We start from the raw sequence: 56,203 nt of genomic DNA on the forward strand, positions 1-56,203 counted from the left end.
GTGGCGAATAATGCCTTTGCTGTCGATCAGGAAGGTTTCCGGTGCGCCGTAGACACCCAGGTTCAGGCCCAAACTGCCTTCTTCGTCGCGGATGTTCAGCTGATAAGGATTGTGAAAGTCCTTCAACCACTTCAGGGCGTCAGCATTCACATCCTTGTAATTGACGCCGTAGATCACCACGCCTTGCTGAGCCAGTTTGTTAAGCACCGGATGCTCCACGCGGCAAGCCACGCACCAGGTGCCCCACACGTTCACCAGCGCGGGCTTGCCCAGCAGGTCGGCCCGGGTCAGCACCTTGTCGCTTTCCACTTGTGGCAGGGAGAACTCGGGGAAAGGCTTGCCGATCAAGGCCGACGGCAACTCGGCCGGGTCCAGGTACAGACCACGGTAGAGAAACACCGCCACACCCAGGAAGATCGCCAGCGGCAACAACAGAACCCAACGCTTCATACCGCAACCTCCGCAAGGCCCAAGGCGTCACGCACCTTGCTCTTGACCTTGACCCTGTAGCGCTTGTCCAAGGCCGCCAGCAACCCGCCCAATGCGGTGATCAAACCGCCGAACCAGATCCAGCGCACGAAAGGCTTGACGTGCACCCGCACCGCCCAGGCGCCGTCGCCCAGTGGTTCGCCCAGCGCCACATACAGGTCACGGGTAAACCCGGCGTCGATACCCGCTTCGGTCATCATCGACTGCTGCACGGTGTACAGACGTTTTTCCGGATGCAGGATGGTCAGTTGCTCGCCGTCTTCAAGCACACGAATCGTGGCGCGATCCGACGTGAAGTTCGGGCCTTGATAATGTTTGGCGCCGTCGAACACGAACCGGTAGCCACCCAGCTCCATGGATTCGCCGGGCGACAGACGCAGGTCGCGTTCGGCGCTGTTCTGACTGGAGAGCACAACCCCAAGCGCACAGACCGCAATCCCGATGTGCGCGACCTGCATGCCCCAATAACTGCGGGTCAGGCTACGAGCGCCCTTGATGAGGCCTTTGTGGCGTGTTTTGTCCAGCAGGTCGCGAACGCCTGCCAGCAGCACCCATGCCGCAAGCATGCAGGTGGCCAGCACCGCCCAATGAAAGTCGTCCATGGCAAGTCCGGCGATGACCGCCAGCACTGCACTGCCTATCAGGACCGGCGCCAGCATGCTCAGCAACCATTTGACCGGTGTGTCTTTCCAGCGCACCAGCACGCCAACGGCCATCACCACCATCAACAGGCCCATCAGCGGCACAAACATCGCGTTGAAATAAGGCGGGCCCACGGACATCTTCGCGCCGCTAAGGGCGTCGAGCACCAGCGGGTACAGGGTACCCAGCAGAATCATGGAAGCGGCGACAACCAGCACCAGGTTATTGCCCAGCAACAGGGTTTCCCGTGACCACAGGCCAAAGCCCACGTGGCTTTTGACCACCGGGGCGCGCAAGGCGAACAGGGTCAGCGAGCCGCCCACGACGAACAACAGGAACATCAGGATGAACACGCCACGCTCTGGGTCGGAGGCGAAAGCGTGAACCGAGGTCAGCACGCCGGAACGCACCAGGAACGTTCCCAGCAGGCTCAGCGAAAACGCGGCGATGGCCAGCAAGACGGTCCAGCTCTTGAACACACCGCGTTTTTCCGTGACCGCCAGGGAGTGAATCAGCGCCGTGCCCACCAGCCAAGGCATGAACGAGGCGTTCTCCACCGGGTCCCAGAACCACCAGCCACCCCAGCCAAGCTCGTAATAGGCCCACCAGGAGCCCAAGGTGATACCAATCCCGAGGAACGCCCAGGCCACGATGGTCCACGGACGCGACCAGCGCGCCCAGGCGGCATCCAGACGCCCACCGAGCAGCGCGGCAATGGCGAAGGCGAACGCCACCGAGAAACCCACATACCCCATGTACAGCATTGGAGGGTGAACGATCAGGCCGATGTCCTGCAGAAGCGGGTTGAGGTCGCGGCCGTTGGCCGGAATCTGCGGCAGGATGCGCGAAAACGGGTTGGACGTCAGGATCAGGAACAGCATGAAGCCGACGCTGATCATGCCCATCACCGCCAGCACACGGGCCAGCATGACCTGCGGCAACTGCCGGGAGAAAATCGATACCGCGAACGTCCATCCGCCGAGGATCAAGGCCCAAAGCAGCAGCGAGCCTTCGTGTGCGCCCCATACAGCGCTGAACTTGTAGTACCACGGCAACGCGCTGTTGGAGTTTTCCGCGACGTAGGCCACGGAAAAGTCGTCGGTCATGAACGCATAGGTCAGGCAACCGAACGCGAACGCCAGAAAGGTGAACTGCCCCCACGCCGCCGGTTGTGCCAGCCCCATCCACATGCGGTCGCCACGCCATGCGCCCATCAGCGGCACGACGGCCTGCACGATGGCGAAGCACAGCGCCAGAATCATGGCCAGATGGCCGAGTTCAGGAATCATGGGTCAACCCTGTTTGGAAGGTGAGGAAGGCGTAACAGGCGCTGCCTGACCGCTCTCCTGGAGCGCCTTGGTGACTTCAGGCGGCATGTACTTCTCGTCATGTTTGGCCAGCACTTCGTCGGCAACCACTACGCCATCGGCGTTGAGCTTGCCCAGGGCGACGATGCCCTGCCCTTCCCGAAACAGATCCGGAAGGATACCGCGATAGGTGATGGTCACCGACTTGTTGAAATCGGTGACCACAAACCGGACATCCAGCGAATCGGCGGAACGTTGCAACGACCCCGCCTGCACCATGCCGCCAGCACGAATGCGCGTGTCATGAGGGGCTTCGCCATTGGCGATCTGGGTCGGGGTATAGAACAGGTTGATGTTTTCCTTCAAGGCACTCAGCGCCAGGGTAACGGCAATACCGACCCCGGCCAGTATCGCGACGATGATCAACAGACGCTTTCTACGCAGCGGATTCACTTCTGGCTCTCCCGGCGCAAACGACGCGCCTCTTGTTGCAGGTAACGTCGACGCGCCAGCACGGGCAGCGCCACGTTCATGGCGAGTACCCACAGGCAAATGCCATAGGCCGACCACACGTACAGACCATGATGCCCCATGGCCAGGAATTCACCGAATGAAGCAAAACTCATTGTGCGCGTCCTTTGCCGGCTGATTGCCCCAGGGATTTGAGGACCTCTGCCTGGGCCCAACTGGTACGCCCCTCGCGTTTGAGCACTTCAAGACGCATGCGCATCAGCACCACCGCACCAAAGAAGCAGTAGAAACCCAGCACCGTGAACAACAGTGGCAGCCACATTTCGGCAGGCATCGCCGGTTTTTCGGTAAGACTGAACGTGACGCCCTGATGCAGGGTGTTCCACCACTCCACCGAGTACTTGATGATCGGAATATTGATGACCCCGACAATCGCCAGCACCGCGCAGGCCTTGGCGGCACTGTCACGATTACTGATCGCGTTGCCCAGGGCAATAAGACCGAAGTACAGAAACAGCAGGATCAGCATGGACGTAAGGCGTGCATCCCAGACCCACCACGAACCCCAGGTGGGTTTGCCCCAGATCGCACCGGTGACCAACGCCAAAGCGGTCATCCACGCCCCGATGGGCGCCGCGCTTTGCAGGGCCACGTCGGCAATCTTCATTTTCCAGACCAGCCCGACCACGCCACAGACCGCCAGCATGACGTAGCAGGACTGGGCGAGCATGGCCGAAGGCACATGGATATAAATGATGCGAAAGCTGTTGCCTTGCTGGTAATCCGGAGGCGCGAAAGCCAGGCCCCAGACCACGCCGATACTGATGAAAAGCACCGCCGCGATGCTCAACCAGGGCAGCAGACGCCCGCTGATGCCATAGAACCATTTCGGTGAGCCGAGTTTATGGAACCAGGCCCAACTCACCGCGCTTTTAGCGCTGTTTTTCGTCACGCTGCCTTTCATCAAGCCGCCTTTGTTCACGGTGTAGCTCGGGTTTTTACTGACAGACCGGATGCCGGGCCGTCAGAACCTCAATTATTCGCCGACACTGATCTTCAGGCCAGCCGCTATTGCAAAAGGTGTCAGGGTTACCGCCAGGGCGGTCAGGCTGCCAAGCCAGAGCAGGTAACCCGTCGCCGGCATGCCTTGGAGGGCAGCCTGCAAGGCGCCGCTGCCCAGGATCAACACCGGGATATACAAGGGCAGAATCAACAGCGCCAGCAACAGGCCGCCGCGTTTCAGCCCCACCGTCAACGCCGCGCCCACTGCACCCAGCAGGCTCAGCACCGGCGTGCCCAGCAACAATGAAAACAACAGCACCGGCAGGCACTGGCTGGGCAGCCCGAGCATCAACGCCAGCAGTGGCGCCAACAATACCAGTGCCAGCCCTGAAAAAGCCCAGTGTGCCAGCACTTTGGCTAAAACCAGAAGGGCCAGGGGGTGCGACGAAAGGACCCACTGTTCAAGGGAACCGTCCTCGAAATCGCTGCGAAACAGCCCGTCCAGCGAGAGCAGGACGGACAATAGCGCCGCTACCCACACCAACCCCGGCGACAAGGTTTGCAACAATTGAGTCTCCGGTCCGACCGCCAGGGGAAACAGGGCGATGACTATCGCGAAGAACACCAGAGGGTTGGCCAACTCCGCAGGACGGCGGAACAACAGCCGCGCCTCGCGCGCGACGAGCAGGGTAAACACATGACTCATACGGACCACTGCCCCAGATCAATATCTCGATAACCTATCGGCGTGCGCGTCAGGGTGTGGTGGGTCGTCAGGACGATCATCCCGCCGCGCTCGCAATGTTCGGCCAGATGTTGTTCAAGCTGCGCAACGCCTTGTTTATCCAGGGCGGTAAAGGGTTCGTCGAGGATCCAGATCGGTGGACTGTCCAGATACAGCCGGGCCAATGCAACACGCCGCTGCTGACCGGCCGAAAGCGTGTGACAGGGTACATCTTCGAAACCGCGCAGACCGACCGCTTCCAGCGCCTGCCAGATGTCGGCGGGTGCGGCAGGACGGTGCAAGGCGCAAAGCCAGGCGAGATTTTCTACCGGGGTCAGCAAGTCCTTGATCCCGGCAGCATGACCGATCCACAGCAGATTGCGCGCCAGCTCGGTACGCTGACCGGCCAACGGCTGACCATTGATCAGGATATCGCCACAGGTGGGCTGCATCAGGCCGGACAGCAAACGCAAAAGGCTGGTCTTACCGCTGCCGTTGGGACCGCTGATCTGCAGCATGTCGCCAGCGGCCAGGGACAGCTCCATGTGCTCGAACAGCATTCGCCAGTCACGTTCACAGGCCAGGTCGACGGCCTGCAATACAGGGGTAAAACGAGTCATTGATGATTCCCAGCGCTGCGTTGTCGCCTCAAAACGCGCCAGACAGGCGCAGGCCGAAGAAATGGGTGTTCAAGTCGGCGTTGAAACGGCCGTTATATTGATACACATTCGTAGCATTGGCGGCCCGGTCGCGACCGGGCGGCATTATACATGGCATGTCCCGGTACAAGAGGGCAATTTCAACAAGGTCACGATTACATGACAGGTGATATCACCAGCCTCCAGCCGACGACTGCTGCTACTGCTTTGGTTCGCGCGGGCCTTTCTTCGGCACAAGTCCTGACCCTGCTGCAACCGATGGAAAACCTTCTGCCCGCGGGCGAAACCGTCGAAGCGCAAGTGGTGACACTCAAACAGCTGAGCCAAAGCTTCCAGTTGTTGCTTTCCGTGGCCACCCGTAACGGCGGCCAGACCAGCGTTCAGGTTGAAAGCGCCCTGCCCTTCACCCCAGGCACCAGCCTGTCGGTGGCGCAAGCATCCTCCAATTCCCTGACGCTGACCTTGCAGCAGATCAATACCGCGCTCAATAACGCTCAAACCAGCATCGACACCCGGCAATTGCCGGTGGGTACCCTGCTGCAAGGCAGGGTCTTGACCTCCCAGGTGGTCAGCGACGCGCAGGGACAACTGAGTGGCCAGACGGCCAGCTCGCCCAATGCTCAACCCGGCGCACAGTTGCCCGTCCAACCGGCGCTGTACCGCTCCATGGTGCTGCTGCTCAATACAGCCCTGGCGGGCACGACCCTGACGATTGAAAGCACTCAGCCGCTGAGCACCGGCACGCTGTTGAGCGCTCAGGTTCAGGGGCGCCAGGCGTTGAGTTTCGTCCCTCTGCCCAACCGCCTGGATCAGCTTGCGTTGAGCCAGCAGCTCACGACCCAGCAAAACCGTCAGGGTTCGCTGGATGTACTGATCAATGCTCTGCGCAACCTGCCCCCCTCAAGCCCGGCCAACTCCGCGCCGTTGCAAGCGAGCATTAATCAGTTGTTGGCGGACCTGCCAGACATCGAGCAAATGACCAGCCCCAAGACCGTCGCCCAGGCCATCAATGCCAGCGGCCTGTTTATGGAGGCCAAGTTGCTGACCGGCTTGAACCCCATGGCGGGTCCGGACCTGAAAGCCAATCTGATGCGCGTAATCCAGCAGATACTGCCCGGCTTGCCCGGCGGCCCGGGTTATGACGCCGCAGCGGCCTCCAATACGCTCACGCGCTCCATGCCCGGCGTACTGCGCAGCGTGTTGGGCACCATGGGGCTGATGGCCGCTCCAGCGCTGCCGATTCACTTCCCGTTGCCTTCGCGCTCCGTGAAAGGTGGCGGCAAGGAAGACGATCTGGAGATATTGCTCAAGCTGGCGGCAGCGGCGGTCTCGCGGCTGCAAAGCCATCAGTTGGGCGGGCTGGAGCAGACGCGCACCACCGCAGAGGGTTCACAACTGACCACGTGGCAGTTGGAAATCCCCATGCGCAATGCTCACGACATCGTGCCGCTGCAAGTCAAAGTGCAGCGCGAAGAGAAACCTGAAGAAGACAAGGCCACGGACAGAGACGAAGGCGAAACCGCCGAAAAGAGAGAGCAAGTCTGGAAGATCGACCTGGCTTTCGATCTGGAACCCTTGGGGCCCCTGCAAGTGCAGGCGCAATTGATTCGCGGCAATCTGTCGAGCCAACTGTGGGCCGAGCGGGCCGACAGCGCTGCATTGATCGGCCGAGAATTGAATCACCTGCGCGAGCGGCTGGTGGCGAGTGGATTAACGGTCGGGGAACTGGCCTGTCACCAAGGCACACCCCCTCAAGGTGCGCGCACCACCCTCGAACGACGCTGGATAGACGAGAACGCCTGATGAGCTCACCTGAAAACGCCCCGCGCCAGGCCATCGCACTCAGCTATGACGGCCAGCACACCCCCACACTGAGCGCAAAGGGGGACGACCAACTGGCCGAAGCCATACTCGCTATTGCGCGGCAGTACGAAGTGCCGATCTATGAGAACGCGGAGCTGGTCAAGCTGCTGGCGCGCATGGAACTGGGCGACAGTATTCCCGAACCGCTGTACCGCACGATTGCCGAGATCATTGCCTTTGCGTGGCATTTGAAGGGTAAGTTCCCGGAAGGCCGGGACCCGAATGCGCCGCCGGTGGAGCGGGATATCACGCCGAAGTGGTAAAGACCTGCGGGTGGCAAGTTGCTGTCCGCTGGAACGCCGCCCGTTCGCTTCAACAGATCAACGGATCAACGGATCAACGACAACGATCAGCCCTGATGACTGCCATGCAGCTTGGTCATCAACTGCGCTTCAGCCTGGGTCAGACCGCACGCCTGGGTGAGTTCATCGATGCTGGCGCCCATCCCCACCAGGCGCGCAGCCTGGGCGAAGGACAAACTGGAGGGGTCGCGCTGTTCAAGCGCGGTGAGCTTGTCGGGCAACGGCCCGACAATCGCCCGTAACTCGTGCAGGGCTTCCCCCATCTTCACCGTGCCGTTCTGGAAATTATCCACGCGCCTGGCCAGATCCCGAAAGCGCTGGTCGCGTAACGTATCGGCCTCTTCGCGCTTGAGATCCAGCTGACGCTGGCGCTTGGTGTGCGCCAGAAGCATCCCCAGGGTCACGACCCAGAGAATGCCCAGAACAATGACGGCTACCTCAACAATCAATCAGATACTCTCCAGCTCGGACCACTCTTCTTCGGACATCATTTTGTCCAGTTCGACCAGGATCAACAGCTCGCCGTTCTTGTTGCAAACGCCTTGAATGAACTTGGCGGATTCGTCGTTACCCACGTTTGGCGCTGTTTCAACTTCCGACTGACGCAAGTAGACCACTTCAGCGACGCTGTCCACCAGAATACCGACCACCTGCTTGTCAGCTTCGATGATCACGACCCGGGTGTTGTCACTGACTTCTACCGGCGGCAGGCCAAAACGCTGGCGGGTATCAATGACCGTGACCACGTTACCCCGCAGGTTGATAATGCCCAGCACGTAGCTCGGCGCACCCGGTACGGGAGCAATTTCGGTGTAACGCAGCACTTCCTGCACCTGCATCACGTTGATGCCGTACGTCTCGTTATCCAGGCGGAAGGTTACCCATTGCAGAATAGGATCTTCGGAACCTTGTGCGGACGACTTCTTCATAACCCTAACCCCTCACGTGTGTGCTGTGCAGGCGACGTTCTTACGTCACCCCTATGATTATTTGATTTTTTGCATCTGCTTGACCGCACCACTGGCAATCAGCTCAGCCAACTCCGAAACGTCCAGCAACGCGCACATGTGTTCGATCACCGTACCCGCCAACCAAGGGCGCTGGCCACGCTGGCTGCGCCATTTGATCTCGCTTGGATCAAGGCGCAGCGAGCGGCTGACCTGATGCACCGCCAACCCCCACTCATAACCTTGAACCGAAATCACGTACTGCAAGCCTTCACGGAAATCGTCGCGATAGCGATCAGGCATGATCCAGCGCGCCGTATCCAATACCTTCAAGTTGCCACCCTGGCTGGGCAGGATGCCGAGGAACCAGTCCGGCTGACCGAACAGCGGTGTCAGATCATGGCCGGCCAAAGGGTAAATCGACCCCAGACACACCAACGGCACCGCCAGCGTCAACCCGGCCACATCGAACAACAGGCACTCGAATGGCTCCTCTGCCCAGGCAGGTCGCCCATCAGTGGTAGGCGGTGGCGTGGGCGTGCGTTGTGCCGAGGGCAAGTACACCTCGGCCACGGACTCAACCCGTGCAACCGTCGGGACCACTGTTTCTTGCGTAACCTCCACCACCGCGGTGTCGACCCGCACCTCTATCGGCGCAGCGACAGGAACGGCGACCGCCACTGGCGCAGGCGCCGCGACAGCCACCGCAATCGGTGTGGCCAGGGCCAGCATACGGGCGTCGTAAGCCTGCTCCTCTAGCACCGCCGCTTCGAATTCATCGATGCTGGACAGCTCGGGCAATTCTTCAGTGGCGTCCTGAAGCAGCGCGTCCAGATAAGACTGCAGCGCCAGTTGCGGTCGTGTTGCGATCTCTACAGGCCGGTGGTTCATACGGGTGCCACACAATGAATGACGCGATTACCGCTTGAATAAGTTATCGGCCGCGATGACGTCCGACTTGAATGCTTCTGCGCATTGCACGAAAAGAATGAGTAACGGCCCACGTCAGGCCACCTGCGTCATGAGCTGTTCGGACAGCAGATGCTTGAGCAGCGCCCGATAGGCCAGAACTGCACGGCTCTTGTTGTCGAACTGCGAAGGCGTGACGCCCGCTCGGCTGGCATCGCGCAGACGCGTGTCGACAGGCACGTACGCTCTCCAGACATGCTCGGGAAAGCTGTCGCGCAGCAGTTTGAGGGTGCCCATCGAGGCTTGGGTACGGCGGTCGAACAAGGTCGGCACGATGGTGTACGGCAGCGGCGTCTTGCGTGAACGGTTGATCATCGTCAGGGTGTTGACCATGCGTTCCAGGCCTTTGACGGCGAGAAACTCGGTCTGTACCGGAACCACCAACTGCTGGCTTGCCGCCAGCGCATTGACCATCAGCACGCCCAGCAGCGGTGGGCTGTCAATCAATGCGTAATCAAAATCCTGCCACAACTGCGCGAGGCTTTTGGCTATCACCAGCCCCAGTCCATTCTGCCCGGGCGACTGACGCTCCAGCGTGGCCAGCGCAGTGCTCGACGGCAGCAGCGAGATGCGCTCGTCACTGGTGGGCAACAGCAGTTGACCGGGAAGGCCCTCGGTGATGGCGCCTTTATTCACGAACAGATCGAAAACACTGTGCTCCAGGGCATCGGGGTCATGCCCGAAATAACTGGTCATCGAGCCATGAGGGTCCAGATCGACAACGACCACGCGTTTGCCCGCCTCAGCCAGCAAGCCGGCTAACGCGATGGTGGTGGTGGTCTTACCGACGCCACCTTTTTGATTGGCTACTGCCCAGACTCTCATTGTTTTTTTCCTCCCGCCATGGCGATGGCCATAACGAGAATGACTAAGGGGCGGGTGACGAAGAATTGACGGTATTGCTGCGCACCGCTGGTTTGACTGGCGTGGCTGCAGTTTGTGTGCCAGCACGACGCATTGCGGCATCCGGTTGTGCGCTGGCCGCCGTACCGGTCGCGGTCAGGCTGCGCCGCACCTCCAGGTTACGGGAGATCACCAGCACGACCCGACGGTTGCGCCCTCGCCCTTCGGCCGTCGCGTTGGACGCCACAGGCTGGAATTCGCCGTACCCCACTGACGCCATGCGTGCCGGATTGATACCGTCCATGGCCAGCATCCGCACGATACTCGCTGATCGTGCGGACGACAGCTCCCAGTTGGTCGGGTACTGGGCGGTGCTGATGGGTTGGTCATCGGTGAAGCCTTCGACATGGATCGGGTTGTCGAACGGCTTGATAATCTTCGCGACTTTCTCAATGATCGCAAAAGCCTTGTCACTGGGCATGGCGTCTCCGCTGCCGAACAAGAGGCTGGAATTGAGCTCGACTTCGATCCACAGTTCGTTGCCGCGCACCGTCATTTGATCGGACTTGATCAAATCGCCGAACGCGTCGCGCACATCATTGGCAATGGCCTGGAGCGGATCGGAGGAGGTCTGGGCAATGCCGGCATCCGTCTCCTCGCTGTCCTTGACCAGCGGCTGAACGGGTTTGGTTGTCACCGGCCGTGGCTCCCCGATGGGAATAGGCTTGGCGCTGCGATCAGTCTCGTTGAACACACCCACCAGCGCCTCGGAGAGGATTTTGTACTTGCCTTCGTTCAACGACGAAATCGAGTACATCACCACAAAGAACGCAAACAGCAAGGTGATGAAGTCCGCGTAGGACACCAGCCACCGCTCGTGATTTTCATGTTCTTCCGGCTGACGACGGCGGGCCATAGCGCATTACTCCATGAAGCCTTGCAGCTTGAGTTCAATGGAGCGCGGGTTTTCACCTTCGGCGATGGACAACAGGCCTTCCAGCAGCATTTCCCGATAACGCGACTGCCGCAACGCAATCCCTTTGAGCTTGCTGGCAATCGGTAACAGGATCAGGTTGGCCGAAGCGACGCCATAGATGGTGGCGACGAACGCCACGGCAATACCACTGCCCAACTGACTGGGGTCCGCCAGGTTGCCCATGACGTGGATCAACCCCATCACAGCGCCGATGATCCCGACGGTAGGCGCGTAGCCGCCCATGCTTTCAAACACTTTGGCCGCCTGGATATCGCGGGTTTCCTGGGTGATGAAATCCACCTCCAGAATACTGCGAATCGCCTGGGGTTCCGCGCCATCCACCAACAACTGCAGACCTTTGCGCGAATAGGCGTCAGGTTCCGTATCAGCCACCGACTCCAGGCCAAGCAGCCCTTCCTTGCGTGCGGTGAGGCTCCAGTTGACGACTCGGTCGATTCCGCCCGCCAGATCGATACGCGGGGGAAACAGAATCCAGCGGACAATTTGAATGGCGCGCATGAACGCGCTCATGGGCGACTGAAGCATCGAGGCGCCCAGCGTGCCGCCCAGCACAATCAACGCCGCCGGACCATTGACCAACGCGCCAAGGTGCCCGCCTTCAAGAAAATTGCCGCCAATGATTGCCACAAATGCGAGGGTCAGGCCGATCAGACTCAACACATCCATCAGATGCACGCCTCGACCAGATGCCTGCCAATATCGTCCAGGCTGTACACCGCATCCGCCAGATTGGCTTTGACAATGGCCATGGGCATCCCGTAGATCACGCAACTGGCTTCGTCCTGAGCCCAGATATGACTGCCGCCCTGTTTGAGCAGGCGGGCACCCTCACGACCGTCCGCACCCATGCCGGTCAGCACCACGGCCAACACCTTGTCGCCATAGGACTTGGCCGCCGAGCCAAAGGTGATATCCACGCAAGGCTTGTAATTGAGACGCTCATCCCCCGGCAGGATTTTCACCGCGCCCCGGCCGTCGATCATCATCTGCTTGCCACCGGGCGCCAACAGGGCCAGACCAGGACGCAACATATCGCCGTCCTCCGCTTCCTTGACGTTTATCCGGCACAGCTTGTCCAGACGCTCGGCAAATGCCTTGGTGAAGGCAGCGGGCATGTGCTGGATCAGCACAATGGGTGCCGGAAAGTTGGCCGGCAACTGGGTCAGGACTCGCTGCAAGGCAACCGGACCACCCGTGGACGTCCCAATGGCAACCAGCTTGTAGGCCTTGCGCTTGGGCGTCGGCGAGGAAGCCCCGTAGCTGCCTGAACCTGAAGCGGACGGCGCGGGGGTCACTGTCGGTCGCGGTGCGGGACTGCTGCGGGTCGTGGCGGGCGCGCTGTGTGTGCTGGCGGCGGGCGGCGCATAGGCTGCCGGTGCGGGCGCGCTGTAAGCACCCAGGCGACGATTGCTGCGGGAAATGCTGTGCACTTTTTCGCACAGCAGTTGTTTGACCTTCTCGGGATTACGCGAGATGTCTTCGAAATTCTTGGGCAGGAAATCCACCGCGCCAGCATCCAGCGCGTCCAGCGTAACGCGGGCGCCTTCATGGGTCAGCGAGGAGAACATCAATACCGGAGTCGGACTGCGCTGCATGATATGACGCACGGCAGTGATGCCATCCATCATCGGCATTTCGTAGTCCATGGTGATCACATCGGGTTTGAGCGCCAGAGCCTGCTCAATCGCTTCCTTGCCGTTGGTGGCCGTACCGACGACCTGGATGTTGGGGTCCGAAGAAAGGATTTCCGTGACGCGGCGGCGGAAAAAACCGGAATCATCCACCACCAGGACCTTAACTGCCATAAACACTCCGTTAGGCCACGCAGGCGACATGAGTCGCCCACGACACCAGAATCAAATACGCCGTGCGGCGTAACGCTTGAGCATGCTCGGTACATCAAGAATCAAGGCAATGCGACCGTCACCGGTAATAGTGGCGCCCGACATGCCTGGCGTACCTTGCAACATCTTGCCCAGCGGTTTGATCACCACTTCTTCCTGGCCTACCAGTTGATCGACGACAAAACCGATTCGCTGGGTACCGACCGACAGGATCACCACATGGCCTTCGCCCTGCTCTTCGTGAGCCGCCGAGCTGATCAGCCAGCGCTTGAGATAGAACAGCGGCAGTGCCTTGTCCCGCACGATGACCACTTCCTGACCATCGACGACATTGGTGGTCGACAGGTTGAGGTGGAAAATCTCGTTGACGTTGACCAGCGGAAACGCGAACGCCTGGTTGCCGAGCATCACCATCAGCGTCGGCATGATCGCCAGGGTCAACGGGACCTTGATGACAATCTTCGAGCCCTGGCCTTTGGTGGAATAGATATTGATCGAGCCATTGAGCTGGGCGATCTTGGTTTTCACCACGTCCATGCCCACACCACGACCCGACACGTCGGAAATCTCGGTTTTGGTCGAGAAACCCGGGGCGAAAATCAGGTTGTAGCAGTCGCTATCGCTCAGACGGTCAGCAGCATCCTTGTCCATCACCCCGCGTTTTACCGCGATGGCACGCAGGACGTTAGGGTCCATGCCTTTGCCGTCATCCGAAATCGACAACAGGATGTGGTCGCCTTCCTGTTCTGCGGAGAGAATCACGCGACCGCCACGGGACTTGCCCGAAGCCTCGCGCTCTTCCGGGGTCTCGATACCGTGGTCGACCGCGTTGCGCACCAAGTGGACCAGCGGATCGGCAAGGGCCTCGACGAGGTTCTTGTCCAGGTCGGTTTCTTCACCCACCAGTTCCAGGTTGATCTCTTTCTTGAGCTGGCGAGCCAGGTCACGAACCAGTCGCGGGAAGCGGCCGAAGACTTTCTTGATCGGCTGCATGCGGGTTTTCATCACCGCTGTTTGCAGATCAGCCGTTACCACATCCAGGTTGGAAACGGCCTTGGACATGGCCTCGTCGCCGTTATTGAGCCCCAGGCGCACCAGACGGTTACGCACCAGCACCAGTTCGCCGACCATATTCATGATCTCGTCCAGACGCGCCGTGTCGACCCGAACGGTGGTTTCGGCCTCGGAAGCCGGCTTGTCAGGGGCCGCCGCGGCCGGAGCCCTGGCTGGTGCAGGCGCCGCAGCCTTGGCCGGCGCTGGAGCGGGAGCTGGCTTGGCTGCCGCAGCAGGAACATCGGGCTTGGCCGCAGCAGGCGCCGGAGCCGGTTTGGCAGCTACCGCCGCGACGGAGGCCGCCGCTACCGCTTCAGGCTCGAACTTGCCTTTACCGTGCAGTTGATCCAACAGGTCTTCGAATTCGTTGTCGGTGATTTCGTTGCTCGCGGAGGCAGCCGGGCTGGCCGCAGGCGCTGCAACGGCCGCAACAGGCGCGGGCGTTGCCGCCGCACCCGCGTCGAATGAGCCCTTGCCGTGCAACTGATCCAGCAAGGCTTCGAACTCGTCGTCAGTGATTTCGTTGCTGGCCGATGCACCGGCGCTGGCCGCCGGGGCCGAGACCGAAGGGGAAGCAGCGGCGGGAGCCGCAACGGCGTCAGGCGCGAACTGGCCTTTGCCATGCAACTGGTCAAGCAACGATTCAAATTCCTGGTCGCTGATCTCGTCGCTGGCCGATGCAGCGGCGGGCGCTGTGACCGGTACAGGAGGAGCACTGCCGGATTCGGCGGCCTGAGCCTTGACCGCATTGAGCGAGTCCAGCAGCAGTTCGAATTCGTTGTCGGTAATTTCGTCAGACGCAGGTTCGGCGGGAGCCTGTTCGACCGGCGCCGGCGCTGCGGCCGCCTCGTCTGCAGAAGCCGGCTCGGCCAGACGCGCCAGTGCCTCCAGCAACTCAGGCGTGGCTGGCGTGACGTCGGTCCGTTCGCGAACCTGGCTGAACATGCCGTTGACCGCATCCAGCGCTTCAAGGACCACGTCCATCAACTCGGAGTCGACGCGACGTTCGCCCTTGCGCAGGATGTCGAAAACGTTTTCGGCGATATGGCAGCACTCCACCAGCTCATGGAGCTGGAGGAAGCCGGCGCCGCCTTTTACAGTGTGAAAACCGCGAAAAATTGCATTAAGCAAGTCTGCATCATCAGGTCGGCTTTCCAGCTCGACCAGCTGCTCGGACAACTGCTCTAGAATTTCGCCGGCCTCTACCAGAAAATCCTGAAGGATTTCTTCATCGGCGCCGAAGCTCATTGGGGTGCTCCCTAAAATTAACCGTCAACAGACTTAGAAGCCCAGGCTCGATAGCAGATCGTCTACATCGTCCTGTCCGGACACAACGTCTACTCGTTTATCGGCATGAATCTGCGGACCTTCACCCTGAGAGAGACCTTTTTGTGGATCTTTTTCTGCGAGGATGGCTGCATCGTCATGTTCGATGCCTGCGAAGCGATCGACTTGACTGGCCATGAGCACCAATTTGAGCAGATTGCTTTCTACTTCAGTGACCAACTGCGTGACGCGCTTGATGACCTGACCGGTAAGGTCCTGGTAATCCTGAGCCAGCAGAATGTCATTGAGGTGGGTGGCCACCTCATGGGTTTCCTGCTCGCTGCGCGTCAGGAAACCGTCAACCCGTTTGGCCAGCTCACGAAACTCTTCAGCGCCGATTTCACGGCGCATGAAACGTCCCCAGTCCTCGCTCAACGCCTTGGCGTCGGTGCTCAGGCCGTTCATCAGCGGCGTGCTTTGCTCGACCAGATCCATGGTCCGGTTGGCAGCGTTTTCCGTGAGTTTGACAACATACGACAAGCGCTCAGTCGCGTCCGTGATCTGGGACACTTCTTCGGCCTGGGGCATGTTCGGGTCAATCTGGAAATTGACGATTGCACTGTGCAGCTCGCGGGTAAGCTTGCCGACCTCGCGATACAAGCCTCGATCACGAGTCTGGTTCAGCTCATGGATCAATTGCACGGCATCGCCGAAACGGCCTTTTTCGAGGCTCGCTACCAGTTCTGTCGCGTGCTTTTTGAGGGTCGACTCAAAGTCGCCCATTGATGACTCTTTATGCTCCATAGCGCCCTCGCGGCAAACATCAGCTATTGACGCGCTCGAAGATCTTTTCGATCTTTTCTTTCAGCACTTGAGCCGTAAATGGCTTCACAACATAACCGTTAACACCGGCCTGGGCCGCTTCGATGATCTGGTCACGCTTGGCTTCGGCCGTGACCATCAGCACCGGTAGGTGCTTGAGTCGTTCGTCGGCGCGCACCTGGCGCAGCAGGTCGATGCCGGACATGCCAGGCATGTTCCAGTCAGTCACCAGAAAATCAAATGAACCGCTCTGCAACATTGGCAGCGCAGTGATTCCATCATCGGCTTCGGAAGTATTGGTGAATCCCAAATCCCGCAACAGGTTTTTTATGATCCGCCGCATCGTTGAGAAGTCATCAACGATGAGGATTTTCATGTTCTTGTCCAATTCGACCTCCAAGCAGTCTTTAACGCGTTCAGCACCTGAACGCGCTGTTCAATCAATACCGGCACAGCTCACATCGGCTGCACTAAAACGACGACGGGCTTGGTAAATCAACATTCAAGGAACCGGGCAGAAATCGGCGATCGACAGAAAGGCAAAACCCTTCCGACAGCACGCATCACTCACGCAAGACCGGTTCCCGCCTTGTCCATCTCTTCCCAAACAACGCTTTGCACAGCCGGCGTCCACGAACAGCGCATCCACAAGAACGCGCCATACCTGTCAACGCGCTCGCCATTCCCCCAAACGCCCTCGCAAACGAGCTGCGCACTGGCTGTGTAACTGGCTGACTCGCGATTCGCTAACCCCCAGGACCTCACCGATTTCCTTGAGGTTGAGCTCCTCGTCGTAATACAGCGCCAAGACCAGTCGCTCACGCTCCGGAAGATTGGCAATCGCATCCGCCAATGCGGCCTGGAAACGCTCATCTTCCAGATCCCGCGAGGGCTCAAGCGACCCGCTTGCGCCGTCCTCGTGCAGACCTTCATGTTCGCCGTCCTGCAAAAGGTCGTCGAAACTGAACAGCCGGCTGCCCAAGGTATCGTTCAGAATCCCGTAATAATCATCGAGACTCAATTGGAGTTCGGCCGCAACTTCATGATCTTTAGCGTCACGACCCGTTTTAGCTTCAATTGAGCGAATTGCGTCACTGACCATGCGCGTATTGCGGTGAACCGAACGTGGCGCCCAATCCCCTTTACGCACCTCATCAAGCATCGCACCCCGGATACGAATACCCGCATAGGTTTCGAAGCTCGCGCCCTTGGTGCAGTCGTATTTGGTGGAGACCTCAAGCAGCCCGATCATCCCAGCCTGGATCAAGTCTTCGACCTGAACGCTGGCCGGCAGACGCGCCAGCAAGTGATAGGCGATACGCTTGACCAGCGGCGCGTAGCGCTCGATCAGTTCGTACTGCGAGTTCTTGGAAGCTTTGCTGTACATCTGGTAGCCGCTGGCTGTCATTGGACAGGCCCCGCAAATGTCTGGTGGACAAGTCGCTCGACGAAAAACTCAAGATGACCGCGGGGGTTGGCCGGCAACGGCCAGGTGTCGACTTTCTGCGCGATCGCCTTGAAGGCCAGGGAGCATTTGGAGCGCGGGAAGGCTTCATAAACGGCCCGCTGCTTCTGCACAGCCTTGCGCACACACTCATCGTAAGGGACGGCGCCCACGTACTGCAGGGCAACGTCCAGAAAACGGTCTGTCACTTTGGTCAGCTTGGCAAACAGATTGCGACCTTCCTGCGGGCTCTGAGCCATGTTGGCCAGGACGCGGAAGCGGTTCATGCCGTAATCGCGGTTAAGCAGTTTGATCAAGGCGTAGGCGTCAGTGATCGACGTGGGTTCATCGCACACCACCAACAGCACTTCCTGAGCGGCGCGCACGAAGCTCACCACCGATTCGCCAATACCTGCGGCCGTGTCAATGACCAGCACGTCCAGGTTATCGCCGATGTCGCTGAAGGCCTGGATCAGACCGGCATGCTGCGCCGGGGTCAGGTGCACCATGCTCTGGGTACCGGAAGCGGCCGGCACGATGCGGATCCCGCCAGGCCCCTGAAGGAGCACATCGCGCAATTCGCAACGGCCTTCAATCACATCGGCAAGGGTTCGCTTGGGCGTCAGACCCAGCAGCACGTCGACATTGGCCAGGCCAAGGTCGGCGTCCAGCAGCATGACGCGCCGGCCAAGCTCAGCCAAGGCCAGCGATAGATTCACTGACACGTTAGTCTTACCGACGCCACCTTTGCCGCCGGTCACCGCGATCACCTGTACGGGATGCATGCTACCCATGTTTATTCATTACCTTGTCTTGCGTAGACCGAAGCCACATTGGCGGCTGCACGTTCGCTTCGGAACAATGCGTGGCAGACCATCGATGCAGGTAAATTTCAGTAGTTCGTTTCACCTAACCCACCCGCTTGCTTGGGTTGTGGTAAAGGTCGGCGAACATATCCGCCATCGCTTCTTCGCTCGGTTCTTCCTGCATCTGCACATTGACCGCACGGGAGACCAGTTGGTGCCTGCGAGGAAGGTGTAAATCATCAGGAATACGCGGCCCGTCAGTCAGGTAGGCCACGGGAAGTTCATGACTGATCGCCAGACTGAGTACTTCACCCAGGCTCGCGGTTTCGTCCAGCTTGGTCAGGATGCACCCGGCCAGACCGCAACGCTTGTAACTGTGGTAGGCAGCGGTCAGCACTTGCTTCTGACTGGTCGTTGCCAACACCAGGTAATTGCGTGCCTTGATGCCACGCCCGGCCAGACTTTCGAGCTGCATGCGCAGGGCCGGGTCGCTGGCTTGCAGGCCGGCGGTGTCAATCAGCACGACGCGCTTGCGCAGCAGCGGATCCAGGGCCTGAGCCAGAGACTGGCCCGGGTCGACATGGGTCACCGGCACGTTGAGGATGCGGCCCAGCGTCTTGAGCTGTTCCTGGGCACCGATGCGAAAGCTGTCCATGCTGACCAGCGCGATGTTCTGCGCGCCGTACTTCAACACATAGCGCGCCGCCAGTTTGGCCAGCGTGGTCGTCTTGCCCATGCCCGCCGGGCCGACCATGGCGATGACACCCCCTTCTTCCAGCGGTTCGACCTCCGGGGTGGCAATCATCCGTGCCAGGTGGGCCAGCAGCATGCGCCAGGACTGACGAGGCTCTTCTATTTCGCTGACCATCGCCAACAGGTCACGGGACAGCGGACCGGACAAACCGATACGCTGCAGGCGACGCCACAGGTTGGCCTGTTGCGGCCGGCTGCCCTGCAGTTGATTCCAGGCCAGCGAGCCCAACTGGACTTCCAGCAGCTCACGCAGACCGTTGAGTTCAAAGCGCATGTTTTCGTAGGCACGCTGCCCGCCTGCCGGTTCGGCCGGAGCGGTCTGGGCCTGGACAAAAGGACGCGGCGGCTCTTCGAGCGTCGGCTCGATGTGCGTATCAGCGGCGCTGAGTGGCATGCCGGCGAACAACTGACGGTTGACCGAAGGGTCACTGTCGCCACGATTATTCAGCTCGGCCTGGGCAGAGACAATTCGGGATTGGGTCTTACGCAGTTCGTCTTCAAGCTCAATGTTCGGCACCCGAGGGGCCAACGCAGAAAGCTTGTAATCCAGCGCTGCAGTCAGCTCCACGCCACCGGCAATGCGCCGGTTACCGATGATGGCCGCTTCCGCGCCCAGCTCATCTCGAACCAGCTTCATGGCTTGACGCATATCGGCGGCGAAAAATCGCTTAACTTGCATGACTCACTACCTCAGCCGTTAGGCCCGACAGTCGCTACGATGGTGACTTGCTTATTGTCAGGAATTTCCTGGTACGCCAACACATGCATGTTCGGTACAGCCAGCCGTCCAAACCGTGACAACATGGCGCGAATCGGACCTGCAACCAAAAGGATCACTGGCAAGCCCTGCATCTCCTGACGCTGCGCCGCGTCGATCAGCGAACGCTGGAGCTTTTCTGCCATGCTTGGTTCAAGCAGAACGCCTTCTTCCTGACCCTGACCGGCCTTCTGCAAACTATTGAGCAATATCTGTTCCAACCTTGGTTCCAGAGTGATAACAGGCAGCTCCGGCTCAATGCCTACAATGCTTTGGACGATTGCGCGGCTCAGTCCGACGCGCACGGCTGCAACCAAAGCGGCGGTATCTTGACTCCGCATGGCGTTGTTGGCGATCGCCTCAGCGATACTGCGAATGTCGCGAACAGGCACTTGCTCGGCCAGAAGCGACTGCAAAACCTTGAGCAACGCTGACAGTGACAGGATCCCCGGCACCAGCTCTTCAGCCAGTTTTGGTGAGCTTTTAGCCAGTAATTGCATCAATTGCTGGACTTCTTCGTGACCAATCAGCTCATGAGAGTGTTTGTAGAGGATCTGATTGAGGTGGGTTGCCACTACGGTACTGGCATCGACCACGGTATAACCCAAGGACTGCGCCTGACTGCGCTGGCTGATTTCGATCCAGACCGCTTCCAGACCGAACGCCGGGTCCTTGGCGGTGATGCCGTTGAGCGTGCCGAATACTTGACCCGGATTAATCGCCAGCTCGCGGTCAGGGTAGATCTCGGCTTCAGCCAGCGTCACACCCATCAGCGTCAAGCGATAGGCGCTGGGGGCCAGATCGAGGTTGTCGCGGATATGCACGGTGGGCATGAGAAAGCCCAGCTCCTGCGAGAGCTTTTTGCGCACGCCCTTGATCCGAGCCAGTAACTGACCACCCTGATTGCGGTCCACCAGCGGAATCAATCGATAACCCACTTCAAGACCAATCATGTCGATCGGCGTCACGTCATCCCAGCCCAGCTCCTTGGAATCCTGGACACGGGTCGGGGACGGCAACATTTCCTGCTGGCGCTTGACCTCTTCCAGCGCCTGAACCTTGACCACGTTCTGTTTTTTCCACAGCAGATAGGCGACACCGCCCGCCACCAGCCCGAGGCTGATGAAGGAAAAGTGCGGCATGCCCGGCACCAGGCCCATGACAATCATGATACCGGCCGACACCGCCAGCGCCTTGTGGGAAGTGAACATCTGGCGATTGATCAGCTTGCCCATCTCTTCCGAACCGGAAGCACGGGTCACCATGATCGCGGCAGCGGTGGACAACAGCAGTGATGGCAATTGCGCCACCAAACCGTCACCGATGGTTAGCAGGGTATAAATCTTGCCTGCGTCGGCAAACGTCATGTTGTGCTGCATCATGCCCACCAGGATGCCGCCGATGAGGTTGATGAACAGGATCAACAGACCCGCGATGGCGTCACCGCGAACGAACTTCGAGGCACCGTCCATGGAGCCGTAGAACTCGGCCTCCTGGGCGACTTCCAGACGACGACGCTTGGCTTCAGGCTGATCGATGAGCCCGGCGTTCAGGTCGGCGTCAATTGCCATTTGCTTGCCCGGCATCGCGTCCAGGGTGAAACGCGCGCTCACCTCGGAAATCCGCCCGGCACCCTTGGTGATTACAACGAAGTTGATGATCATCAGGATGGAGAAAACCACGATACCCACGACGTAGTTACCGCCGATCACCACTTCACCGAAAGCCTGAATCACCTTACCGGCCGCGGCATGACCATCCTGACCGTGCAGCATCACCACCCGCGTGGAGGCGACGTTCAGCGCCAGCCGGAGCAGCGTCGCGACGAGCAGAATGGTCGGGAAAACCGAGAAATCCAGTGGACGCAGGGCGTACACACAGACCAGCAGTACCACGATGGAGAGCGCGATGTTGAAGGTAAAAAACACGTCCAGCAGAAACGGCGGCATGGGCAACATCATCATTGCCATCATGACCAGCAGCAGCAAAGGCACACCCAACTGCCCTCGGCCGAGACCCGCGAGATTGCTGCGTGCGCTGCTGATTAATTGAGAGCGATCCACCGATTCTTCACCTGCGCTAAACCAAAACTTTGACGCCAAAGGCGACCTGGGTTGGCTTGTTGCAAGAAGCTTTCCAATAGTGAACAAAGAGGCAACATTAGGAGAAGTGGTGGCAGGGCTTGGTGCTCCGGCATGCCGACGCGTGGATCACATCAGCACACTCAGCCAGGCGGACGCCAGCAGTAATAAAGCCATCCAGCGATTGAAACGCTGCATCACCCGAGGTGAGCGCAACCAGCGTCTGGAACCAGCACCCAGTAGCGCCCAAACGCCAAGGCACGGCAGCGAAATCAGGAAAAATGCCAATGACAGGCAGGCCACATGAGTCAGGCGTTGCTCGCCCGCCCCGGCGAACACACTGACGACGGCCAGCGCCATCATCCAGGTCTTGGGGTTGATCAATTGCAGGCTGGCGGCCCCCACCAGCCCGAGTCGGCCGTCGGTGCTGCAAGTCTCCAGGGCAGCTGCCGGCGCGCTGAAAATCTGCCACGCGAGGTAACTCAACCAAGCCACGCCGACCCACTGCATCGTGGCTTGCACGACGGGCAAAGCGGACAGCGACGAGCCCGCCCCGGCACCGACCAGCAGCACAATGGTCGCAGCGCTGGCGCAGGCGCCGAAGATAATCGGCATGGCGGCTGCCAACCCGTATCGAGCACTGTTACTCAACACCAGAATATTGGTCGGACCCGGCGTGATAGACGCCACGAAAGCAAACAACAGGAAAGGCAAAAACGTCGGGAAAGAGGGCAACATGGCGGGCAAACTCCGGTGAAGATCATTGAAATCAATCTTCACGAACCGCCGTGTCATCTGTCTGGAAGATTTGAGCAACGCTTGCGGTAGAGCGCTGGCGTGAGGCCGTACGCGCGCACAAACCACCGCCCCAGATGGCTCTGATCGGCGAACCCCAGCTCCATGGCCACCCTCGCAGGTTGTTCGCCCCGAGCCAACATTCGGCGCGCCGTGGTCAGGCGTAACTGCACCAGATACGCATGAGGTGCAATGCCATAAGCGGCCTTGAAGGCGCGAGTCAGACGGAAGCGATCGACGCCCGTAACAAAGGCCAGTTGGTCAAGACCGATGTCAAGGTGGGCGTTGGCGTGCAGATATTCCCGAGCCTTCTGCGCCACCAGGGGCAGACGCGGGTCTTCGCCATAGCGAGTGCGCCAGTGCAAATGGCTGGTCAGGCGCTCGAGCAAACCGTCGAGGGCGGTCTGGCGGACGATCTTCAGCTCACCCTGATGCAGGGTCTGAAATGCCAGGCTGGTGGCATGTGCCAGATGCACGTCGGTGGCCAACGTGTTAGCGAAGCTCAATTCACTGTTGTCGGGAGCGTTGTCGAACACCGCACTCAGTTCCCGTGTCAGCCACTGTGGATCGAGGTACAGCATGCGGTAGGTGAAACCGTCTTCGGTCGGGGCTTCGCCATCATGAATGTCACCCGGCTCAAGCAGAAACACCTTGCCCGGCGTACTTTGATGCTTTGCCCGCCGACAGTGAAACTGCTGAACCCCTTGCTCGGTGACGCCCACCAGATAGCTGTCATGCCAATGCGGGTCGTAGGCGTGGCCCTCGAAATGCGCGCGCAGGGTCTCAATGCCCGTGTCGGCATCCTGGGCCAGGTCGATCCAGTTGTGAGTGGTCATGCAGCACCTGCGAGGCGGATTTCTCAGGTATTTAACCCCCGCGTCTGGGCAATGCCTAGAAGGTTTGTGCAGGCATCGGTTGATGCAGACCTGCGAGGGATGTGCATCCATTAGGGCGGTGAGGCATAGTCACCTTTACGCTCTTACGGCGACTTCTAAAACAAAAAACCACTTTGTACCGGCGTCCTCGCGGGCAAGTCGGAACGCCGCCCGCTCGCTCCAACGAGCCGAGGCCCCTCTGGAAAATCGCCTCGGCAGTTGATTCTGGCTTTTCCGAACCGCGATAGCCCAGACACCGCCAAACGCGCGTCGGGAGGCTGAGTGGAGGTGTTGGGGTGGGGTGCGCTCGGCATGGATGCCGAGCGAGCGCCGTTGGGCCATGGATGGCCCGTCGGCGCGTCGCCCCACCACGACACTGAAGCGAAGGACCCCCTGCGAAGCAGGGGCCGGACGTCAGCGCAAACGGTTTTCGTCTATTTTGCCACGACAAAATGGACCCGGCCGTCAGGACGGAACCTCAGTCCGCAACGCTGAAAATGGTGTGAGTGCTACCCGATCCGAGACGCGCACCCAAAGTCGCAAAGCCTTAAGGACGCCTCAACGGTGACAAGCTCGCAAGGCAATACGCTACAGACCTGCGCAAAGCTCAGGCCACACCATCAGGAATCCCGCCTCAAATCCGGCGGAATGGTGATGTCCCCCAACGGATCCGGCCGCTTGCCGCGACCCGAATGGTACTGCCGAATCTGATAGACATACGCCAGCACCTGCGCCACCGCCAGATAAAGCCCGGCCGGGATTTCCTGGTCCAGTTCGGTGCTGTAATAGATCGAACGCGCCAGCCCCGCCGATTCGAGAATCAGAATCTGATGGTGAGCACCGATTTCACGAATCTTGAGGGCCATGAAGTCCGTTCCCTTGGCCACCAGCATCGGTGCCCCACCCTGCTCCGGGTCATACTTGAGCGCAACGGCAAAGTGGGTCGGGTTGGTGATGATCACATCGGCATTGGGCACCGCTTCCATCATCCGGCGCTGAGACATTTCCCGCTGCAACTGACGAATCCGCTGTTTGACCTCGGGCTTCCCTTCTGAATCCTTGTGCTCATCCCGAATTTCCTGCTTGGTCATCAGCAGCTTTTTGTGGGCTTCCCACACCTGGTAGGGCGCATCTATCGCGGCGATGATGATCAAACCGCAGGCCATCCATAACGTACTCCAGCCCACCACTTGCAAGCTGTGAATGACGGCCATTTCCAGGGGTTCGTGAGCGATGGAAATCAGATCGGCTTTTTCCTTGCTCAGGACCGCTAGCGCCACGACGAGGACCACCACAAACTTGCCCAGGCCTTTGAGCAACTCAATCAACGCATGACTCGACACCATGCGTTTGAGGCCGGAGGCCGGGTTCATCCGGCTGAATTTGGGGGCCATGGACTTGGCCGCAAACAGCCAGCCGCCCAACGACATCGGTGCGATCAATGAGGCGAGCATCAGCGCCACCAACAGCGGCAGCATGGTGGTCAAGGCCGCCCAGCCGGAGCTCAGGAGCATCTTGCCCATGTAGCTTTGATCCATCAGCATTTCGCGGCTGATGGTGAAATTGGAGCGCATCAGCTCCATCATCATTTGCGCTATCCCGCTGCCGAAAACCAGTAACCCACCGGCACCGACCATCATGATCGCCAGCGTGTTGAGTTCCTTGGATCGAGCAATCTGCCCCTCTTTTCGGGCATCCGCTTTCTTTTTGTCCGTGGGGTCTTCTGTCTTGTCCTGACCATTCTCGTTTTCGGCCATTTCAGCGTGCCCTCACCATATCGCGCAATGTCCGAAGTGCATCGGCGGCCATCGGTTGATATTGATTGATGATGTCACCCAGGCTAATCCACAGGATGCCCATGCCCAACACCAGCGTCAGTGGAAACCCGATGGAGAAGATATTCAGTTGTGGCGCGGCGCGGGTCATGACACCAAAGGCGATATTGACCACCAGCAGGGCGGTGATCGCAGGCAACACAAGCGTCAGTGCGGCCCCCATCACCCAGCCCAGGCTATTGGCCAGCTCCCAGAAGTTGGAACGGATAAGGCCACTGCCCACCGGCAATGTGGTGAAGCTTTCGACCAGCGTTTCGAGCACCACCAGATGGCCGTTCATCCCGAGAAACATCAAGGTCACCAGCATGGTGAAGAACTGGCCGATCACTGCCGCAGAAACCCCGTTGGTGGGGTCGATCATGGAGGCGAACCCCATCCCCATCTGGGTGGAAATGATCTGCCCGGCAATGACGAAGGCCTGAAAGAACAACTGCAGGAACAACCCCAGCCCGGCACCGATAATGATCTGCTCACCAATGAGCAGCAGCGCACTGAGGTCCAGCGCGTGGACCTGGGGCATGGGTGGCAAAACCGGTGCGATCACCATCGTGATCGCCAATGCGAGGTACAGGCGCACGCGTCCTGGCACCAGGGTCGTACCAAAGATAGGCATGGTCATCAATAACGACGTGATACGAAACAGCGGCAGCATGAAACTGGCCACCCAGGTGCCGATCTGCCCGTCAGTCAGTGCAAGGACAGGATCCACAGCGCTAGCCGATCACGGTCGGAATACTGCTGTACAACGACAGTATGTATTCCATGAACACCGTGAGCAGCCACGGGCCGGCGACGATCAATGTGATCAGCATCACGATCAGGCGCGGCAGAAAGCTGAGGGTCTGTTCGTTGATCTGGGTGGCAGCCTGAAACATGGCGACCAGCAACCCGCACAGCAAGCTGGGCACGACAAGTACAGCAACCAGCACGGTGGTCAACCACAGCGCCTCACGAAACAGATCGACAGCTACTTCTGGTGTCATCGCACGCACTCCGACTCAATAGAAGTCATACACCACCGAAACTGCTGGCCAGCGTACCGACAATCAGCGCCCAGCCGTCCACCAGGACAAACAGCATGATTTTGAACGGCAGGGAAATAATCAGCGGCGACAGCATCATCATCCCCATCGCCATCAGGACGCTGGCCACCACCAGATCGATGACCAGAAACGGAATGAAGATCATGAAGCCAATCTGGAACGCCGTCTTGAGTTCTGAGATCACGAACGCCGGGACCAGAATATTCAGCGGCGCCTGATCGGGGGACGCAATGTCAGTGCGCTTGGAGAGGCGCATGAACAACTCAAGGTCGCTGGTGCGCGTCTGGGCCAGCATGAAGTCCTTGATCGGGACTTGAGCCTTGGCCACTGCGTCCTGCGCCGTCAGCTTCTCGGCCAGATACGGTTGCAAGGCATCCTGATTCACCCGGTCGAATACCGGCGCCATGATGAACATGGTCAGAAACAACGCCATGCCGGTGAGAATCTGGTTCGACGGTGTCTGCTGCAAGCCCAGGGCCTGACGCAGAATGGAAAAAACGATGATGATCCGGGTGAAGCTGGTCATCAACATGACAAACGCCGGGATAAAACTCAGCGCGGTCATGATCAGCAGGATCTGCAGGCTGACCGAATATTCCTGCTGCCCGTCGGCACCGTTGGACAAGGTGATCGCCGGTATGGACAACGGATCGGCACCGAACGCCACAGGCGCCGCCAACACCAGCAGAAGCATCAACACAATGCGTGGCATTACTTCTTTTCCTTCTGATCCTTGTTGCCCATGATTTCCATCAGGCGGCGGGCAAATTCCGGCGTAGCCTGTTCGCGGACCGGGACTTGCACCGGCTCGCTGAGCACGTGCAACGGGGTAATCCGCCCGGGCGTGACGCCCAGCAATATCTGTTCGCTGCCGACCTGCACCAGCACCAGACGATCACGCGGCCCCAGGGCACGGGAACCCAGCAGCTCGATGAGCTGGGGATTCCCCGGCCCGCTGCGCTGCAGGCGACGCATCACCCAGGCCAGGAGGAAGATCAGACCAATCACCAACAGCAGCCCGAACAGCAACTGCAGCAGTTGGCCACCCATCCCCAAAGGCAACGAACTCGCCACCTGTGGCGCAGCCGCCTGCACCGCGGGGTCGGCGGCCAGAACACTGAGCGGCATGAGCAACAAGGCTGCCGCAAGCTTCATCATCTTCACTCAGCGCAGCTTCTTGATACGTTCGCTTGGGCTGATCACATCCGTCAGGCGGATGCCGAACTTCTCGTTGACCACCACCACCTCGCCGTGAGCGATCAAGGTTCCGTTGACCAGTACGTCAAGCGGCTCGCCGGCCAGCCGGTCGAGTTCGATCACCGAGCCCTGATTGAGCTGCAGCAGGTTACGGATGTTGATGTCCGTGCTGCCGACTTCCATGGAGATCGATACGGGAATATCCAGAATCACGTCCAGGTTCGGACCATCCAGGGTCACTTGCCCACCGCTGCTGCGAGGCACGCTGCCGAATTCTTCCATCGCCAGACGGCTGGAAGCCGCCGAGCGACCGGCATCGGCTGCCAACAACGCATCGATGTCGTCCTGGCCGCCGTCACCGGACTCCCCCAGTGCCGCAGCCCATTCATCGGCCAACGCCTGATCTTCAGCAGACGTTATTTCGTTTTCATCAGCCATCGGTTGTCCTCGGCGAACATTGATTCAGTTACACAACAAAATTTCGACATCGACAAAAAGGTCAACGTCGCTCTATCGGCTCGATCACTTGCAGGGCCAGATGCCCCTTGTGCGAACCCAGCTTGACCTTGAAGGACGGCACGCCATTGGCGCGCATGACCAGCGTTTCCGGCAGTTCCACGGGAATGACATCACCCGGCTGCATATGCAGGATGTCGCGCAGGAGCAATTGACGACGGGCGACCGTGGCACTGAGCGGCACCGAAACGTCCATCACGTCCTGCTTGAGGGCATTGACCCAGCGCTCATCCTGATCATCCACATCGGATTGAAAGCCGGCATCGAGCATTTCGCGCACGGGTTCGATCATCGAATAGGGCATGGTCACGTGCAGATCGCCACCGCCGCCGTCGAGTTCGATATGGAACGTGGAGACCACCACCGCTTCGCTCGGCCCGACGATGTTGGCCATCGCCGGGTTCACTTCAGAGTTGATGTACTCGAAGTGCACTTCCATGATCGCCTGCCAGGCTTCCTTCAGGTCGATGAACGCCTGGTCCAGCACCATGCGCACGACCCGCAATTCCGTCGGCGTGAATTCACGGCCTTCGATTTTCGCGTGCCGGCCATCGCCGCCGAAAAAGTTATCCACCAGCTTGAACACCAGCTTGGCATCCAGAATGAACAGCGCAGTGCCGCGCAACGGCTTGATCTTCACCAGATTGAGGCTGGTCGGCACGTACAGCGAATGCACGTACTCGCCAAATTTCATGACCTGCACGCCCCCTACCGCCACATCCGCCGAACGGCGCAGCAGGTTGAACATGCTGATGCGGGTATAGCGGGCAAATCGTTCGTTGATCATCTCGAGGGTCGGCATCCGGCCCCGTACGATCCGGTCCTGACTGGTCAGGTCATAACTCTTGACGCTGCCCGGATCGGACGCTTGCTCGGTCTGAACCAGACCATCGTCGACGCCATGCAGTAACGCATCGATTTCATCTTGGGACAGCAGGTCTTGCACGGCCATGTCGTGATCCTACTGCAGCACGAAGTTAGTAAAAAGAAGCTGCTCGATCACGGTTTTGCCAAGTTCTTTCTGGGCGACTTCCTGAACGCTGGCTGTTGCCTTCTGGCGCAGCATTTCCTGACCTATAGGAGTTGCCAACGATTCGAACGGGATCCCCGCGAACATCATCACCAGATTGTTGCGGATCACCGGCATGTGCACCTTCAACGCATCCAGGTCGGCCTGATTGCGTGCCAGCATCGTAATGCTGACCTGCATGTAGCGCTGTCGGCCATTGGCATTGAAGTTGACCACGAAGGCTGGCGTAAGGGGTTCGAAGATCGCTGGTTGTTTGGCGTTTGCATCTACGACGGCAACGGCCGCATCGGGCTTGGCATCTGCCTTGTGCATGAAAAACCAGGTCGCGCCAACCGACAGCCCGACAGCGAGCAACAAAGCCACGATCAGAACGATGATGAGCTTGAGTTTGCCTTTGGAGGCGGGGTCTTTAACAACGTCTTCGCTCTTCGCCATGCCAATAATCCGTCACTATTCGGGGGTTCGCTGATGTGTGACAGGGATTGAGCAAGTGTTATGCCAGAGTTGCGGGGAAGGTGTCGCAGAGGCGATATGGCGGGGGTTTTCGTTGTCGAGGCGATAGCATGCAAGGGCAACGAGCTGACCTGGCGAGGGTCGTGTTGTCAGGAACACCCCTCGTCAACACGTTGGCCCTGCATGTCGGTGATCACTGACGCCACTCAGGCGTAGTAATCGATCTCACTGGAGCCAATCACGCGCGTTGCAGGCTGACTCACAGCGATTCCAGCATCCACTGGCAAGTCATCGCCTGAACCGTCCAGGCCCGTCGAGCCGCCACGGGCGCCAGAGCCACGCTGGCTACTGCTTGCCTGTTCCTGGGCTTGCTGATCTTGTTGCCAGCCGCGATTCTGGTCCGAAACGTTGACGTCTACCTGCCCCAGCCCTTGCTGGTTGAACGACTCGCGCAAACGGGACATCTGACTTTCCAGCGCTTCCCGAACCCCCACATGGGCACTCATGAAGGTGATTTGAGTCTGCTGATCGGTCGCCATGTTGACGCGGATGTCCAGCCGTCCGAGCTCAGCGGGCTCCAACTGGATTTCCGCTGACTTCAGGTTCTGGCTGGAGAGGTACATGACCCGGTCGACCACCCCCTCACTCCAGCCGCTTTGATGCATGGCCAGCGGCTGGTTGATCAGGGGGACAACCGGCGTCAGTGCCGCTCTTGGTGCCTGCGCAGCCTGACTCATCGCAGCCAGACGCTCAGCGAAGTTGTCCACGCGGGTATCGCCGCTGGCGCTTTTGACATCCTTGAGCCCACCGTCAAGCAATCCGCTGAAGGATTTATCGCTGCTCTCGGTACTCGTTTCGTCCGTGGGCAATTGATCGGCCAGTGCCGTCAGGTTATTGGCGATGCTTTGGGCCGAGTCGGCGGAGTCCTTGGTGCCTGCCTTGTCAGCGTTGGCAGCCGCGTTACCGTTTTGCGCGGCAGCCTGGGCCTTGGCATTTGCGCTGGCGTTTTCCAGAGCGAATTGCAAGGCTGGCAAACCCGCCAACGGGTCGGCCTGCGGATCGAATGACTCGTCACTCGCGGCATCAGCGGAAGAGGTCACCAATAGCGCCGCGGCGGACGGCGCTTCTTTCATCTGAGCGTCTGTCAACGCTGAATCTGTCACCGAAGCATCTGTCGTCGAAGCATCCTTGATGGGTGCGACTGCAAACTGGACCATCGCCTGCACTGAGGGGTCAAGGGACGGATCCGTCGCAACGTCAGATGCGGGTGTTTCAACCGGCAACGCAACGACCGCACCATCAGTGGTGGGGTCTTCCTCACGAGAGTCGGCGGCAGCCTCGGCAGGCAAGGCATTGCCGCTATCGGCAACGGCCGTCTGGTCCACGGCAGCAGCATCCTTGCCGGGCGTAGCCTTCTCTGCAACGTCCTTGTCCCTGGACTGGACGCCCTTGTCACGCGCAGGCCGGGCCGGCATGTCGTTATTGGCGGCGTTCTTGGCCTGAGCCTGCTTGGCATAGACGTCGGAAAAGCGGGCGCTTTCCTCTCTATTGCTTTCCGCCACCTTGCCCATGCTGTTAGCAGCACCGGCCTTGGACGCTGCCACGGCGGTGGTCTGAAGAAGTGGATTAGAGGCAAGGGGCATGTCAGTCTCCGCAAAAATTGCTGGTTACGAAGACTAGAGCAAGATACGGGCCAGATCGCCACCCCGTATTGATCACACTCAGTAACGGATCAACGATTCACGGATGGACACTGTGCAATTGACGCTCGGCATCAAACAGCCGGCGCACCGTGACATATTCGATATCAATGCTGGCGAGCAGGTCTTCAAGGCCACGGACTTCTTCACGGCGGCTACGCTCTTCCAGCTCGCGACACAGATCAGCCAGATGCAGCGCCCCCATATTGCCGCTGCTGCCTTTGAAGCTGTGAGCCATCAGGCTCAGCTCCTGAAGGTCGAAAACGCCGCTGCCATCAGAGCGGCCCTTCAACATCTGACGCAACCGGGTCATGCGGTGTTCCGAGTCATCAAGAAATACATCGAGCAATGTCGCGTATTCGTCCTCCATGATTTCCTGCAACGCACGCAACACACTGTAATCCAGATGAATGTCCGACACTTGTTCACTCCTTGATCAAGACCTGAGGTCTGCTGCCGTCTTGGCGCGAGCCGCGTCGGGAGGCAACATGGCCTGGGGATTATGCCATTCCCTCCCAGGAAAATTCCACGCTGGCGGTGCGTCCGTCCGCGGACCAGTACGCCTGCTTGGTCAATTGACGGACCAAACCCAGTCCGCGACCGTACAGCTCATTACCCGCAGGAGGCAACGCCAGAATTGTATCGGCGTCGAAACCGGTGCCGCTGTCCTCGACTTGCAAGGTAAGTCGCCCGCCCCCTTCCACTGGCACCACCCGCAGATGTACGCGGACGAACCCCGCATCGAGCTGAACCAACCGCTCGCCACGTTCTCGATAATACCGGGCAAACCCCGCCGCATCGCTTTTGAGTTTCGAGTCAAGCCCGAGCACGCCATGCTCGAGGGCGTTGCTGTACAGCTCGGACAGCACGCTGTACAACGCCCCGCTTTGACTGCGCAGACCGTGCACCTCAAGCAGCAATTGCAACAGATAGGGCAGCGGATTGAAGCGCCTCAAGGTCGAGGCGTGGAACTCGAATGTTGCCGACCAATCCAGCGGGCTCGACGCGCCGCTGTCCGAATAGGTGACGGTTTGCGGCCCCAGAGTGGCCTGATCCACCGCCATGACTTCCACCATGCTCACGTCGTCACGGGCCTGCCCGCCAAAAGCGTTCAACGCCTGCTGGATCTCGCTGATCAAGAGTTGCGGGTGGCGATTGGCATCAAACACCGACATCAGACGCTGCGTACCAAACAGTTCGTCGTCACTGCTGCGGGTGTCGATCACTCCGTCCGACAGCAGGAAAATCCGGTCGCCCAGCGCCAGCGGATAAACCTCGGTCTTGTCATCGAACACACTGGCATCCAGAACACCCAGCGGCAGGTGCCGGGAAACCAGCCGGGTACGCTCGCCACGGGCCGTGTGCAGCAAGTACCCATCGGGAAGGCCGCCATTCCAGACCTCGACCTGACGCTGCTGGAAGTTGATACACAGCAACGTCGCACAGCAAAACATATCCACCGGCAGGATGCGCTTGAGCTTGGCATTCATCTCGCGCAGCGTTTCGGCAAGCCCGAAGCCCTTGGCCGTCATGCCGTAAAACACCTCGGCAAGCGGCATGGCGCCCACCGCAGCGGGCAGGCCATGCCCAGTGAAATCGCCGAGCAACAAGTGCATGTGTCCGGCAGGCGTGTAACTGGCGAGCAATAAATCGCCGTTGAACAACGCGTAGGGCGATTGCAGGTAACGAATATTGGGGGCATTCAGGCAGCCGGAATGGGCAACCTGATCGAAGACTTCTTTGGCGACCCGCTGCTCGTTGAGCAGGTACTCATGATGGCGGCTGATGAGGTCACGTTGTTGCAGGACCGTTTCCTGCAACAACCTGAGGCGATTCATGGCATTGATTTTTGCCGTCAGCACGACCTGGTTGTAAGGCTTGGCAATGAAATCATCGCCCCCGGCATCCAGACAACGCGCCAGCGCCTCCCCCTCGGTCAGCGACGTCAGAAAAATGATCGGCACCAGGGACTCGCCCGCCATCTGCTTGATCCGGCGCGCGGCTTCGAAACCGTCCATGACCGGCATGACGGCATCCATCAACACCAGCTGTGGGCGTGTGGATTCAAACAGTTGAACCGCTTCGGCGCCGTCGCGGGCACACAAGACCTGATGGCCCTGGCGACCGATAATGGTCGACAACAAGTAGCGATCCGTGGCGCTGTCGTCAGCAATCAGGATGCACAGACGTTCGGAGAGAGGCTGCACAGGCTCAACCTATCGGGAACAACTTTGAGAAGTTGGAAATCGTCAGGATTTTGATGACGTCCGCGCTGCAGTTCACCAAACGGATTTTTGAATGCTCGCCCGCATGATCGCGCAACAGCAACAGCATCCCCAGCGCCGAGCTGTCCAGGTAGTTCGTGCCCTTGAGGTCGACGACATAACTCAGCTTGTCGGGCGGGGTCAGGGTTGGGGCTTCGTAAGCGCTACGAAAATCCTGATGGGAGGCGAAATCGAAGCGACCGGTAATAAAGATGGTCAGTTGCTGGCCGTCTTGAGAGAGCTCGGAGGTTACTGACATAAGGAAAATTCCTGAGTAAATCTTCGTAACGTAGCAAAGGTGTAGCACCGCTGGTTAACGGCAGCAACGGTAATCGAACGGCCTCAACCGGAAATCAACACGCAGGCAAACCTGAAGCCGGTCTAGAGCGGGTCGTGTCGCGGCAACCGCTGGGACAATTCATCCAATAACTTTTGCTCACGTTTGTCTTCGAGTTTGCGAGCTTCATCCACATAGCGCTGGACCAACTTGCGCAGTCCTTCCACTCGGGCATAAGCCTGTTGCCAGACATCCCGCGCTTGATTCAGGTTGCTCTGATGCCACTCCAGACTTTTACGTTGCTGGCCGACAGCGGTTTCCAGTTGATTGAGGAAGCGCTGGTAGTTCATCAGCCACTGCCCGGAAACACCAGTACCGCCTTTGTTGATCCACTGCTGCTGATAGCTGAGACGAAATTGCTCCAACTCTTCAAGCTTGCCTTCCGCCAATCGAACCTGGCCCTGAAAGTGCCCCAGTCGCTGGGCGGCCGCACGCTCGGCGGCTTCCGCCATGTCCACCACCGGCGTCAGGCGCTCGGCACGACTTTTAGCCATGGCTTATCAGCCGCCCGCCGCTGGGTTGAACACGGCCGCGAGGCGCGCACTGCTTTCCGGCATGCTTTCGTTGTCGTTCAGCCCCTGACGCAGGTAGCGAACCAACACAGGTTGCAGGGCGATGGCCATATCAGTTTCCCGATCGCCACCGGCCACATACGCGCCGACGCTGATCAGATCCCGGCTCTGCTGGTAGCGCGACCATAGCTGCTTGAAATGCTGGGCCTGCCCCATGTGCTCAGGGCTGACCACCGAGGGCATGACCCGGCTGATGGACGCTTCAATATCAATGGCCGGGTAATGCCCCTCCTCGGCCAGCCGCCGGGAGAGCACGATGTGACCGTCGAGCACGCCTCGCGCCGAGTCGGCGATCGGGTCCTGTTGATCATCGCCTTCGGACAGCACGGTATAGAACGCAGTGATTGATCCCCCGCCCGCTTCGGCATTGCCTGCGCGCTCCACCAGCTTGGGCAATTTGGCGAACACCGACGGCGGATAACCCTTGGTCGCTGGCGGCTCACCGATCGCCAGGGCGATCTCCCGCTGAGCCTGTGCGAAACGTGTCAGGGAATCCATCAGCAACAGGACGTTCTTGCCCTTGTCGCGAAAATATTCGGCTATGCGCGTGCAATACATGGCCGCGCGCAAACGCATCAGCGGCGCGTCATCGGCGGGTGACGCCACCACCACGGAACGCTTGAGCCCCTCTTCACCCAGACTGTGCTCAATGAACTCCTTGACCTCACGGCCCCGCTCACCGATCAGGCCTACCACGATGATGTCGGCCTCGGTGAAGCGCGTCATCATCCCCAGCAGCACGCTCTTGCCGACGCCGGTACCGGCGAACAAGCCCAGACGCTGACCGCGCCCTACTGTCAATAACCCGTTGATGCAACGAATACCCACGTCCAGCGGCTGGCTGATGGGATTGCGTTTGAGGGGGTTGATGGTCGGGCCGTCCATGGGCACCCAGTCTTCGGCTTTCATGCCGCCTTTACCGTCCAGCGCCCGACCGGCGCCATCCAGCACTCGCCCAAGCATGGCCATGCCCATGGGCAAACGACCGGTATCGGCCAGAGGCACCACCCGCGCACCGGGAGCGATACCGGCAACGCTGCCCACCGGCATCAGGAAAACCTTGCCACCGGAAAAGCCCATCACCTCGGCTTCGACTTCCACCGGAGAATGGCTGTCGTCGTTGATCACCACACAACGGCTGCCCATGGCGGCTCGCAGACCTTCGGCTTCCAGTGTCAGGCCGACCATGCGCAGCAGGCGGCCCTCCACAACGGGTTGTGCGGGCAGATCAATGGACTCGGCGTACGACCCCAGGCGTTTGCCGAAGCTGGTGCGATCAAGGCGCATCGGGAGCCTCGTCATCAGGGCTGACAACGTTCGTAGCCGCTACTGGCTGCTCAAGGTCAATGCTCACATCGGCCTCTGCCGGATGCAGGGCCTGCTCGTGCATCTGGTCGTACAACTTGGCCACTGCCAGAGCAACGCGCGTCTCGACACTGGCGTCGATGCGGCTGTATTCGGTCTCGATCCGGCAGCCGCCGGCTTGCAGGGCATCATCTTCCAGGATGCGCCAGGTTTCTTCATGGCGCTCGCGCAGTGCCTTGACCTGGGCGAAATCCTGCGGATTGATGAAGATCCGGACGTTCTGCGCCCCCATCGGCAACAGCTTCAGCGCATCGCGCAGCACATTGCCGATCTGGCTTGAGTCCGTGGTCAGTTCACGCTGAATCACCTTGCGGGCAATGTGCTCCACCAGGAGGATCACGCCTCTTTCGATCTGGCTGTCCTGTTCGGCCACGGGGTCGAACAGGTGGGTCATCAGTTGCTCAAGACTGGCCAGTTTGGCAGCCAGAGCCACTTCCGCTTCCTGACGGACCTTGAGTTGAGTGCTGCGAAAGCCATCTTTTTCGCCGGTGACGAAGCCTTCGTTGTAGGCCTCTTGACGAATGAGCTCCAGCTCCTCAAGGGTCAGAGGCTGAACTTCATCAAGGGGGACTTCTTCCATTTCAGCCGGTTCGTCTTCAACCGGCTCGGCCTCGGGTTCGGGCTCGGGCGCTTGATGCGGATCGAAGCTTGGCAAGGACCAGACGTCGAAACCGCCGACGTCTTTGGCGCGAATAAGCTCGGAGGCCGGTTCTTTTTTGGAGCTGGACATTCAAGGGGCCTTAGGGTCTGTTGATGTTTCAGCGCGAGCTGCGCTACCGGGCAGAGTGCCGCCGGACCCTAAATCATTTCCTCGCCACCTTTACCGCCGAGCACAATCTCCCCGGCCTCAGCCATACGGCGGGCGATAGTCAGAATTTCTTTCTGTGCCGTTTCCACGTCGCTGACGCGAACCGGACCTTTGGCTTCCAGGTCGTCACGCAACAGTTCGGCAGCGCGCTTGGACATGTTCTTGAAGATCTTTTCCTTGATGCCCTCGTCGGACCCTTTGAGGGCCAGTACCAGCACATCCGAAGAGACCTCCCGCAGCAGCGCCTGAATACCACGATCGTCCACGTCGGCCAGGTTATTGAAAACGAACATGAGGTCTTCGATCTGCACCGAGAGGTCTTCGTCGACTTCCCGGATCGAGTCCATGAGTGTGCCTTCAATGGAACTGTCGAGGAAGTTCATGATGTCTGCGGCACGCTTGATGCCGCCCAGCGTGGTACGTGACGTATTGGCGTTGCCGGAGAATTGTTTCTCCAGAATCTGGTTCAGCTCTTTGAGGGCTGCAGGCTGGACCGTGTTCAATGAAGAGACGCGCAGGATGATGTCCAGGCGCACCTTGTGGTCAAAATGACCCAGCACTTCGCCCGCCTGATCGGCGTCAAGGTAAGCCACCACGATGGCCTGGATCTGCGGGTGCTCGAAGCGGATCACGTCAGCGACCGCCCGTGGCTCCATCCACTTGAGGCTGTCCAGGCCGCTGGTGTTGCCACCCAGCAGAATGCGATCTATCAGGCCGTTGGCCTTGTCTTCGCCCAACGCCTGCGTCAGCATCTTGCGAATGTAGCCGTCCGAGCCGACCCCGAGGCTGGTCTGATCGCCGACGATCTCGACGAACTCGGTCATGACCTCCTCGACCTGCTCACGGTGCACATTGCGCATCTGCGCCATGGCCACGCCCACGCGCTGGACTTCCTTGGGACCCATGTGACGAAGCACCTGAGCCGCATCGGTTTCACCCAACGAAAGCAGCAGCACGGCCGCTTTCTCGACTCTGCTCAGCTTGGCTACCGCGGCTCGTTCATTCATCTGTGTTAATCCACTCTTTCACAACCTGGGCCACTCGACCTGGATCTTCGGCCACCAGGCTCTTGATTGCGTTCAGTTGCGCGTCATAGCCTTCGCTTGGACTCGGCAGCAGAATACTTTGCGGACCGCCCAGGCTGACACGATCGTTGGACAGTTCGTCCGCCCCGCCCATGCCACCCAGACCGCCCATGTCGTCATCGAAACCGGCCAACTGCTTGCTCTTGCCGTTGGTGATGTTGTTGAGCACCGGACGCAACACCCCGAATACCAGGATCAGGATGAAAATGACGCCCATCGCCTGCTTCACGATGTCCCAGAACCAGGGTTGCGAGTAGAAGGGGATATCCGGAATCGCCTCACCACGTTCAGCCGAGAACGGCACGTTGACCACGCTCACGGTGTCGCCCCGGCTGGCGTCGAAGCCGACCGCGTTCTGCACCAGACGGGTAAAGCGGTTCAGGTCCTCTGCACTCCACGGGCTGCGCGTGGTGTCGCCAGTGGCCGGATCGATCTTCACCTGATCGTCGACGACCACCGCAACCGACAACCGGGTCAGGCGACCCTGCTGCTGTTTGGTGTGGCTGATGGAACGATCAAGCTCGAAGTTTTTGGTCGACTGCTCGCGCTTGTCGGCCGGATAAGGCGCCAGGGCCGGCTGACCGGTGACCGGGTCCATGATCTGCTGACCGTTGGCATCGAGCAGCGGTTGACCGGGTGCAATCGCAGCGGCAGCGCCACCTGCGGCACCGCCAGCCACTTGTGGCGCGGTGGCAGGGCCGGGAGGCTGGTTGGTCAGAGCACCGGGCACGCCTTGTGGACCGCTGCTGCTGGAGCGTTGTTCATTGACCGACTGTTCGCTGCGCAAGGCCGGCTGGTCCGGGTTGAAACTTTCGGACGTGGACTCCACCGCGCTGAAATCCACGTTTGCAGACACTTCAGCCTTGTAGCGATCATTGCCCAGAATCGGTTGCAGAATGTTCTGCACGCGCTGAGTCAGCATGCTTTCCATGCGACGGCTGTAATCGAATTGCTTGCCAGCCATGGTCAGTGCGGAATTTTCCGCCTGATCAGACAGCAAATTGCCTTTCTGATCGACGACGGTGATCTGCGATTTGCTCAACTCAGGAACGCTGGTGGCGACCAGATTGACGATTGCCATCACCTGGCTTGGTTCCAGAGAGCGGCCGGCGTACAACTCCACCAGAATCGAAGCACTGGGCTTGCGGTCATCGCGGACAAAGACCGAGCTTTTCGGAATCGCCAGGTGCACGCGGGCACCCTTGACGTTATTCAACGAAGAAATGGTACGCGCCAGCTCTCCTTCCAGACCACGGCGGTACCGCGTGGCTTCCATGAACTGACTGGTTCCCAGCCCTTGATCCTTGTCGAGAATCTCAAAGCCGATGTTGGCGTCCTGCTGGACCACACCCGCGGAAGCGAGCTGGATACGCGCACGCTGAATATCATCGGCCTTGACCAGCAGCGCACCCGAGTTGGGCTCCACGGTGTAGGGGATGTTGGCGGTGGTCAGGGTATCCATGACCTGCTTGGCGTCCAGACCGGCCAGACTGCCATACAGCGGCCGGTAATCGGGCTGCTGAGACCAAAGCACCACGGCAAAGCCAATCGCCACGCTGGCAGCCAGGCCGACCATAAGGCCGACCTGACGCAGCATGGGCATCTCGGAAAGGTTTTCCAGGAAAGCGAGACCGAACATAGGCGGCTTGCCCGCGGGGGCGCCTGCCTTGGCCGGAACGCTATCGGCGACTGTTTCTGCCATGACTCAATATGTCCTTAAACCGGCATCTGCATGATGTCTTGATACGCTTGAACCAGTTTGTTACGAACCTGGGTCAGCGCTTGAAAGGACACACTGGCTTTTTGCGAAGAAATCATTACATCAGTGAGGTCCACACCACTTTTGCCGATCTCGAAGGCATTGGCCAACTGCGCCGACGCCTGCTGGGTTTCACTGACCTTGTTGACGGCCTGGCCAAGCATGTCGGCAAAGCTGCTGGATCCGGTTTCCGGGGTAGCGGCTGCCTTCGGAGCGGCCATGGCATCCATTTGCATGGCGCGCATATCCAACATCAAGCGATTAAATTCAACACCTTGGCTCATGGACATATCTCTCGTGAGGGCCGCAAATTTTTGACACTGATTCAGCGGTCATGGATGACAAAGCAACAAGGATGCCAGCTAGATGGAGGCAAATAGCCACCATTACGTGTCCAATACGTCAATCGTGCTCCTGGAATCCTTCATTCAGTGAGCCAATAGTACTCACAGCGGTGTGTATCCGAACCGCTACGTTGCAAACAAATAACCTTCCACATCCATGCCTGCGTCCCGCATCTGCGCCAGTTTGTAGCGCAATGTACGAGGGCTGATACCCAGCCGCTCGGCTGCTTCCTTGCGCCGCCCGCGTTCGGCGCGCAGGGTGTCAATAATCATCTGAAACTCACGACGACGCAGATCGTCGCCCAGGGCGTTTCCTGAGTCATGACCGGCGCCATCACCAGTAACGCAGACGTGAGCCGTTGGCAAGGTCGCCGCCACAACGCCAGCAGCAGGCACGCTCCGGGCTGGCAATGGCGCGCAGGTGACCGGTCCGGCGAGACAGAAATCCTGCGCCTCAATGACCCCACCCTGCTGCAGAATCAGCGCTCGCTGCACCGCGTTGTCCAGCTCTCGAACGTTGCCCGGCCAGGCATAGCTCACCAGACACGCCCGCGCCTCGGCAGACAACTGCACCGCGCTGTGCTTCATTTTATTGACGTGTTTGGCCAGCAGCCGCTCAGCCAGCGGCAGAATATCGGCGGTTCGTTCGCGCAGCGGCTGCCAGGCCAGGGGAAATACCGACAACCGGTAAAACAAATCTTCACGGAATCGACCTGCCGCGACTTCCCCGGCCAGATCGCGGTTGGTGGTTGCCAGCACACGTATATCCAACACGATGGGTTTGCGCGCCCCTACCCGCTCGACTTCACGCTCCTGAAGCACACGCAGCAATTTCGCCTGCAAGCCCATGGGCATTTCTGAAATCTCATCCAGCAGAATGGTGCCGCCGTCGGCTTGCTCGAATTTGCCCGCCTGCGCAGCAATAGCCCCTGTGAATGAACCTTTCTCATGGCCAAACAACGTGGCTTCAAGCATGTTGTCAGGGATAGCCGCACAATTGATGGCAATAAAGGGTTTGTCGGCACGGGGAGAATGCTGGTGAATGTATCTGGCCAGAACCTCCTTGCCCGTTCCTGATTCGCCCGAGATGAGCACGGTGGAATCACTTTTCGCCACGCGACTGGCGAGGCTCAACAATTGTGCACTGGCAGGCTCGACCGCAATCGGCCCGTCACTGTCAGCCGGCCCCAGGCGGCCCAACGCATGCCGTGCGACCAACGCCAGCATGGCCTTGGGCTCGAAAGGCTTGACCAGATAATCCGCGGCGCCCTGGCGCATCGCATCCACGGCCCGTTCCACAGCGCCATGGGCCGTCATCAGAAGCACAGGCAACTGGGGGTGACGGGCACGCAACACAGCGAGCAGTTCATGGCCATCCATGCCCGGCATATTGACGTCACTGATGACCAGGCTGAACGGTTCGCGCCCAACGGCAACCAACGCGTCTTCAGCTGATCCGACGGCGTGATATTCATGGCCGGCCAGCTCCAGGGTATCCCCCAGCGCTTCACGCAAGGCGCGATCGTCTTCGACCAACAAAACCCTGGTCGTCATCATGTGTTATCCGTTACGCGGGAAGGCGAAATCACCAAGGGCAAGGTGACCATCACGCACGTGCCACGCCCCTCTCGGGAAAAATACCGGACGCCGCCGCGATGGGCGCGGGTTACCGCCGTCACCACCGCCAGCCCCAGACCGGTGCCGGTGGTTTTGGTGGTAAAAAAGGGCTCACCCATGCGGGCCAGGGCAGCCGCACTGATACCGCTGCCGTTATCGCTGATGGACAGGCGCAGCATGTTGTCACGGCTATAGGCATGGATTTTCAAGCGCGGCTCTCGCGAACAGGCTTGCACCGCGTTTTCAATCAGATTTAGCAGCGCCCCCACCAGCGTGTCGCGATTGCACAGCAACTCGCCCTCGGACGGGTCGCATTGCCAGCGAACCTGTAGATCCTGAGTGTGGGTTGCCGCAGCATCCTGCAGCGCGGTGAACAGTTGGCGGGGCGTCAGTCGATCCGTCAACGGCAACTCGCCCCGCGCGAACACCAGCATGTCCCGTACCTGATGCTCAAGCTCGTGCAGACGCTCCTTGAGGCGTCCGGCAAAGCGCTGCTGCGTCTCCAGCGGCAGCTCCTGCTCGGTCAAATGGCTGGCGTAAATCAATGCGGCAGACAGTGGGGTCCGAATCTGATGGGCAAGAGAAGCCACCATCCGGCCCAGCGACGACAACCGCTCGCTGCGCGCCAGCTGATCCTGCAAATGTCGGGTTTCGGTCAAGTCGTTGAGCAACACCAGTTGCCCAGGCTCGGCGTCCAGGGAACGGGTAGCGATGGACAAGCGCCGCCCATTCTTGAGCGAGACCTCATGACCGTCGTCTTCCCGTGGGGCAAAGCAGCGACTGATGACATGCCGCCACAACTCACCCACCAGCGGCTGACCGAGCAAGTCGATTGCCGCCGGATTGGCTTCGCGCACCCGGCCCTGGCCATCAATCACAATGATCCCGCCGGGCAGCAAATCGAGGAGATTCTGCAGGCGATACGCCAGGCGCTCTTTTTCGTCCAGCTCCTGCATGCGCTGCGCGCTGACCACCGCCAGTTCACCCTTGAGCTCTCTGACTCGTGCTTCCAGCAGGCTGTAGGAGTCGGTCAACTGCGCCGACATCTGATTGAACAGCAAAAATGCCTGTTCAAGCCCTTGGCGACTTTCCAGCTCAAGGGAAGGCAAGACTGCATGGGCAAGGTCAGGAGTCATCTTGGCGGCCTGGGGCATAAGTCATCTCTCGCGTGGCGAACCGTCATTAAACGGTATGTACCAAGAGACTTAGCAATCCCCGTGCCGAAAAAAAACCCCTGACAATTCAGAGGTTTGATTTTTTTGCCATTCAGCAGGCGTCAATCATCTGCCTGCTCATCGCCATCACGCCGGCTCATGCCGTATTTACGCATCTTTTCCACCAGCGTTGTACGACGAATCCGTAAGCGCTCGGCGGCACGCGCCACGATACCGTTGGCGTCGTCCAGGGCCTGCTGGATCAAGCCCTGTTCGAGCCCACCCAGGTAATCCTTCAAGTCCAGGCCTTCGGGCGGCAGTACAGCGCCCGTCGCGAAATTCGGCGTATGGCCATTAATGGCAACACGCTCTTCCAGATCGGTGCGCAGACTGTCAACCAACTGCTCGTCTTCATCGTCGACATAGCGAAACTTCTTCGGCAACTCGGCAACGCCGATGACACCGTAGGGATGCATGATCGCCATGCGCTCCACCAGATTGGCCAGCTCACGCACGTTACCCGGCCAGCCGTGACGACACAGCGACATGATGGCTGCCGAGTTGAAGCGGATCGAGCCACGCTTTTCGTGCTCCATGCGCGAAATCAGCTCGTTCATCAACAACGGAATGTCTTCGACCCGCTCGCGAAGCGGCGCCATCTCGATCGGGAACACGTTCAGACGGTAATACAGGTCTTCACGGAAACTGCCGATCTCGATCATCGTTTCGAGATTCTTGTGGGTTGCAGCGATGATTCGCACATCGACGCTCTGAGTCTTGTTGCTGCCCACGCGCTCGAAGGTACGCTCCTGAAGCACTCGCAGCAGTTTTACCTGCATCGGCAGCGGCATGTCGCCGATCTCATCGAGGAACAGCGTGCCACCGTTAGCCAGCTCGAAACGCCCGGCGCGACTGGTGATCGCCCCGGTGAAAGCGCCCTTCTCGTGACCGAACAGCTCGCTTTCGAGCAGTTCGGCGGGAATGGCACCGCAGTTGACCGGTACAAACGGCGCATCACGGCGTTTGGAGTGATAGTGCAGATTGCGCGCGACCACTTCCTTGCCGGTCCCGGACTCACCGAGGATCAGAACGCTGGCGTCCGTGTCGGCCACTTGCTGCATCATCTGGCGCACATGCTGGATCGCACGACTGGTACCGACCAGGCTGCGAAACAGGTTGGGCTCACGATGACGACCGCGCTCACGAGCCTGATCGTACATTTCACGATAGACCTGGGCCCGGTGCAGGGAGTCGAGCAATTTACTGTAGCTGGGCGGCATTTCCAGAGCGGAAAGCACCCGACGACGCAGATCGTCAGGCAGGTCAGCGGAAGAATTTTCCCCCATTATCAAAACGGGAAGGAACTCATCCCATGCTGCCACTGTCTTAAGGAGCCCTTGAAGGCTGCCGGGCGCGCTCACGCTGCCAACGAGCACACAAAGCACTTCGCGGGTGGAGGTCAAAGAGCCGACAACCTGCTGCCAGTCCTGACTGGAGCAGGCCAAATTTTCTTCGCCCAGAAAATTTAGAATGACCGCCAGGTCACGGCGGCGCTGGCTATCGTCATCGATCAGAAGAATCTTGATTTCACGCCACATGCAATAGCAACTTCCCTAGTCAACTCAATGCCCCTCAAGGGCAAGCTTGGCAATTCTCAGCCATTACAATTACTGAGACGCCAGAAAATGGCAAACATCACTAGTTAAGTCAAAAAACCGTACACAGTCAAATTTATGGCGCACTTCTTTTGCATCAACAAGCGTTAACCGAACAGATGGTAAACCTTCGCCGCGTTTTTCGCTTGCTGGATCTGTGACATCTCGTCGACGATTGCCTGACGCGCACCGGTTGCCGATTCGATCAGTTCACGATAAACCTTCAGCAGCTCTTCCAGGTTACTGCGCAGTTCAGGCTCATTGGGCGTCGCCTCACTGATCATGTCGTCCACGCAGGCGCGACACGCCAGATCAAGTTTGCCAATCGCATCCCAGTCACGCTCTGCCAAGGCGCCTACCAGCGCTTCACGTGTTTCTTCGATACGCTTGAGTGCAGCACTCATGTCGGTCTCCTCAGCCACAGCTTAGTGAGCAGCGATTGCATCCCAGCCTTCCTTGACGGTACTCAGCAAGCCGCTGACTTCATCAAGGATTTTCAGGTCGCTTTTTATATTGGCTTCAGCCAGGCGCTGCATCATGTAGATATACAGGTTATCTACACGGGTCAGCGTATCAGCCGAGTTTTCCATATCCAGGCCTTCACGCAGGCCACCGATGATCTCGATTGCCTTACCGATCAGCACACCCTTGGCAGGAATGTCCTTGCGGCCAATGGCACCTTTAGCCTGGGCGACACGATCAAGCCCTGCTTCCATCAGCATTTGCACGAGGCGATGAGGGTTAGCCTCAGACGTCTGCGCATGGGCATTCACTTTTTGATACTGCCGAAGGGCTAACATTGGGTTCATGACTAACCTCGTCAAACTGAAGCAAACTGAAGAGTTCGTATAAACAATATATCGACGCCTTCGGCAAAAACTTTAACCGTAAAGCCAAAAACCCGGCGTGCAATTTCTCGCAGCCGGGCTTATGTACCTCACTGAAGATTACGAAGAGGCCTGGGCATTCAATGTGTCAAAGTACGAGGTGATGCTCGACAGCGTCGATTTCATCTGCCCCACCAGCAAATCCATGGCGTTGTACTTGGCTGTCAACGTGGACGTGAGGTTCTTGACGTAAAGGTCCAGCGCTTCCTTCTGCTTGACCAGCGAAGCGCTGGTCGTGTTAAGCGACGTCGTGCGCTTATCCAGAATGCCGCCGGTTTCAGTGTAGGGGTTGATGGCTTTATTCATGCGAGCCAGCAAGCCGTTCTCGGTATTGGTACCGCTGAACATTTCCTGGACCTGCCCGCCCAGACTTTTGTCATTCATGGCTTTGGTGAACTTGGCAGAGTCGAAAGACAGCGTACCGTCTGACTGTGCAGTGCCGATTCCCAGCTGCGACAAGGTAGAAAGCTTGCTACCGGGTCCCGGCGTGACCAACACATCCCGCAACGAGGCCAGCAGGTTACGCGGCAGCGAGTCCCCCGTCATCGCCGCCGAGACCGTCAGGTCACCGTTGGAGTCCGCCGTCGCCTTGGTCAACGAGTTGATGGTCTTGACCACCGTGTTGTACGCGTCGACAAAGGTCTGCAGCGATGTCTTCAAGCCATCAGTGTTGCTGGCAACGGTGATCGTCGATTCACCCTTGGCAACCGCAGTGAAGCTCAGGCCGGTCACTGCCTTGTCATAGGTGTTGGTGGAACTGGTAACCGTAAGCCCGGCAACCGAAATCTTGCCATCGACAGGCGCTGCACCGATGCGACCCGAACTCGTGGAAGAGGTGGCATCAAGCGCGCCCGTACCAATTGCCAAAGCACTGGTAGCGCCCGTGACACTGGTGGTGATTTCCGAGCCAGCGCCGGTTTTCGTCGAGCTGAGCACCATTCGCGACGAGCCCGTGGAGTCAGTGACGATGTTGGCACTGATACCGCTGGTGGACGTCTTGGCGTTGATCTGGTCGCGAACGGCTTGCAGCGTTGAGCCTTCGGCAATATCTATGACGGTATCGGTAGTGCCATTTTGACTGAGGGTGAGTTTCCCACTCGGAATGGCACTGGCTGCCGTCGCATCGAACGCTGCCGAAGCCACATTGGAACTGGTGGCGAGGTCTATAACGTTAACAGCATAGCTACCGGCCACTGCCGTATTGGTGGTGGTCGCCGTGACGAAACTGGTGGCTGAAGACGTTGCCGAATAACCATTGAACGCGGGTGCATCCGTCTTGCCCAGGTTGGTCATTGCCGTCTGAAAGGCATCCAGAGCAGATTTAAGCGAACTGACACCCGAAAGCTTGGTGGTCGTCAGCGAAGTCTGCTTGGTGATCTGGGTTTCTTTGGCGTATTTGTCCGCGTCAACAAGCGAAGTGACAATTTCGCTGATTGCAAGGCCAGAACCAAGGCCGGTGGATGTACTAATGGGGCTAGCCATGTGCTTCTCCTTCAATTTTCGTCGGTCTTTTGACTACGACCCACGTAAAAGAACTGGTAACACGATTCATGCCACGATCAAGCCTTGGCGTCGAATAACAAACTGTGCGCGTTGTGCAGGCTGTCTGCAATCTTCAGTGCTTCTGCCGACGGCAGTTGCCTGACGACTTCACCGGTATCGCTGGCGATCACTTTCACCACGATCTCCCCGGAGGCTTCATCGATGGAAAACTCGAGATTACGCCTGACCGATTGCACGAATTTTTCAATTTCCTGTACAGCGGTTTTCAACTTTTCAGACTTTTCAGCCTCGGAATCCTTGGTTGAGTCTTTACTTGCGGACGAGTCCGCAGAGGCCGCGGGTGCCTGTACTTGCGCCGTAGCCGACTGAGGAGCGGCTACCGTTTGCTCACTTGCAACGGGCACCGGCTTGATGGCCTGGTAAGACAAGCCTAATCTCACGCTAACGTCCATCCCAACACCTCCTCAACGTAAAAAGCGGGAGAGCATGACCAGCACACCCCCCCGCCAAACTTCATTCCGAAATTACTGAAGCAGCTTCAGTACAGCGGAAGGCAGTTGGTTCGCCTGAGCCAGAACAGCCTGGGAAGCCTGTTGCAGAGTTTGCTGCTTGGTCAGTTCAGCGGTTTCTGCGGCGAAGTCAGTGTCTTGTACACGACCCAGTGCAGCAGTGGCGTTTTCGTTTACGTTTTGCAGGTTGGAGATGGTGCTGGTCAGACGGTTTTGCGAAGCACCGAGGTTTGCACGAGTGGCGTTGATGGAAGCCAGAGCAGCGTCGATTGCGGTGATAGCGTTGTCGATTGCAGAAGCAGCGGCTGCAGAGTCAGCGCCAGTCAGAGCAACAGTAGCGCTGTCAACAGACAAGGAAGCAGCGTCAAACTTGCTGCTCAGAGTCAGGTCGATCTGGTTAGCGCTACCGGTGTTCGAGCCAACCTGCAGAGTCATGACGCCAGCCGAACCGTCAAGCAGGTTCTTGCCGTTCAAGTTGGTGCTTGCAGAGATACGGGTCAATTCGTCAGACATCTGAGCGAATTCAGCGTTGGTCGCTGTCTGGTCAGCAGTGCCGTTGGTGCCGTTGCGAGCTTGTACAGCCAGTTCACGCATACGTTGCAGAATGTTGGTGGATTCCTGCAGAGCGCCTTCAGCGGTCTGAGCCATCGAGATGCCGTCGTTGGCGTTCTTGATTGCTACAGTCTGGCCACGGATCTGGCTGCTCATGCGGGTTGCGATCTGCAGGCCAGCTGCGTCATCTTTGGCACTGTTGATCTTCAAGCCAGAAGACAGACGCGTCATGGAAGTAGAGAGAGCGTCGGATGCGCGACCCAGGTTCTTCTGAACGGACAGGGAAGCAACGTTAGTGTTTACGCCTAAAGCCATGATGAAATTCCTCGTTGGTTGGGTACTGCGGCTTCCGGCCCTGGCAACAGCCGGGATGGCACAGAGAACCTTCGTAATAGTTATCGTCGGGATCGGACTTTGCTTTAGCGCTATTTATAAAAATATTGCCATCACAGGGCCATCCCCCGCCCAAAACAAGGACTTAGCCATTTGTAAAGTTTTAAAACGACGAAAAATGAGTGTCGCCGGGCCGCAGTAGTTACATATAAAAGCAGCGTGCCCACGATACGCGGATCAATAAGTGTGAAGCAGTTCCACTAATTCGTATTGCATGAAGTCGGCAAGACCCAGCCAGTCCTGTGATTGCTGACAAGCCAGCATGGACATCAGCAATTGCGCCCACTGTTGTTGAACAACTGATGGCCCGAGTTCAAACACACTGTCGGCCGTTGCAAACACTTCCAGCATGTCCAGACCCGCCTCGACACTGCGGCCAAGACGGAACCGGTCAGCACACTCGATGCTGGCAACAATGCACTGCTCGATCACGGTCATTGGCTGAACGCCTCATTGAAGTCGGTGCCGGCGATCATCGCGCCCGACCGGCTGCTATTAAAGAAGCGAACGTGGGGATGAGCTTCAATGTAGCGTTCGAGCTCGCCCAGGTAGCGCCGAAAGTTGAGCTGGGTCTTGACGCGCTGGCCGTGGCCGTCAAGCACCCATTGCCGGGCCTGCTCGACGGGCGCGCCCAACTCACCGTCGCCCCAGCCAGCGTGACTCTTGTCCATGGGGTAGGCGAAATCCACTCCGAACAGCGTCACATCCGACGCTCCCATCCTCACCGCAAGATCCACAGCCGGATGAATGACGCTGCCACCGGCCGACAACACGCCCCGCTGAATGCGCTGACGCAGTTGCGCATACACAGGACTGGGTGAGAAGCCGACATACCGCTCCCCCTCCCACGCCAGCAAGACCTGAGGATCACTCATGGGCAGATACACCAGCCGAACGCACGCCGAATCGGCTGCGGGCAGATGACGTTCACTGATCTTGTGGTCAATGGTCACGACAATGTCGGGCTGAATGCCCTGGGCAATCAGCGGCCGATACGCCGTGTCGACGCAGATAAACAGCGGCCGCAGGGCCTGACCGCGAACCACCCGCAGCTTCTCGAAGTGGTGTTCAAGGCTTGGGCCGGTGCCGATTACGTAGATTTCCTCACCCTGTCGCGAGCCGAAGAGCTCAGCGACATCGTGATCCGTGCTCACGAGGGCAAAGCTTTCCTCCAGGCGTTGCAGGATGTACGGAGCCCGGGGATCAAATTCACGATTATTGAAGTCAATATGCACTTCGCTGACCAGTCGATCGCGAATTCGCGCATTCGATTCGTCAGCCAGTTCAAGTTCGGCGGGCAATGCAAAGAACGGCAACTGGATTTCCGCGCCGTCAGAAGCGTAACCAAGCTCCACCCGCGGGTCGCTCAGCCACGAAACCTGTTCAGTCAATTTCAGCACCAGAGAAAACAGCGCGCCATTGAGGATGTGCACCTGCAACCGTGCAGCGGTGCCCCCCTCAAGCAGAACACGCTGCACATCGCCAAGCCCGGTGCCATATAGATGCAGCACGGCACTGTCCGTTGGCAGGCTGGCAGCTTGCAGGCGAGCCTCGGCAACCCGGTCATGGCGACTGGTGAGCTGAATGCCATTGATCTTCAGGGTTGATTGAAGCCCTTCAACCAGCTCAGCCCCAAGCGATGCGTCGTCCTCGGCCAGCAAGCGCGCCCAGACTTCCGGCCATCGGCTCTGTAACACGGCACCATTGCGCTCAAAGCTGTCGGTCATGAGGCCTCACTGAAAACGGACACAAAAAAATAGCGCTCAAGATTAACTCACCTTGAGCGCCATTTTTGCTGCTTTATTTCATCACGGCCGATAAATAATCGCCGACCCCCAGGACAATCCCACCCCGAAACCGCTCAAGGCCACACGTTTCCAGTCAGAGTCCATGGCATGCCGCTCAAGCAACAGCGGAATACTGGAAGACACTGTATTACCGGTCTCCAGCATGTCCTTGATGAACTTCTCAGGCTCGCCCTCGAAACGCCGCGCCACGGCATCGACAATCGCTGCGCTGCCCTGGTGAATGCAGAAGGCGTCGATATCAGTGGATTGCAGGCCGGATTCATCCAGCAATTCGTGCAGATGGGCCGGAACCTTGAGCAAGGCAAAGTTGAACACCTGACGCCCGTTCATGAAGAACACGCCATTGCTCACTTTCAGGTGCGGCGCGCCGGAGCCGTCGGTGCCGAACTTGGCCTTGCCCAGTTGCCATGCGGCGTCCTCGCCCATCCAGGTCGCGGTCGCGGCGTCACCGAACAGCATGGTGGTGTTGCGGTCTTCCGGGTCGACGATTTTTGAATAAGGATCGGCCGTCACCAGCAGGCCGTTTTTCAGACCGGTGGCCTCCATGAACCCCTTGAGCGCATAAATGCCATAGACGTAGCCGGAGCAGCCCAGGGAAATATCGAACGCTGCCACGTTGGTCGACAGGCCCAGTTTGTCCTGGACGATGGCAGCGGTGTGCGGCAACCCTTCTTCATCGCCGTTCTGCGTGACGACGATCAGCACATCGATGGATTCGCGGGTGAGGGCCGGATTGTTGGCGAACAAGGCATTGACCGCCTCGACGCACAAGTCGGAAGTTTCCTGAGCATCTTCTTTGCGGGGCAGGAAAGCCGAGCCGATTTTGCCCAGAATGAACTCGTCATCCTTGCCGAATTTGGCACCCTGCGCGTAGTTGTCAACGCCGGCTGCGGGCACATAACTCGCTATGCTTTTTATGCCAATCATCATGGCTTCCCAATAATAAATAGCTGAATATCACCGCGCGCTCGATGGCGGGGCATTGAAGTCAGAAGGCTTTTTTTGCCCTTGGACAAAGGGCTGCGGGGAAGTTTGACTGATCCCGGAGAACCGTGAAATACGCCATACGTCTTCATCGCCCGCGTGCACGATACAGTGAAGATGCGCGTTGTGACTCATAGGTCACTAAGTTTTCTGCGCTTTTGCTGCCGCGCATGCCCCCCGATGACGCTGCCAGCGTGCCCGAAACCGCGTTTTGACTTCAAGATGTCACGCAAATATGCCGACTACTGAACGCTATCCCACTCCAGCGCCGTACCGCGCTTGAGCGAATGACGTGCCTTGCGTCCCAGCACCGCGTCGATATGTTTGGGTGCCAGCCCGCGACCCGGCCGAATGGCGCGCACGTTCTCCTGGCTGAAGATTTCGCCGGCGAGCATGTCACGCACGACATACAGCGAGCGGCGATATTGCAGGGAACTCTGTTCAGCCACCGTTGCGCCGTAGTGCACCTGCCCGAGCCCCAGCCAGGCGCGCTCGGTTTCGATGACCAGACTGGCCATCTCCGCAGGCTCCAGGGAAAAACTGGCGTCCACGCCGCCCTCCGTGCGGTCCAGGGTGAAGTGTTTCTCGATGACGGTCGCCCCCATGGCCACTGCCGCCACCGAAACCCCAATGCCCATGGTGTGATCGGACAAACCAACCTGACAGCCAAACAGCTCCTGCAGATGGGGAATGGTTCGAACATGGCTGTTTTGCGCAGAGGCCGGGTAGGTGCTGGTGCATTTGAGCAACACCAGGTCACGACAGCCTGCGGCGCGGGCCGCCCGAACGCTTTCGTCCAGCTCGGCAATACTCGCCATGCCGGTGGAAATGATCATCGGTTTGCCGGTCGCCGCGACCCGGCGAATCAAGGGCAGGTCGGTATTTTCGAAACTGGCGATCTTGTAGGCCGGCACGTTCAGACTTTCGAGAAAATCCACCGCGCTTTCATCGAACGGTGTTGAAAACGCCAGCATCCCCAACTCATGGGCTCGGGCGAAAATCGGCGCGTGCCACTCCCAGGGCGTATGGGCCTTTTCATAGAGCGCATACAGGGAAGAACCCGCCCACAGACTGTTCGGGTCTTTGATGAAGAACTCACCCTCGTCGATATCAAGGGTCATGGTGTCGGCGGTGTAGGTTTGCAGCTTCAGCGCATGAGCGCCGGCCTTGGCGGCGGCTTCCACGATACGCAGCGCCTGCTCCAGAGACTGGTTGTGATTGCCACTCATTTCGGCGATGACAAACGGTGGCACGTCTGCCCCGATGGAACGGGAGCCAATCTTGAAACTAGTCATCACTGTTTACTCGCAAATCACCGGGGACGGCCGCTGCCAGCACATCGGCTACACGCCGGGCACCTTTGCCGTCCACTAATTTTCGGGACGCTGACGCCAGACGCTGACGCAGGTTCTGATTGTTTAAGAGCTGGGCAACCGCCTGGCGCAGAGCCGGCACGGTGGCCTGTTCCCGCGTGCCGACATAAAGATGGGCCCCAGCCTCGGCCAGTTGTTCTGCATTGGCCTTCTGATTGGCGGCCACTGCGACGCAGAGGGTCGGCAAGCCAAGCGCGGCACGCTCCCACGTTGTACCGCCGCCCGCCCCCATGAACAGGTCGGCCTGGCTCATCAAAAGGGAAAAGTCACTGACCTGGGTCTGCAGCCGCCAGTTGGATCGCCCCTCGATAAGCGCCTGCATGGCGAACCAGTCGGGATTGTCGATGCCGGCAATGAAATCGACTTCAAGCTCGGGATAAGCCAACAGTGCCTGCATCGCAATCCAGCATTGCCCGGCCGCGTCGAAACCGCCGAAATTGACGATGACCCGCTTGACCCTGGGCCGGATCACCACCGGGTCACGCTGGAACTCGTCCCGCAGCAGCGCAAAATGTGGGCCAAACAGCGTCCGGCAGTCCGGGCCGATCCACGGCGCATAAGCCTGGGAGGTGCCGGAAAAGTTCTGGTCAAGCAGAACGTCAACCGCGTGAGGTCGGTTGGCCAGATCGTCAATGGCCATCACCTGCTGGGCGAATCGGCGAGCGGCGGTTTCCCACTGAGCCTCAAGACCATAGTGATCAACGATCAGCCAGTCGAAACGTTGTCGAGGGGCCAATACCTGCGCCATGGCGTCGATATCGGCCGTCCAGGGCAACAACGCCTCGATATCCGCACCCGGTTGCTCATCGGCATAACGCTCCGGAAAACCGTAAACGGTAAATCCCTGGGCCTGAAGACGACTCAAGAGATGACCCGGCAACAGCCGACACGCGAAGCTCACCTGAGCTCCGCTGTTTCGCAAAACATCGGCCAGGGCCATGCACCGGGCGATATGACCGCTGCCAATATTGAGCGAAGCATCGGCACGCACCAGCACGTTCATGCGTCCAGCTCCCCGCCAGCCTTGAGCGCCGCATAAAGAAATTCGGCGCGGCGCCAGTCCTCTTCGGTGTCGATGTCCTGGACAAAATGTCGAGGCAAAATGACCGGCAAACTCAGACTGGAATACAGCACATCGCCTCGCTGCCAGGCACTGCTGCGGCCCCAATAGAATTGACCGGCATCCTGATACGCGGCAGGCAGATCCTGTGACCTGGTATAGCGGTACTCAGGGTACAGAGGCGTCAAGGCACCACTGGCATCAATCAGCAAGGCACGCTGAACCGGAAAGCCGAAGCTGCACACCGAGAATGCATAGGATGTTTGCGCAGAGGATTGCAACAGTTCAAAGCCCTGACGCACGTAACGCGCCTGCAGCAGCGGCGCGGTGGCATAAATGCAGCAGACGTAGTCAAAGGTCTGCCCCTGATCTGCCAGTGCAGTGATGGCATGCTCAATGACGGCGCTGGTGCCCGTGAACTCATCAGCCAGTTCGGCAGGACGAACGAACGGCACGTCGGCACCATTAACCCGTGCGATGTCGGCGATTTCCGGGTCGTCGGTGCTGACCACTACCCGATCAAATACGCCACTGGCCAAGGCCGTGCGAATTGACCAGACGATCATCGGCTGACCGTTGAACAGTTTGAGATTCTTGCGCGGGATTCGCTGGCTGCCGCCCCGCGCCGGAATAATGGCTACCGTGCTCACGCACGTTTTTCCAACAGAAACCAAGTGACGTCGTCAGCGGGAAACTGTGGGTCCCGATGGTACGTAAAACCGTAATCCAGCAGTTGCAGATCGCTGTAGCGGTCAAGCATCTCGCCAGCGAAGTCGCGCTTGAACAGCTTGCCGGTATGACCTCGATACGCCACTTCAACCGGCGACGGATTGTAGTACTCGGCCACCAGAATATAGCGACGGCTCAGGCGGTAGAGCTGCGCATAAGCGGTCGGCAGCAAGTCCGGGGCCAGGTGGATCAGCACACCTTTAACCAGAGTCAGATCAAATTGCTGTTGCGGGTCATAGTCAAACAGCGAGCCGTGCCAGACGTCGGCAACACCCAGGCCTTGAGCTTGCACGTGAGCCTTGTCGTTTATTTCCACGCCATTCAATGCGCAACCGGGCAACAAACGCCGTAGCGCCACAAGGTTGTTGCCCACATTGGTGCCCAGTTCCAATGCGCTTTCCAGGCGCTGGGTTCGGGCCAGGGCCTTGCCGAACAGCACCGTGTTAGCCGCAATGAGCCCATCGCCCTGACAGCGGTCAGCGTAATCATTGCCAAAAGTGCCGCTCCAGAACCGTTCCTGCTCAGTCAATTCACGCATGTCGGATATCTACCATCAGTTCAGTGGTTGTCTGGCATCAGGCTGTGCAGGTGCCGAGCAAACGTTGCAGTTGCTCAATCACGCAGTCCTGCTGAGCGTCGCTCATGGCGGGGAAGATTGGCAGGCTGATGGCTTGAGCGTAATAGCGCTCGGCCTCTGGAAAATCACCTGCCTTGAAACCAAGCTCACGGTAATACGGCTGCAGATGTACGGGTATGTAATGCAGATTGACGCCGATGCCCGCCCCGCGCAAGGCTTCGAATACCTCTCGATGGCTCAAGGTCAGGCGCTCGGTTTGCAGGCGCACGACATACAAATGCCAGGCTGACTCTGCCTCGACCTGGGGGCTGGGCAAGGTCAGTGGCAATCCGGTCAACGCCGCTTGATAACGGGCGGCCAGCGCTTGGCGCCGAGCGATGAACGCCTCCAGTTTGTTCAACTGCGACAGGCCCAACGCGGCCTGAATATCCGTCATCCGGTAATTGAAGCCCAGCTCGATCTGCTGGTAGTACCACGGGCCGTGGCTGGGTTCGTCCATGTGCGCCGGGTCCCGGGTCATGCCGTGGCTGCGCAGCCGGCGCAAGCGCTCGGCCAGCTCCGGGCGGTTGGTCAGGACCATGCCGCCCTCCCCCGTGGTGATGATTTTTACCGGGTGAAAACTGAATACGGTCATGGCGGCGAACTCGCCACAGCCCACCGCACGCCCGGCGTACCTTGCACCGACTGCGTGGGAGGCGTCCTCAATCACGGTGAAGCTGTAGCGCTTGGCCAGTTGGTCAATGCGCCGCATGTCGCAGCTCTGCCCGGCAAACGCTACCGCGACCAGGACCTTGGGCAACCGTCCCGCCTGCTCGGCCACTTCAAGCTTGCGCGCCAGCGCCTCGGCATCGAGATTCCAGGTCAACGGATCAATGTCGACAAAATCCACATCAGCACCGCAATAGCGCCCGCAGTTGGCCGAAGCCAGAAAGGTATTGGGTGTGGTCCAGAGGCAATCACCCGGCCCGAGATCTGCCGCCAGACAAGCAATGTGCAGCGCCGCCGTGGCGTTGCACACCGCCACGGCGAAACCGGCTTCCACGCGCTCAGCCATGGCGGCTTCGAAGCGCTCCAGGGTTGGCCCCTGGGTCAACCAGTCCGACTCCAGCACCTGGACCACCGCGTCGATATCGGCTTGATCGAGGCTTTGGCGACCATAAGGAATCATGGCTTGATGTCGGCGTGCAGTTCGCCGATCTGCCCGACCGACAGAAAGTGCGGGTTGATATCCGAGCGGTATTCGAACGTATCGCTGACCGCCTTGCCCTGCTCTCCCGTGGCATCGAAGCTGAAATCCGCATCGACATTATTGAAGCGGATCGACGGCACGATGGTGTAGTGATCGGCAAACTCAAAGGTCATGCGTGCATCGTCCAGCGGCAC

At 59.1% G+C, this 56,203-nt stretch carries 60 protein-coding genes (2 of these 60 running past the window's edge); 2 read left to right on the forward strand and 58 right to left on the reverse strand.

Annotated features, from left to right (window positions below; translation table 11 throughout):
- From ACP7B0_RS14460 to ccmA, 7 genes are all read right to left on the reverse strand, one after another.
- A protein-coding gene (locus ACP7B0_RS14460) for a DsbE family thiol:disulfide interchange protein (protein ID WP_426142087.1) crosses the window boundary here: on the reverse strand, positions 1-450 show its 5' portion. Its footprint begins 87 nt before the window's first position; 450 of the gene's 537 nt are visible here — the first part of the coding sequence; it begins with the start codon at positions 448-450; its stop codon lies beyond the left edge, outside the window.
- A complete protein-coding gene (locus tag ACP7B0_RS14465) occupies positions 447-2,420 on the reverse strand; it encodes a heme lyase CcmF/NrfE family subunit (protein ID WP_426142088.1) in 1,974 nt (657 codons plus the stop codon). The genes ACP7B0_RS14460 and ACP7B0_RS14465 overlap by 4 nt, the downstream gene beginning before the upstream one ends.
- A gap of 3 nt (positions 2,421-2,423) precedes the next feature.
- Positions 2,424-2,891 (reverse strand): cytochrome c maturation protein CcmE, encoded by a 468-nt coding sequence (ccmE, locus tag ACP7B0_RS14470; RefSeq protein ID WP_426142089.1) that lies wholly within the window; start codon positions 2,889-2,891, stop codon positions 2,424-2,426.
- Positions 2,888-3,064, reverse strand: a complete 177-nt coding sequence (ccmD, locus tag ACP7B0_RS14475) for a heme exporter protein CcmD (RefSeq protein ID WP_426142090.1) — start codon at positions 3,062-3,064, stop codon at positions 2,888-2,890. The genes ccmE and ccmD overlap by 4 nt, the downstream gene beginning before the upstream one ends.
- Positions 3,061-3,873 carry a heme ABC transporter permease gene (locus ACP7B0_RS14480; RefSeq protein ID WP_426142091.1) on the reverse strand — a complete coding sequence of 271 codons (813 nt, stop codon included), beginning with the start codon at positions 3,871-3,873 and terminating at the stop codon, positions 3,061-3,063. Before ACP7B0_RS14480 ends, ccmD begins: the two co-directional genes overlap by 4 nt.
- 72 nt (positions 3,874-3,945) lie before the next feature.
- Positions 3,946-4,617 (reverse strand): heme exporter protein CcmB, encoded by a 672-nt coding sequence (ccmB, locus tag ACP7B0_RS14485; protein WP_331148836.1) that lies wholly within the window; start codon positions 4,615-4,617, stop codon positions 3,946-3,948.
- Positions 4,614-5,255, reverse strand: coding sequence for a cytochrome c biogenesis heme-transporting ATPase CcmA (ccmA, locus tag ACP7B0_RS14490; RefSeq protein ID WP_426142092.1), 642 nt, complete (start codon positions 5,253-5,255; stop codon positions 4,614-4,616). The genes ccmB and ccmA overlap by 4 nt, the downstream gene beginning before the upstream one ends.
- 198 nt (positions 5,256-5,453) lie before the next feature.
- On the opposite strand from ccmA, the gene ACP7B0_RS14495 reads away from it, so the two are divergent.
- Together ACP7B0_RS14495 and ACP7B0_RS14500 are read left to right on the forward strand one after the other, a co-directional pair.
- Positions 5,454-7,097 carry a flagellar hook-length control protein FliK gene (locus ACP7B0_RS14495; RefSeq protein ID WP_426142093.1) on the forward strand — a complete coding sequence of 548 codons (1,644 nt, stop codon included), beginning with the start codon at positions 5,454-5,456 and terminating at the stop codon, positions 7,095-7,097.
- Positions 7,097-7,420, forward strand: coding sequence for an EscU/YscU/HrcU family type III secretion system export apparatus switch protein (locus ACP7B0_RS14500; protein WP_426142094.1), 324 nt, complete (start codon positions 7,097-7,099; stop codon positions 7,418-7,420). Before ACP7B0_RS14495 ends, ACP7B0_RS14500 begins: the two co-directional genes overlap by 1 nt.
- A gap of 86 nt (positions 7,421-7,506) precedes the next feature.
- On the opposite strand, the gene ACP7B0_RS14505 is transcribed toward ACP7B0_RS14500, so the two are convergent.
- The 51 genes from ACP7B0_RS14505 to pseB all read right to left on the reverse strand — a co-directional run.
- Complete coding sequence (locus ACP7B0_RS14505) at positions 7,507-7,908, reverse strand: DUF2802 domain-containing protein (RefSeq protein WP_426142095.1); 402 nt, start codon at positions 7,906-7,908, stop codon at positions 7,507-7,509.
- A complete protein-coding gene (locus tag ACP7B0_RS14510; RefSeq protein ID WP_426142096.1) occupies positions 7,909-8,388 on the reverse strand; it encodes a chemotaxis protein CheW in 480 nt (159 codons plus the stop codon).
- 57 nt (positions 8,389-8,445) lie between these two features.
- Positions 8,446-9,297, reverse strand: coding sequence for a CheW domain-containing protein (locus tag ACP7B0_RS14515; RefSeq protein WP_426142097.1), 852 nt, complete (start codon positions 9,295-9,297; stop codon positions 8,446-8,448).
- Between the two features lie 114 nt (positions 9,298-9,411).
- Positions 9,412-10,200 carry a ParA family protein gene (locus tag ACP7B0_RS14520; RefSeq protein WP_426142098.1) on the reverse strand — a complete coding sequence of 263 codons (789 nt, stop codon included), beginning with the start codon at positions 10,198-10,200 and terminating at the stop codon, positions 9,412-9,414.
- Between the two features lie 43 nt (positions 10,201-10,243).
- Positions 10,244-11,134, reverse strand: a complete 891-nt coding sequence (gene motD, locus ACP7B0_RS14525) for a flagellar motor protein MotD (protein ID WP_426142099.1) — start codon at positions 11,132-11,134, stop codon at positions 10,244-10,246.
- A 6-nt stretch (positions 11,135-11,140) separates the two neighbouring features.
- Positions 11,141-11,881, reverse strand: coding sequence for a flagellar motor protein (locus tag ACP7B0_RS14530; protein ID WP_426142100.1), 741 nt, complete (start codon positions 11,879-11,881; stop codon positions 11,141-11,143).
- On the reverse strand, positions 11,881-13,020 hold the full coding sequence (locus tag ACP7B0_RS14535; protein WP_426142101.1) for a protein-glutamate methylesterase/protein-glutamine glutaminase: 1,140 nt from the start codon (positions 13,018-13,020) through the stop codon (positions 11,881-11,883). Before ACP7B0_RS14535 ends, ACP7B0_RS14530 begins: the two co-directional genes overlap by 1 nt.
- A 51-nt stretch (positions 13,021-13,071) precedes the next feature.
- Positions 13,072-15,360: a chemotaxis protein CheA gene (locus ACP7B0_RS14540; RefSeq protein ID WP_426142102.1), complete on the reverse strand. Its 2,289-nt coding sequence runs from the start codon at positions 15,358-15,360 to the stop codon at positions 13,072-13,074.
- 33 nt (positions 15,361-15,393) lie between these two features.
- Positions 15,394-16,182 carry a protein phosphatase CheZ gene (locus ACP7B0_RS14545; RefSeq protein WP_426142103.1) on the reverse strand — a complete coding sequence of 263 codons (789 nt, stop codon included), beginning with the start codon at positions 16,180-16,182 and terminating at the stop codon, positions 15,394-15,396.
- Between the two features lie 19 nt (positions 16,183-16,201).
- Complete coding sequence (locus ACP7B0_RS14550) at positions 16,202-16,576, reverse strand: chemotaxis response regulator CheY (protein ID WP_426142104.1); 375 nt, start codon at positions 16,574-16,576, stop codon at positions 16,202-16,204.
- A 291-nt stretch (positions 16,577-16,867) separates the two neighbouring features.
- A complete protein-coding gene (fliA, locus tag ACP7B0_RS14555; RefSeq protein WP_426142105.1) occupies positions 16,868-17,608 on the reverse strand; it encodes an RNA polymerase sigma factor FliA in 741 nt (246 codons plus the stop codon).
- Positions 17,605-18,438, reverse strand: a complete 834-nt coding sequence (gene fleN / locus ACP7B0_RS14560) for a flagellar synthesis regulator FleN (protein WP_020294161.1) — start codon at positions 18,436-18,438, stop codon at positions 17,605-17,607. The genes fliA and fleN overlap by 4 nt, the downstream gene beginning before the upstream one ends.
- 115 nt (positions 18,439-18,553) lie before the next feature.
- The gene (gene flhF, locus ACP7B0_RS14565) at positions 18,554-19,882 is read right to left on the reverse strand and encodes a flagellar biosynthesis protein FlhF (protein ID WP_426142106.1); all 1,329 of its coding nucleotides are present in this window, start codon (positions 19,880-19,882) and stop codon (positions 18,554-18,556) included.
- An 11-nt stretch (positions 19,883-19,893) separates the two neighbouring features.
- Entirely contained in the window at positions 19,894-22,023 is a 2,130-nt protein-coding gene (gene flhA, locus ACP7B0_RS14570; protein ID WP_426142107.1) for a flagellar biosynthesis protein FlhA, read from the reverse strand.
- Between the two features lie 147 nt (positions 22,024-22,170).
- Positions 22,171-22,779 carry a LysE family translocator gene (locus tag ACP7B0_RS14575; protein WP_426142108.1) on the reverse strand — a complete coding sequence of 203 codons (609 nt, stop codon included), beginning with the start codon at positions 22,777-22,779 and terminating at the stop codon, positions 22,171-22,173.
- A gap of 53 nt (positions 22,780-22,832) precedes the next feature.
- Positions 22,833-23,672 (reverse strand): AraC family transcriptional regulator, encoded by an 840-nt coding sequence (locus tag ACP7B0_RS14580; RefSeq protein ID WP_426142109.1) that lies wholly within the window; start codon positions 23,670-23,672, stop codon positions 22,833-22,835.
- A gap of 659 nt (positions 23,673-24,331) precedes the next feature.
- Positions 24,332-25,468 (reverse strand): flagellar biosynthesis protein FlhB, encoded by a 1,137-nt coding sequence (gene flhB, locus ACP7B0_RS14585; protein ID WP_426142110.1) that lies wholly within the window; start codon positions 25,466-25,468, stop codon positions 24,332-24,334.
- Position 25,469: 1 nt separating this feature from the next.
- A complete protein-coding gene (gene fliR, locus ACP7B0_RS14590; RefSeq protein ID WP_426142180.1) occupies positions 25,470-26,198 on the reverse strand; it encodes a flagellar biosynthetic protein FliR in 729 nt (242 codons plus the stop codon).
- A 61-nt stretch (positions 26,199-26,259) separates the two neighbouring features.
- Positions 26,260-26,529: a flagellar biosynthesis protein FliQ gene (gene fliQ / locus ACP7B0_RS14595; protein ID WP_426142111.1), complete on the reverse strand. Its 270-nt coding sequence runs from the start codon at positions 26,527-26,529 to the stop codon at positions 26,260-26,262.
- A 25-nt stretch (positions 26,530-26,554) separates the two neighbouring features.
- Positions 26,555-27,301: a flagellar type III secretion system pore protein FliP gene (gene fliP, locus ACP7B0_RS14600; RefSeq protein ID WP_426142112.1), complete on the reverse strand. Its 747-nt coding sequence runs from the start codon at positions 27,299-27,301 to the stop codon at positions 26,555-26,557.
- Positions 27,301-27,744: a flagellar biosynthetic protein FliO gene (gene fliO / locus ACP7B0_RS14605; RefSeq protein ID WP_426142181.1), complete on the reverse strand. Its 444-nt coding sequence runs from the start codon at positions 27,742-27,744 to the stop codon at positions 27,301-27,303. Before fliO ends, fliP begins: the two co-directional genes overlap by 1 nt.
- Positions 27,745-27,753: 9 nt before the next feature.
- Positions 27,754-28,224 (reverse strand): flagellar motor switch protein FliN, encoded by a 471-nt coding sequence (gene fliN / locus ACP7B0_RS14610; RefSeq protein WP_426142113.1) that lies wholly within the window; start codon positions 28,222-28,224, stop codon positions 27,754-27,756.
- A gap of 61 nt (positions 28,225-28,285) precedes the next feature.
- The gene (fliM, locus tag ACP7B0_RS14615; protein ID WP_426142114.1) at positions 28,286-29,254 is read right to left on the reverse strand and encodes a flagellar motor switch protein FliM; all 969 of its coding nucleotides are present in this window, start codon (positions 29,252-29,254) and stop codon (positions 28,286-28,288) included.
- Between the two features lie 9 nt (positions 29,255-29,263).
- A complete protein-coding gene (gene fliL / locus ACP7B0_RS14620) occupies positions 29,264-29,767 on the reverse strand; it encodes a flagellar basal body-associated protein FliL (RefSeq protein WP_426142115.1) in 504 nt (167 codons plus the stop codon).
- Positions 29,768-29,991: 224 nt separating this feature from the next.
- Positions 29,992-31,428: a flagellar hook-length control protein FliK gene (locus ACP7B0_RS14625; RefSeq protein ID WP_426142116.1), complete on the reverse strand. Its 1,437-nt coding sequence runs from the start codon at positions 31,426-31,428 to the stop codon at positions 29,992-29,994.
- A gap of 97 nt (positions 31,429-31,525) precedes the next feature.
- Positions 31,526-31,855, reverse strand: coding sequence for an Hpt domain-containing protein (locus ACP7B0_RS14630; protein WP_426142182.1), 330 nt, complete (start codon positions 31,853-31,855; stop codon positions 31,526-31,528).
- Between the two features lie 130 nt (positions 31,856-31,985).
- Complete coding sequence (locus ACP7B0_RS14635) at positions 31,986-33,692, reverse strand: ATP-binding SpoIIE family protein phosphatase (RefSeq protein ID WP_426142117.1); 1,707 nt, start codon at positions 33,690-33,692, stop codon at positions 31,986-31,988.
- Between the two features lie 4 nt (positions 33,693-33,696).
- Complete coding sequence (locus ACP7B0_RS14640) at positions 33,697-34,008, reverse strand: STAS domain-containing protein (RefSeq protein ID WP_426142118.1); 312 nt, start codon at positions 34,006-34,008, stop codon at positions 33,697-33,699.
- A gap of 122 nt (positions 34,009-34,130) precedes the next feature.
- Positions 34,131-34,580 (reverse strand): flagellar export protein FliJ, encoded by a 450-nt coding sequence (gene fliJ / locus ACP7B0_RS14645; RefSeq protein WP_426142119.1) that lies wholly within the window; start codon positions 34,578-34,580, stop codon positions 34,131-34,133.
- 6 nt (positions 34,581-34,586) lie between these two features.
- Positions 34,587-35,945: a flagellar protein export ATPase FliI gene (gene fliI, locus ACP7B0_RS14650; protein ID WP_426142120.1), complete on the reverse strand. Its 1,359-nt coding sequence runs from the start codon at positions 35,943-35,945 to the stop codon at positions 34,587-34,589.
- Positions 35,935-36,753, reverse strand: coding sequence for a flagellar assembly protein FliH (gene fliH, locus ACP7B0_RS14655; RefSeq protein WP_426142121.1), 819 nt, complete (start codon positions 36,751-36,753; stop codon positions 35,935-35,937). The genes fliI and fliH overlap by 11 nt, the downstream gene beginning before the upstream one ends.
- Positions 36,754-36,821: 68 nt before the next feature.
- Complete coding sequence (gene fliG, locus ACP7B0_RS14660; protein WP_426142122.1) at positions 36,822-37,838, reverse strand: flagellar motor switch protein FliG; 1,017 nt, start codon at positions 37,836-37,838, stop codon at positions 36,822-36,824.
- Positions 37,831-39,618, reverse strand: a complete 1,788-nt coding sequence (gene fliF / locus ACP7B0_RS14665) for a flagellar basal-body MS-ring/collar protein FliF (protein WP_426142123.1) — start codon at positions 39,616-39,618, stop codon at positions 37,831-37,833. Before fliF ends, fliG begins: the two co-directional genes overlap by 8 nt.
- Positions 39,619-39,632: 14 nt before the next feature.
- Complete coding sequence (gene fliE / locus ACP7B0_RS14670; protein ID WP_426142124.1) at positions 39,633-39,959, reverse strand: flagellar hook-basal body complex protein FliE; 327 nt, start codon at positions 39,957-39,959, stop codon at positions 39,633-39,635.
- Positions 39,960-40,145: 186 nt separating this feature from the next.
- Positions 40,146-41,573 (reverse strand): sigma-54-dependent transcriptional regulator, encoded by a 1,428-nt coding sequence (locus ACP7B0_RS14675; RefSeq protein ID WP_426142183.1) that lies wholly within the window; start codon positions 41,571-41,573, stop codon positions 40,146-40,148.
- Entirely contained in the window at positions 41,573-42,790 is a 1,218-nt protein-coding gene (locus ACP7B0_RS14680) for a sensor histidine kinase (RefSeq protein ID WP_426142125.1), read from the reverse strand. The genes ACP7B0_RS14675 and ACP7B0_RS14680 overlap by 1 nt, the downstream gene beginning before the upstream one ends.
- A 122-nt stretch (positions 42,791-42,912) precedes the next feature.
- Entirely contained in the window at positions 42,913-44,388 is a 1,476-nt protein-coding gene (gene fleQ / locus ACP7B0_RS14685; RefSeq protein WP_426142126.1) for a transcriptional regulator FleQ, read from the reverse strand.
- A gap of 164 nt (positions 44,389-44,552) precedes the next feature.
- Positions 44,553-44,849, reverse strand: a complete 297-nt coding sequence (locus tag ACP7B0_RS14690; RefSeq protein ID WP_426142127.1) for a flagellar protein FliT — start codon at positions 44,847-44,849, stop codon at positions 44,553-44,555.
- Positions 44,850-44,870: 21 nt separating this feature from the next.
- Positions 44,871-45,254: a flagellar export chaperone FliS gene (gene fliS / locus ACP7B0_RS14695; protein ID WP_426142128.1), complete on the reverse strand. Its 384-nt coding sequence runs from the start codon at positions 45,252-45,254 to the stop codon at positions 44,871-44,873.
- Positions 45,255-45,392: 138 nt separating this feature from the next.
- On the reverse strand, positions 45,393-46,814 hold the full coding sequence (gene fliD / locus ACP7B0_RS14700; RefSeq protein ID WP_426142129.1) for a flagellar filament capping protein FliD: 1,422 nt from the start codon (positions 46,812-46,814) through the stop codon (positions 45,393-45,395).
- Between the two features lie 77 nt (positions 46,815-46,891).
- The gene (locus tag ACP7B0_RS14705; RefSeq protein WP_426142130.1) at positions 46,892-47,287 is read right to left on the reverse strand and encodes a flagellar protein FlaG; all 396 of its coding nucleotides are present in this window, start codon (positions 47,285-47,287) and stop codon (positions 46,892-46,894) included.
- 72 nt (positions 47,288-47,359) lie between these two features.
- Positions 47,360-48,211, reverse strand: a complete 852-nt coding sequence (locus ACP7B0_RS14710; RefSeq protein ID WP_426142131.1) for a flagellin domain-containing protein — start codon at positions 48,209-48,211, stop codon at positions 47,360-47,362.
- Between the two features lie 255 nt (positions 48,212-48,466).
- Complete coding sequence (locus ACP7B0_RS14715; RefSeq protein ID WP_426142132.1) at positions 48,467-48,727, reverse strand: hypothetical protein; 261 nt, start codon at positions 48,725-48,727, stop codon at positions 48,467-48,469.
- Positions 48,724-50,016, reverse strand: a complete 1,293-nt coding sequence (locus ACP7B0_RS14720) for a motility associated factor glycosyltransferase family protein (protein ID WP_426142133.1) — start codon at positions 50,014-50,016, stop codon at positions 48,724-48,726. Before ACP7B0_RS14720 ends, ACP7B0_RS14715 begins: the two co-directional genes overlap by 4 nt.
- An 81-nt stretch (positions 50,017-50,097) precedes the next feature.
- Complete coding sequence (locus ACP7B0_RS14725) at positions 50,098-51,024, reverse strand: ketoacyl-ACP synthase III (RefSeq protein WP_426142134.1); 927 nt, start codon at positions 51,022-51,024, stop codon at positions 50,098-50,100.
- Positions 51,025-51,323: 299 nt separating this feature from the next.
- The gene (gene pseI, locus ACP7B0_RS14730) at positions 51,324-52,376 is read right to left on the reverse strand and encodes a pseudaminic acid synthase (protein WP_426142135.1); all 1,053 of its coding nucleotides are present in this window, start codon (positions 52,374-52,376) and stop codon (positions 51,324-51,326) included.
- Entirely contained in the window at positions 52,369-53,457 is a 1,089-nt protein-coding gene (pseG, locus tag ACP7B0_RS14735; RefSeq protein WP_426142136.1) for a UDP-2,4-diacetamido-2,4,6-trideoxy-beta-L-altropyranose hydrolase, read from the reverse strand. The genes pseI and pseG overlap by 8 nt, the downstream gene beginning before the upstream one ends.
- Positions 53,454-54,164 carry a pseudaminic acid cytidylyltransferase gene (gene pseF, locus ACP7B0_RS14740; RefSeq protein ID WP_426142137.1) on the reverse strand — a complete coding sequence of 237 codons (711 nt, stop codon included), beginning with the start codon at positions 54,162-54,164 and terminating at the stop codon, positions 53,454-53,456. The genes pseG and pseF overlap by 4 nt, the downstream gene beginning before the upstream one ends.
- Entirely contained in the window at positions 54,161-54,781 is a 621-nt protein-coding gene (locus tag ACP7B0_RS14745; protein WP_426142138.1) for a pseudaminic acid biosynthesis-associated methylase, read from the reverse strand. The genes pseF and ACP7B0_RS14745 overlap by 4 nt, the downstream gene beginning before the upstream one ends.
- Before the next feature lie 37 nt (positions 54,782-54,818).
- Positions 54,819-55,988 carry a UDP-4-amino-4,6-dideoxy-N-acetyl-beta-L-altrosamine transaminase gene (gene pseC / locus ACP7B0_RS14750; RefSeq protein WP_426142139.1) on the reverse strand — a complete coding sequence of 390 codons (1,170 nt, stop codon included), beginning with the start codon at positions 55,986-55,988 and terminating at the stop codon, positions 54,819-54,821.
- On the reverse strand, positions 55,985-56,203 hold the final stretch of the coding sequence (pseB, locus tag ACP7B0_RS14755) for a UDP-N-acetylglucosamine 4,6-dehydratase (inverting) (RefSeq protein WP_426142140.1). The gene runs 783 nt beyond the window's last position; 219 of the gene's 1,002 nt are visible here — the last part of the coding sequence; its start codon lies off the right edge, out of view; it ends in the stop codon at positions 55,985-55,987. Before pseB ends, pseC begins: the two co-directional genes overlap by 4 nt.

Source organism: Pseudomonas sp. DWP3-1-2 (assembly GCF_049896285.1).
Taxonomy (GTDB): domain Bacteria; phylum Pseudomonadota; class Gammaproteobacteria; order Pseudomonadales; family Pseudomonadaceae; genus Aquipseudomonas.

Excerpts from the sequence above, each read along its gene's own strand:
- ACP7B0_RS14465 (WP_426142088.1), bottom strand. The coding sequence starts at position 2,420 with ATGATTCCTGAACTCGGCCATCTGGCCATGATTCTGGCGCTGTGCTTC.
- ccmD (WP_426142090.1), bottom strand. The coding sequence starts at position 3,064 with ATGAGTTTTGCTTCATTCGGTGAATTCCTGGCCATGGGGCATCATGGT.
- ACP7B0_RS14480 (WP_426142091.1), bottom strand. The coding sequence starts at position 3,873 with ATGAAAGGCAGCGTGACGAAAAACAGCGCTAAAAGCGCGGTGAGTTGG.
- ccmB (WP_331148836.1), bottom strand. The coding sequence starts at position 4,617 with ATGAGTCATGTGTTTACCCTGCTCGTCGCGCGCGAGGCGCGGCTGTTG.
- ccmA (WP_426142092.1), bottom strand. The coding sequence starts at position 5,255 with ATGACTCGTTTTACCCCTGTATTGCAGGCCGTCGACCTGGCCTGTGAA.
- ACP7B0_RS14495 (WP_426142093.1), top strand. The coding sequence starts at position 5,454 with ATGACAGGTGATATCACCAGCCTCCAGCCGACGACTGCTGCTACTGCT.
- ACP7B0_RS14500 (WP_426142094.1), top strand. The coding sequence starts at position 7,097 with ATGAGCTCACCTGAAAACGCCCCGCGCCAGGCCATCGCACTCAGCTAT.
- ACP7B0_RS14510 (WP_426142096.1), bottom strand. The coding sequence starts at position 8,388 with ATGAAGAAGTCGTCCGCACAAGGTTCCGAAGATCCTATTCTGCAATGG.
- ACP7B0_RS14515 (WP_426142097.1), bottom strand. The coding sequence starts at position 9,297 with ATGAACCACCGGCCTGTAGAGATCGCAACACGACCGCAACTGGCGCTG.
- ACP7B0_RS14520 (WP_426142098.1), bottom strand. The coding sequence starts at position 10,200 with ATGAGAGTCTGGGCAGTAGCCAATCAAAAAGGTGGCGTCGGTAAGACC.
- motD (WP_426142099.1), bottom strand. The coding sequence starts at position 11,134 with ATGGCCCGCCGTCGTCAGCCGGAAGAACATGAAAATCACGAGCGGTGG.
- ACP7B0_RS14530 (WP_426142100.1), bottom strand. The coding sequence starts at position 11,881 with ATGGATGTGTTGAGTCTGATCGGCCTGACCCTCGCATTTGTGGCAATC.
- ACP7B0_RS14535 (WP_426142101.1), bottom strand. The coding sequence starts at position 13,020 with ATGGCAGTTAAGGTCCTGGTGGTGGATGATTCCGGTTTTTTCCGCCGC.
- ACP7B0_RS14540 (WP_426142102.1), bottom strand. The coding sequence starts at position 15,360 with ATGAGCTTCGGCGCCGATGAAGAAATCCTTCAGGATTTTCTGGTAGAG.
- ACP7B0_RS14545 (WP_426142103.1), bottom strand. The coding sequence starts at position 16,182 with ATGGAGCATAAAGAGTCATCAATGGGCGACTTTGAGTCGACCCTCAAA.
- ACP7B0_RS14550 (WP_426142104.1), bottom strand. The coding sequence starts at position 16,576 with ATGAAAATCCTCATCGTTGATGACTTCTCAACGATGCGGCGGATCATA.
- fliA (WP_426142105.1), bottom strand. The coding sequence starts at position 17,608 with ATGACAGCCAGCGGCTACCAGATGTACAGCAAAGCTTCCAAGAACTCG.
- fleN (WP_020294161.1), bottom strand. The coding sequence starts at position 18,438 with ATGGGTAGCATGCATCCCGTACAGGTGATCGCGGTGACCGGCGGCAAA.
- flhF (WP_426142106.1), bottom strand. The coding sequence starts at position 19,882 with ATGCAAGTTAAGCGATTTTTCGCCGCCGATATGCGTCAAGCCATGAAG.
- ACP7B0_RS14575 (WP_426142108.1), bottom strand. The coding sequence starts at position 22,779 with ATGTTGCCCTCTTTCCCGACGTTTTTGCCTTTCCTGTTGTTTGCTTTC.
- ACP7B0_RS14580 (WP_426142109.1), bottom strand. The coding sequence starts at position 23,672 with ATGACCACTCACAACTGGATCGACCTGGCCCAGGATGCCGACACGGGC.
- flhB (WP_426142110.1), bottom strand. The coding sequence starts at position 25,468 with ATGGCCGAAAACGAGAATGGTCAGGACAAGACAGAAGACCCCACGGAC.
- fliR (WP_426142180.1), bottom strand. The coding sequence starts at position 26,198 with ATGCTGCCGCTGTTTCGTATCACGTCGTTATTGATGACCATGCCTATC.
- fliQ (WP_426142111.1), bottom strand. The coding sequence starts at position 26,529 with ATGACACCAGAAGTAGCTGTCGATCTGTTTCGTGAGGCGCTGTGGTTG.
- fliP (WP_426142112.1), bottom strand. The coding sequence starts at position 27,301 with ATGCCACGCATTGTGTTGATGCTTCTGCTGGTGTTGGCGGCGCCTGTG.
- fliO (WP_426142181.1), bottom strand. The coding sequence starts at position 27,744 with ATGAAGCTTGCGGCAGCCTTGTTGCTCATGCCGCTCAGTGTTCTGGCC.
- fliN (WP_426142113.1), bottom strand. The coding sequence starts at position 28,224 with ATGGCTGATGAAAACGAAATAACGTCTGCTGAAGATCAGGCGTTGGCC.
- fliM (WP_426142114.1), bottom strand. The coding sequence starts at position 29,254 with ATGGCCGTGCAAGACCTGCTGTCCCAAGATGAAATCGATGCGTTACTG.
- fliL (WP_426142115.1), bottom strand. The coding sequence starts at position 29,767 with ATGGCGAAGAGCGAAGACGTTGTTAAAGACCCCGCCTCCAAAGGCAAA.
- ACP7B0_RS14625 (WP_426142116.1), bottom strand. The coding sequence starts at position 31,428 with ATGCCCCTTGCCTCTAATCCACTTCTTCAGACCACCGCCGTGGCAGCG.
- ACP7B0_RS14630 (WP_426142182.1), bottom strand. The coding sequence starts at position 31,855 with ATGGAGGACGAATACGCGACATTGCTCGATGTATTTCTTGATGACTCG.
- ACP7B0_RS14640 (WP_426142118.1), bottom strand. The coding sequence starts at position 34,008 with ATGTCAGTAACCTCCGAGCTCTCTCAAGACGGCCAGCAACTGACCATC.
- fliJ (WP_426142119.1), bottom strand. The coding sequence starts at position 34,580 with ATGGCTAAAAGTCGTGCCGAGCGCCTGACGCCGGTGGTGGACATGGCG.
- fliI (WP_426142120.1), bottom strand. The coding sequence starts at position 35,945 with ATGCGCCTTGATCGCACCAGCTTCGGCAAACGCCTGGGGTCGTACGCC.
- fliH (WP_426142121.1), bottom strand. The coding sequence starts at position 36,753 with ATGTCCAGCTCCAAAAAAGAACCGGCCTCCGAGCTTATTCGCGCCAAA.
- fliG (WP_426142122.1), bottom strand. The coding sequence starts at position 37,838 with ATGAATGAACGAGCCGCGGTAGCCAAGCTGAGCAGAGTCGAGAAAGCG.
- fliF (WP_426142123.1), bottom strand. The coding sequence starts at position 39,618 with ATGGCAGAAACAGTCGCCGATAGCGTTCCGGCCAAGGCAGGCGCCCCC.
- fliE (WP_426142124.1), bottom strand. The coding sequence starts at position 39,959 with ATGAGCCAAGGTGTTGAATTTAATCGCTTGATGTTGGATATGCGCGCC.
- ACP7B0_RS14675 (WP_426142183.1), bottom strand. The coding sequence starts at position 41,573 with ATGACGACCAGGGTTTTGTTGGTCGAAGACGATCGCGCCTTGCGTGAA.
- ACP7B0_RS14680 (WP_426142125.1), bottom strand. The coding sequence starts at position 42,790 with ATGCCCCAGGCCGCCAAGATGACTCCTGACCTTGCCCATGCAGTCTTG.
- fleQ (WP_426142126.1), bottom strand. The coding sequence starts at position 44,388 with ATGTGGCGTGAAATCAAGATTCTTCTGATCGATGACGATAGCCAGCGC.
- ACP7B0_RS14690 (WP_426142127.1), bottom strand. The coding sequence starts at position 44,849 with ATGAGTGCTGCACTCAAGCGTATCGAAGAAACACGTGAAGCGCTGGTA.
- fliS (WP_426142128.1), bottom strand. The coding sequence starts at position 45,254 with ATGAACCCAATGTTAGCCCTTCGGCAGTATCAAAAAGTGAATGCCCAT.
- fliD (WP_426142129.1), bottom strand. The coding sequence starts at position 46,814 with ATGGCTAGCCCCATTAGTACATCCACCGGCCTTGGTTCTGGCCTTGCA.
- ACP7B0_RS14705 (WP_426142130.1), bottom strand. The coding sequence starts at position 47,287 with ATGGACGTTAGCGTGAGATTAGGCTTGTCTTACCAGGCCATCAAGCCG.
- ACP7B0_RS14710 (WP_426142131.1), bottom strand. The coding sequence starts at position 48,211 with ATGGCTTTAGGCGTAAACACTAACGTTGCTTCCCTGTCCGTTCAGAAG.
- ACP7B0_RS14715 (WP_426142132.1), bottom strand. The coding sequence starts at position 48,727 with ATGACCGTGATCGAGCAGTGCATTGTTGCCAGCATCGAGTGTGCTGAC.
- ACP7B0_RS14720 (WP_426142133.1), bottom strand. The coding sequence starts at position 50,016 with ATGACCGACAGCTTTGAGCGCAATGGTGCCGTGTTACAGAGCCGATGG.
- ACP7B0_RS14725 (WP_426142134.1), bottom strand. The coding sequence starts at position 51,024 with ATGATTGGCATAAAAAGCATAGCGAGTTATGTGCCCGCAGCCGGCGTT.
- pseI (WP_426142135.1), bottom strand. The coding sequence starts at position 52,376 with ATGACTAGTTTCAAGATTGGCTCCCGTTCCATCGGGGCAGACGTGCCA.
- pseG (WP_426142136.1), bottom strand. The coding sequence starts at position 53,457 with ATGAACGTGCTGGTGCGTGCCGATGCTTCGCTCAATATTGGCAGCGGT.
- ACP7B0_RS14745 (WP_426142138.1), bottom strand. The coding sequence starts at position 54,781 with ATGCGTGAATTGACTGAGCAGGAACGGTTCTGGAGCGGCACTTTTGGC.
- pseC (WP_426142139.1), bottom strand. The coding sequence starts at position 55,988 with ATGATTCCTTATGGTCGCCAAAGCCTCGATCAAGCCGATATCGACGCG.